This window comes from Dinghuibacter sp. (genome assembly GCF_035492835.1).
Lineage (GTDB): Bacteria > Bacteroidota > Bacteroidia > Chitinophagales > Chitinophagaceae > Dinghuibacter.
In genome coordinates this window covers 1-42475 of record NZ_DATJIY010000110.1, presented here as the reverse complement: position 1 = coordinate 42475, position 42475 = coordinate 1, and the positions used below count along the sequence as shown (strand labels likewise).

The following is a 42475-nucleotide window of genomic DNA, read 5'->3' as shown; positions in this document are numbered from 1 at the left end:
GCGTAGAAGCTTTGGAGCGTCGCGATGCCGCCGGCGAAGGCGCCTGCCATGTTGACGTATTGGTCGTATTCCAGGACGAAGGTTCCGCGAGGGAGGTGGTCCAGGTAGAAGCTGGTGCTGAGGTCGGCGGGGCTGAAGTAGTAGCCGAGGCCGCCTTGCCAATGGTAGCCGCTGAGGGTCTCGACGGGTTCTAGACAGGCGGGGCGAAGGTCCTTAAGGTGGACGAAGTCCAGGGAGCGGTCGCTTCTTAGGACGAGGCGGATACGGACGCGGTCGCCGGTGTGGAGGGTGTCGCCGTCGTGGAGGGGGCGAAGGAGGTTGCCGGTGGGGGGGACCACAAAGAGTTGTTTTTGGACGGCGAGGGTGGTTTGGGCGGCGGTGACGGTGTCGAGGGTTTCGAAGTGTTGATAGTAGACGGCGGCCCAGGAGCGGTGGGTGGTGTTGCCGGTGCGGTGGAGGGTGATCGCGCCGAGGGCAGGCCGGGGATTTTCCCATTGCATTTTGACGTAGGGGGCGGAGGCCTGCGGGGTGACGGTGACGTCGCCGAGCCGCGCGGTCAGGGTGGGCGGGGCGTTTAGCCAGTCGCGGCCGCCCAGGAGTAAGGCATAGCAGGCGTCGGCGGTGGCGGAGCTGGTGGACCAGCCGTGGGTTTGCTTTTGGCCAAGGAGCCAGGTGCGGAGCTGGTCGGTGAAGACCATGTCTTTCTTTATTTCAGCAAACGCGGACAGGAGCATGGCTTGGGTTTCGATGGGGGCCTGGTACCAATACCAGCCTTCGTCCATCTTCCAGTAGCGGCCGAGGTCGGGTGTATAGAGGGAACGTTGGGCGAGGGATTGGAGGATGAGGCCGGCGGTGGCGGTGTCGCCGTCGCGGTGACAGGCGATCGCGATCATGCCTTGTTCCAGGAGGCTGGCGGTTGTCCACCGGTTCCTGGCCTGGATGAAATAATAGTCGATGGCGGCCTTGGTGCGCGCGTCGGTAGCGGCGTCCGGAAAGAAGCTACGGGTATAGAGGTATTGTATGTCTTCGTCCGAGTAAATGGATTTGGCGTAATCCTCCCGGATTTGATCGTCCAACCAGGCGAGCGCGTCCCGGATGGTTTTGTCCAGCGTTTTGCGGTCGCCGGCGGGGAGCATGCCGAGGGAGGAAAGGCGCCCCAGGTGGGTAAGGATGTATTGGGTGACATAGCGGTTGTCGCCACCGCCCGTGAACCAGGGGAAGGCGCCGGACGGCTGCTGGAGATTGACCAGGGAATGGAGGTCGTCCCAACGGTCGTGGGCAAGGCGGTCGGGGTCCAGGAAATTGGACAGGCGCCGGAGGGCGGCGTTTTCGCCGGCGGCGTCGAGGACCCAGGGGGTCTCCTGGAGCAGGGCGGTTTTTAATTCAGGGTTCCTGTCGAGGGGGGAACGGCCGGTGTCGGACAAGGCTGCGCGGGCCGACGGCAGGGCGTCCAATATACCGGCGCCGAGGGCCTTGGTGTAATACCGGTCGAGGACGAACTGGGGACAGGCGTCCGAGGCGCCTTCGATATAAGGGAGGGCGCGCAGGACATACCACGCGGGGCTCGCGCTGTATTCCAGTGTCAGCCGGTAGGGCGTGCCGGGGGCTGCTTGTAGCAAGGGCTGGACGTCAACCTGGCGGGGCGCGTCTCCGTCGAGGTTCAGGGGATAGGTGTCGGTGACGAGGATGCGGCGGTTGAGGATGGGGATGGGCCCCTGCTCGCCGTCGCTGAAGGCGCCCGCCTTTGCGGTCAGCCGGTAGACGAGGGGATGGGTGAAGCCCATGGGGATAGTCACGCGGAACCGGACCGCGGTGGCGGCGCCCGGCGCCAGGCTCAACGGCTGTGACGGGGTCCGGGAGATGTTGCTCACGGTCTTCATGGTCAACGCGTCGAGGATTTCCAGGCGAACCGCGCCCCGGAGTGTCGAGCTATCCATGTTGACGACCTTGGCGCTCAGCCAGGCATCGTCTCCTTCGCGGAGGAAGCGGGTGATATTGGGTTGGAGCATCAGGGTCTTTTGCGTGACGAGGTCCTGGTGATTCACCCCGAAGGCCAGGCTGCGCGTGTGCGCCAGCGTCTGTAGCGTCCAACGTGTAAGGGCGTCGGGCATGGTGAAGGAATAGGATACATTGCCCGCGCTGTCGGTGCGGAGGTCGGGATAGAAGAAAGCGGTCTCGGCGAAGTTCTGGCGAATCGACACGAGCGGTGCGGGTTGGGGCGCCGGAGGGCGGCTGAAGTAGCCAATGGTTTCGACGGTGTCATCGGGGACCCGGACCGTCGGCAAATAGCGATCGTTGTCCGACGTGGCTGCGCCGCGTATCATTATCCTGGGCGAGCCATATGCGGTGATGTTTCCCGGGATGGAGGCCTTGTCCAGGATTTCGTCGTATTCGACGGGCTCGTGGTTGGGCGCGGCTTTAAAGCCGACCTGGAGGGGGCGGCCATAACTATCGTCGAAGCCATAGGTCGACCACCGGATCGGGCGGGTATACTGTTGGTTGATCGCCGGGATGCGCCAAGCGTCTTTGACGAACTGGTCGAGAGAGGCGTCATACATCGACGCCAGTACTTCGGCGTCGGCGGCTTCGTGACCCGGGCCGTGGATGGATAGCGTCATCCGTTCGGCGCTCCCGGGTTCCAAGTGGTCGCGAAAAGTGGCATAATGGAGGTTCAGGCGGCCGGCCCCTTCCCGGGCGGCAATGGTATACGACTTTGTAAAGACGCGGTTGTCCCGGACAAAAGCGATGCCTACGGTCGCGCCGTCCGCGCTGACCCCGGCGGGGGGCGTGGGCAACATGGTAACGGTATCGGTTAACCGTAAAAACCGGATGCGGGAGCGCCCGGCCTGGTTGATGTGCTCGATGACGTACCGGGGGCCCGCGGACGATCCGGCGTACAAGGTGCTGTCGGCGTCGAGTTGCCAATCGTATGCCGGATAGGGGAGCGACCCGCCGGAGGGATTGAATACCTCCAGGTAGGTTTTGGCGCTGACGGGAAAACCCTTGTCGTCGGTGGCCGTGGCTTCGACGCGGTAGACGCCGGAGGGCAGTCGGAGCCCATGGAGCGACACACCCGGGTGCGTCCAGGCGGTCACGGTGTCCCTGAGGACGCGCGCCTCAACGGGCCACTGGTCGCGGTCCGGTACCGGACCATAGGCATGGTGGGGGAAAAGAATATGAAAGGTGTCCTCCGGTATGGTGAACACGTCGGGCGTTTCCCAGCTGATGGGGCGGGGGAGCTGCGCCGGCGGCGCGGTAAGCCGCGAAAGGGTGATCGTAATCAGGCTTTTCACCGGCGCCCCGGCCGGGTTTACGGCTATGATGTTCAGCGAACGGAGGCTGTCGGAAACGACGCTGCCGGTCGCGGGTAGCTGCCAGGTCAGCAGCACGGCGGCATGGCCGGCGTTGACCGTGTACTCGGCGGCGTGCGTTTCGCCGTTGATGTCGGTGACGGTCGCGTACACCTGGAAGACGTAGACGTCCGTCTCCAGGTGGGCATCGACCGGCGGCCGCAGGGCAAAACGGATGCCGAACGAACCATCCGCTCCGGTCCGGGCGCTGTCCTGGAGGATGATTTCGGCAGGGCTCGCCAAGGGCACGAAGCGCAATGGGCGGGGTTGGGTGCGGGTCACGGTATAGACGACGCGGGCACCGCCCACGGGGTTGCCGGCATAGGCGGCCGCGCGGCCATGGAGGTTCAACGAGTCACCCAGCCGGTAGTCGCCCGACGGCCGGTCGATCACGACTTCATATCGGGCCCGCTTGTATTCTTCCACCGAGATGCTTTTCCTGTCATTCGTCCCTCCGCCGCTGATGGTCATGGTGGACAGCGGCGCCTGGGATGGTATGGTGAACCGGCCGTGTACCGACCCGAATTCGTTGGGTTGAAGCGACACCGAATCGATGACCTGGATACCGCTTTTGAGCGTAAAAGTCAATTTCCGGTGCGGCTGATAGGGGATGTCCGTCCCCTGCTCCGTATCGCGGATGACGCCAATGGCCTTGAAGTAAACGGTTTGCCCCGGACGATAGATGGCCCTGTCGGTGAAGTAGGAAAAACGGGGCACGATGGGGGTGCCACCGTTGCGAACAAAGGCCAAGGGCGGCATGTCGGACAGGGATAGGCTGTCGCCGTCGTGGTATACCGCTATGTCGCGGTTGCGCATATCGATGGCGCCCTTCCCGCGGTCGAAGGCAAAACGCCCGTCCTTGTCCGCGGTATAGTCCTCTTTTTGATCGGATACCTTACTGGTGACGTGTATGCGGGCATCCGCCAGGGGGGCGCCGGTCTGCCGGTCGAGGACGAAGATGACGTCCGCTCCGGTGGACACCCAGGCGATGGAGGAGACCTGGAAGGGGACGGCTACCATGGGGAGGGTATCCGCTCCGAAATGGCCGTTGATCGCCACCAGCAGAATATAGGGGCCGGCAGGCAACGCATCGATCTTTATTTCGGTCACGTGCCGCTGCAGATCGCCCGGATCGGGGATGGATTGGTTCCATGCGCGCAAAGCGCGGGCGACGGTAAGGGCGTTGGGCTGACCCTCCCTGAGGGCCTGGGCCAGGTCCGGCGTCGAACGCAGGATACGCAAGGACAGGTTGGAGGAATTCTTGAAAGAGACCGACGCCAGGAAAGGCTTGCCGGGCGGGATTACGTGCTCCGCGTTGACCTGGAGCTGGGGTTCATGGAGGGCAGCCAGGTTCACCCGGGCGTTCCCGGCGGCCTGGCTGTGGGGGTATCGCCGGACGACGTCTTCGAGCAGGTCGGAGGCCTGTTTAAGCCGCCACCGGACCGTGGTATCGTATGGATATCTCCAACCGGCTTCCTGCCAATAGACGGCCAGCTTCCAGGTGGCCATGGCGCCCGCTTCCTGGTCCTTGTACCGCTCCGAAAGCCCGGTCAGCGTCTGGCCATACGGTTCCTGAAAGAAGGGGCTGCGACTGCGGAGGTAGTCGAGCCGGCTGAGGTCCGCGTCGACAAAGGCGTCTGGCCGCGCGTCCCGGGCGTGCAGGCGGAGCAGGATCTGGTAGAGGCGGACGCCTTTCCAGAAGGGTCCCGCTTCGGGGAAGGTATGCGTCACGAAGACGCCGGCCGGAGACAGCAATAGCGTGTCGGTCGTTTCACCGGGTTGTATGGCATAGTACTGGAGGGCGCGGTGGGCCAGCAGGTCGAAAAGGGTGGGTCGCAGCGCCCGGCTGTTCCCGGGTTGGAGGATCGGCTCGAAGTCGGAAACGCTGGTGGAGGCCAGGAGCCCGGTATCCCGGAGCGAAGCCGTAAACAAGCTGTCTACCTTATGATTGAAGTCCTGGGCGGTCCAGGTCGCCAGGTCCGGACCGGGACCGCCGGCGACGGGGGTTCGCCGGTAAATCAGGTAGTAATGATGGGACAAATAATTGGCATATGCCTGGGCCTGGATATTCAGGAGCACCGACCGGGCCGGCTCCGGGAACGAATCGGTTGCGCCTTCCCATAGCCGGATCGCCGCGCTGTCCGCATTTTCCTCCAGGGGACGGTCGACGCTGACGGTATACAGCAAGGCCCGTATGGCCTGAGGCGTGTTGTTTTCGCGCCTGGCGCGGGCGTAGACCGACCGGACGATGTCCAGGGCGGTCCGGGGTTGGGATAGCCGGTCGAGCGAGTCTACGGTTTCCCAGGCCCGTTGGTAGGTTTGGGCGCATAGGGTGGTGGAGCAGAACAACAGCAATAGGCTAGCGAGTGTTTTCCGGCGGGGCATAGAACCAGATTTAGTGTCAAGATAGACACTAGGGTGCAAAAACCGGATGGATTACACAAATGGGTGGGCAAAAAAATGCCGCCGGCGAAGCCGGCGGCGAGTATCGGTGGGCACAGCGGCGCGGTTGGCGCGCCGGGGGGCGTTATTTTTTCTTGTTTTTGATGACGTCGGCCATGGTCTTGCCGATATCCGCGGGGCTGGCTACTACGTGGATGCCGCAGTCGGCCATGATTTTCATCTTGGCGGCGGCGGTGTCGTCGGCTCCGCCGACGATGGCGCCGGCGTGGCCCATACGGCGGCCGGGAGGGGCGGTTTGACCGGCGATGAACCCGACTACGGGTTTGGTGCCGTTTTCTTTGATCCAACGCGCGGCCTCGGCTTCCATGCCGCCGCCGATTTCGCCGATCATGACGATGCCTTCGGTTTCGGGGTCCTTCATCAGCAGCTCGACGGCCTCTTTGGTGGTGGTCCCGATGATGGGGTCACCCCCGATGCCGATCGCGGTGGTATGGCCCAGACCGGCTTTAACGAGCTGGTCGGCGGCCTCGTAGGTCAGGGTACCCGATTTTGAAACGATACCGATGGTGCCCTTTTTGAAGATAAAGCCGGGCATGATCCCCACTTTACATTCCCCCGCGGTGATGACGCCGGGACAGTTGGGACCGATCAGGCGGGCGGGCTTACCCTCGAGGTAGTGCCGGGCCTTGACCATGTCCTGGACGGGGATGCCTTCGGTGATACAGATGATCAACCCGATCCCCGCTTCCGCGGCTTCCATGATGGCGTCGGCGGCAAAGGCCGGGGGTACGAAAATGATGCTGACGTCCGCGCCGGTCGCTTTTACGGCGTCGTCCACGGTGTTGAATACCGGGCGATCCAGGTGCTGGGTTCCGCCCTTGCCGGGGGTAACGCCGCCGACTACCTGCGTGCCGTATTCGATCATCTGGCTGGCGTGGAAGGTGCCTTCCGTGCCGGTAAATCCTTGTACGATAATCTTGCTGTGCTTATTGACCAGGACGCTCATGAGAAGGGAATTAGGTGGTTAAAGCCCCGCAAAAATAGGGGAAAAATCATTTCTCGCCTTTTTCTATCTCGATCATACGCATCTGCTTGGCATCCTGTAGGAATTCAGAGGCGAAAATGAAGTCATTCAGTAATTTATTCTTGCTGTAGATGATCTCGCGGTTGGTTCCCTCCCATTGCTTCTCACCCTGATACATATAAAGGATATGGTCGCCGATTTCCATGACGGAGTTCATATCGTGGGTATTGACGACTGTCGTGATCTTGTATTCCTTGGTGATTTCGTGGATGAGGTGGTCGATCAGGAGGCTGGTCTGGGGATCGAGGCCCGAATTGGGTTCATCGCAGAACAGGAACTTGGGTTGCAGGACGATGGCCCGGGCGATACCCACGCGTTTTTTCATGCCACCGCTAATCTCCGCGGGGAATTTCTTGTTGGCGTCCTTGAGGTTCACCCGCTCGAGGGTTTCGTTGACCTTCTTCAGCTTTTGCTTGTAGCTCCAGTCGGTGAACATGTCCAAGGGGAACATGACGTTCTGCTGGACGGTCTGGCTGTCGAAAAGCGCGGACCCCTGGAACAGCATGCCGATCTGCTGGCGGAGTTGTTTGCGCTCGTGCTCGTCCATCTCGGTAAAATTCCGTCCATCATAGATGATGCTGCCGGAGTCGGGCTCGAAAAGACCGACCAGGCATTTCATGAGCACGGTCTTACCGCTCCCGCTGGTTCCGATGATCAGGTTGCACTGGCCGCTCTTGAATGTCGCGGAGACGCCCTTGATGACTGTTTTATCGCCGAAGCCTTTTGTGAGGTCCTTTATTTCGATCATGGTGGTGTTTTATTGGAGCAGCAGCGAAGATACGAGGTAGTCCATGCACAGCAGGGCGATACAGCTGACCACCACGGCGCGGGTACTCGCCTTGCCGATCTCCAGCGCGCCGCCCTCGACAAAATAACCGAAGTACGAGGGGATGGTGGAGATCACGAAGGCGAAGGCGTATGCCTTCATCACGGCCACGAATACGTTATATTGTTTGAAGTTCTGCAGCAACCCCTTGTCATAGTCCGTGTGGGAGATGATGCCCGCGAGCGTCCCCGCGATCCGGCCGCCGACGATACCGACGACGGCGGCGATGATCACCAGCATGGGGATGGTCACCATGGCGGCAGCTATCTTTGGGAAGATCAGGTAGGAACGGGTGTTGATGCCCATGATCTCGAGGGCGTCGATTTGCTCGGATACCCGCATATTCCCCAGCTCACTGGCGATCTTGGACCCCACGACGCCCGCCAGCACGATACAGATCAGCGTGGGGGCGAACTCGAGGATAACGGTGTCGCGTACGATCTGGGCGATGGTCGCCTGGGGGATGATGGGGCTGACCAGCTGGTAGGCGGTCTGGACCGTGGATACGGCGCCCATGAAAAACGAAATGATGGCCACGATACCCAGGGAGCCGATCCCTATGTCGTTGCACTGACGCATGAATTCCTTCCAGTACATGCGGGCGTTCTCGGGTTTGGAGAACATGCTTTTGAGCATCAAGAGGTAACGGCCGAAGTGCGCGAAAAATCCCATCTGGTGTCGTCGTTTAGGTTTATACGTCGTGTGCTACTTTCTGAAACTTTTTCCACCACTTGGAGCGGTTCACCTCCTCCTGTACGTTGCAATCCCTGCACTTCAATTGCGCGTCGATGACCGAGATGATCACCATGTTGACGATCGATTGAACGGAGCTGCCCAGCTGAAGGACGTGGACGGGTTTGTTCATCCCCAGGAGGATGGGCCCGATGGCCTCGGCGCCGCCGATCTCCTGCAGGAGGTTGTAGGCGATGTTGCCGGCGGAGAGGTTGGGGAAGATCAGGGTATTGATTTCCCCTACGTCGATCAGCTCGCAGAAGGGGTAGTTGTCCTTCAGGATTTCCTTGTTGAATGCCAGGATACCCTGCATCTCGCCGTCGCAGATCAGGTTCGGGTCCTTACGCTTGACGATGGCCCTGGCTTCGCGGACGAGGTTGGCCTCGGGGGAATTGCTCGAGCCGAAGTTGGAGTAGGACAGCATGGCGATCCGGGGGCGCATGTTGAAGGTGCGCACTTCCTTGGCAACCATGAGGGTTATGTCGGCCAGCTCTTCCGCCGTGGGGTTGAAGTTGACCGTGGCGTCCGCGAGAAAAAGCGGCCCGCGTTTGGTGAGCAGGATATACATGCCCGCGATCTTCTTGACACCGGCTTCTGTGCCGATCGTCTGGAGGGCGGGGCGGATGGTTTCGGGGTAGTTTTTGGTCAACCCGCTGATGACGGCGTCGGCCTCTCCGGATTCCAGCATCATACAGCCGAAGTGGATACGGTCTTTCATGCTTTTGAAGGCCTCGTACCGGTTGATCCCCTTGCGCTGGCGTTTGGCGAAAAAGAGCTCCCCGTATTGCTTGCGTTTTTCGGCCATTTCATCGCTGCGGGGGTCGATGACCGGCATGTTGTCTATATCTATGTTGCCGGCTTCGGCGATGCGGCGTATCTTTTTTTCCTCGCCGAGCAGGATCGGATAGGCGATGCCCTCATCCATGACCTGCTGGGCGGCTTTGAGGATGCGGATGTTGTCGGCTTCGGCGAAAACGACGCGCTTGGGTTCCTTGCGCGCCTTGTTGCCGAGGATGCGCAACAGGTGGTTGTCCAGCCCCAGCCGTTTATTCAGCGACAGGCGATAGGCGTCCCAGTTGGTGATGGGGGAGTGGGCGATCCCGCTCTCGATGGCGGCCTTGGCGACCGCCGGGGCCACCGTGGAGAGCAGGCGGGGGTCCAGGGGCTTGGGTATGATATAGGCAGGGCCAAAAACGAGGTTGCGCTCGTTATAGGCCAGGTTGACGATGTCGGGGACGGGGCTTTTGGCCAGCTCCGCCAGGGCGCGGACAGCGGCCAGCTTCATCGCCTCGTTGATCGTGGTGGCGCGAACGTCGAGGGCGCCCCGGAAGATATATGGGAACCCCAGGACGTTGTTGACCTGGTTGGGATAGTCGCTACGGCCGGTCGCCATGATGACGTCCTTGCGGGCCTCGACGGCGAGCTCGTAAGCGATCTCCGGGTCCGGGTTGGCCATGGCGAAGACGATCGGGTTTTTGGCCATGCTTTTCACCATGTCCTGGGTGACGGCGCCGCCTACGCTCAGCCCTATAAAGACGTCCGCATCCTTCATGGCGTCGGTGAGGGTGAGGGTCGCGTTTTTTACGGAAAATTTCCGGCGGATGTCGTCAATGTCGGGTCTGCCCTCGTGGAGGACGCCGTCCTTGTCGAACATCGTGAAGTTCTCGTATTTGGCGCCCAGGGAAACGTATAGCTGGACACAAGCCATGGCCGCGGCGCCCGCGCCGTTGACGACAAAATGGACCCGCTCGATCTTTTTCTTCTGTAGCTCCAGGGCGTTGAGCAGGGCGGCGCCGCTGATGATGGCGGTGCCGTGCTGGTCGTCGTGCATAACGGGGATCCGCATCTCTTCCCTCAGGCGGCGTTCGATCTCGAAACACTCCGGGGCCTTGATGTCCTCCAGGTTGATCCCCCCGAAGGTGGGCTCCAGCGCCTTGACGATCTGGACGAATTTCTCGGGGTCGCGTTCGTTTATTTCGATGTCGAAGACGTCGATGTCGGCAAAAATCTTGAACAGTACGCCCTTTCCTTCCATCACCGGTTTGGAGGCCTCGGGGCCGATATTTCCCAGGCCCAGGACGGCCGTACCGTTGCTGATCACCGCCACCAGGTTGCCCTTGGCGGTGTATTTGTAGACGTTTTCGACGTTATTGTGGATTTCCTTGCAGGGTTCCGCCACGCCGGGGGAGTAGGCTAAGGAGAGCTCCCGCTGGGTCTTGGTGCCCTTGGTGGGCACTACCTCTATCTTTCCAGGCCGTCCCTTGGCGTGGTATTCCAACGCCTGCTGACGCCTGAGCTCGTTGTTCTGCATATTGTTAGTGCAAAGTACAAAATTAGGGCCTAGGATTTGGAAATGTCGCGAAGTGCATTATCTTTGTAGTGTACTAGTACGATAGTACACTATGCAACCGCGACAGCGGGGTTCTTAAAACACTTGATATGATAGACATTCAAAACCTGCAATTCGGCTACCGGAAGGGAAAGATCTTCAACGGGCTGAGCCTGCACCTCCAGGCAGGACATATATATGGTCTGCTGGGGAAGAACGGCACCGGCAAATCGACGCTGCTCAGGAACATCGCTGGGTTACTGTTTCCGGATGAGGGTTCCATCCGGGTCATGGGCAAGGATCCGTCCAAAAGACAGCCGGAATTCCTCCACCGGATCTTCCTCGTGCCGGAAGAATTTTATGTGCCTCCCGTAACGCCCGCGAAGTATATGGAGGTGCACGCGCCGTTCTACCCGGCTTTCAACCGGGAATATTACACGCGTCTGCTGCTCGAGTTCGAGATACCCCTGGACCGCACGCTGCAGCAAATGAGCTATGGACAGAAGAAAAAGGTACTGATCAGTTTTGCACTGGCCTCCGGGACTTCCGTGGTATTGATGGACGAGCCGACCAATGGGCTGGACATCATTTCCAAAAGCCAGTTCCGCAAGGTCCTCGCGGGGACCGCGGATGAAAGCAAATGTATCGTCATCAGCACCCACCAGGTCAAGGACCTGGAGAACCTTATCGACCGGGTAACCATCATCGACGAAGGCAGGATACTCTTCGACCAGACCCTCGACGCGATCCAGACCCGGCTGTTGTTCAAGATTTCCTTTGACAGCGAGGAGACCCGCACTGCCCTGTACAGCGAAAGCTCGCTCCGGGGTAAAGCCCTGGTCATGGCCAATACCCACGGAGAAGAGGGGAAGGTGGATCTGGAGTTGTTGTATAAAGCAATCATCATGAACCGTCCGGCGGTGCTCAGCGCTTTCCCGGCATAAATTTTTTTGACTATGCAATTTAGCTTTTATAGACTGGGCCTTTTGATCCGCAGACAGTGGGCGGAGCGCTCGAGGTTGTATATACTTATGATGGCGGCCATAGCGGGTCTGCTTGCCGTGGCGTTCTTTCTCTGGGGACTGACCAACCAGGACAAGCTTTGGATGGAAACAGCCAATATTTTCCTGTTTGTGGGGCTCTTCCTGGGTGGGACCATCATGGCCGCAATGACGTTCTCCGACCTGTCCCAGCGGACCACCGGCATCTATTACCTGAGCGTGCCGGCGACACACGGGGAGAAACTGGTGTGCGGCGTCCTTTACTCCCAGGTATTTTTTACCGCGGCCTATCTGCTGATCTTTTATATACTCCGGACCGCGGCTTTTGCGATCATTCGCCTCTATCCCCATATGTCGCTGGAACATATGCCCGACGGCCAGGGGATGTATGAGGTATACCAGTACCTGGTTATCGTCTTTGTCGCGGTGCAGACGTTATACCTGCTGGGTTCGGTGTATTTCGAGCGCTTCGCCTTTGTCAAGACGACCGTGTCAGCGGTGTTGGTTATCGTCGGTTTTGTGCTGTTTGCGGTGTATGTCATCCACCCGATCACCGGTGATTTGCACCCGACCGGCCAGGTGGGGGTTTTCCGTATCGAGTCGGAAAACGGGTCTGAATACACCTATACGCTGCCGCAGTGGATATCCCGGTTTATCTGGTTCATGGTTAAATATATGTGGGCGCCGGTCTTTTGGACCGCGGCATATTTCAGGTTGAAGGAAAAGGAACTTTAAAGACAGTCGTATGGAATTCAATTCTTCACAATCGATATACCTGCAGATCGCGGACTATGTGTGCGAGCGCATCCTGCTCAAGGAGTGGAAGGCGGAGGACAAGGTGCCCTCCGTAAGGGAACTGGCCGTACAGCTGGAGGTCAATCCCAACACGGTGATGCGGACGTACGACTGGCTGCAGCAGTCGGGCATCATCTTTAACCAACGCGGCATCGGCTTCTTCGTTTCTTCGGATGGTCCCCAGCATGCGCTGGCGGCCAAAAAGAAGGAGTTTATGGAAAAGGACCTACCGGTGTTCTTCCGGAATCTTTACCTGCTGGGTATGAAGTGGGAGGACCTTAGGGAGCCGTACCAGCAATTCAAACAACAATTTTCATCTAAATAATTATGAAAAAAAGTAACCTCATTCTGTTGTGCCTGATCCTGGCCGTGCTCGGCACCGTCCTGGCTTCGGCCGTCACCCTGCGGGTAAAGATGGACCGCCATTCCTATGTGGAAATGGTGCCGCCGAACAATACTTTTACGGATGTGCCGCTGGGTGCGTTCTCGGTGGTCGCGATAGACGGGCTGGATGTCGCCACGATCTCGCCGTCGCCCTCGAATGTCATCCATTTGCCCGTTCGCAAGACGGAAAGACCCGTATACCGCCTGAGCCTGGATACGCTCTATATTTCCGCGCCGCCGGACGGCCGGGGTACCGTAACGCTCAACGCGCCCCGGATCAGGAGCGTGCTGTTTCGCGGGCTTACGAACGGCAGCGTCCTGGGATTTAACGGGGATTCGTTGTCGGTCTATGCGCTCAATACCACCAATGTGCTCGTGGCGGGCACTACGCTGGGTCGCCTGCGGGTGCAGGCGGATACGTGCGCCAACGTCAACCTCAGGGACGTGGACTGCAAGGAATTCTTTCCGGCACTGACGGCCGTCGAGCTATCGGTGGACAGCAGCACCGTGCGGAACATCCGTGGAAGGTGGGATGGCACGTCTTCGTTGAGATTGGATGGGTATAGCCTCAATCACGTCGAAAAAATCGATCATGAACAATAGTATCGCGCAGACGCCGCGTGTTGCCGCCGGCGCCAAAAATATAGCCATGGAAAAGTACATACTGGAAACAAAAGGGCTGAGCCACCACTTTGGCAAACAGTCCATCCTTACCCGGCTCGACCTGCGGGTGCCCCCGGGAAGCATCTTCGGCTTCCTGGGGCCCAACGGGGCGGGGAAAACGACGACCCTCCGGCTGATCCTGGGGCTGCTGCGCCGGCAAGAGGGATCGGTATTCTTTTCGGGGAAAGAATTGTCGGGGCACCGCGTCGAGGTGCTGGGCAAGGTCGGCACCCTGATCGAGCAGCCGTCGCTCTATGCCCACCTCAGCGGGCGGGAGAACCTGAACATCTACCGGCACATCTACCGAGCCACCGCTTCACGGGTCGAAGAGGTCCTGTCGCTCGTGGGACTATCGGGCGATGCCGCCCGGAAAAAGGCGGGGCGCTATTCACTGGGGATGAAACAGCGGCTGGCCATCGCCATCGCCCTGCTGCCCCGACCCGAGCTGCTCATACTGGACGAGCCCACCAACGGCCTGGACCCCGGTGGGATCGTGGAAATGCGGGAGCTCCTCCAAAAGCTCAACCGGGAGCACGGGGTCACCGTCCTGGTGTCGAGCCACCTGTTGAGCGAAGTCGAAAAACTGGTGACCCACGTGGGGATCATCAACCAGGGGCGCCTGGTCTTCCAGGGCACGCTCTCCGGTCTGCAAACCCTCAAGGCAACGGGCCAGGGCGGTTGGATGATCGAGACCGACGACGCCCGCCTGGGCCTGGGAATACTCGCCCCGCACTTCAACGCCCGGGTATCCGGTGAAAAGGCCCTCTTGCTGAACATCGGTTCCCGCGAAGAGGCGGCGGCGGCCAACCGGTTGCTGGTGCAAGCCGGGCTACCCGTATACCAGCTTTACCAACAGCAGGACAACCTCGAAACCCTATTTATGGACCTAACACACGCAGCGGTATGAGTACCTTTTTTATCAGTCTACGGACGGAGTTCATGAAGATCCGGCGTTCCGCCGCCCTTTGGCTGGTGGTCATAGGCAGCGCCTTCCTGCCGGCGATATTCTTCCTCATGTATACCACCAAACCCGACGTTTTTGTGAAGCGCCTGGGCAAGGACCCCTGGATGGGACACATCGCTCAGGGGTTCGAGGCGTCCTGTTTTTTCCTTTGGCCGATGCTCATCATCGTCGTAGCCAGCATGGTCACCCAGATCGAGTACCGCAACAATACCTGGAAACAGGTCCTCGCCGCTCCGCTCCGCATAGGCGACGTCTATTTCGCCAAATACCTGGTGATCCAGTGCCTGGTGCTCTGCGCATACGTATTGTTCGACGTCGAGCTGGTTTTGTTTGCCCTGCTGGCGGAGGTATTCCACCCGGACTATCAGTTTGCGCATTCTTCTCTGCCCATCCATTCGATTTTGCAGATGGACGCCAAGTCTTACATCTCTATCCTCGGTATGACGACCATCCAGTATTGCATATCGCTGCGCTTCAAGAATTTTATCGGATCGATCGGGGTTGGTCTCGCGCTGATTATTGCCGGGCTGATTATGATCCCGTGGGATAAGGTAGTATACTTCCCGTACGCTTATTCTGCTTTGTCGTTTATTCGGAATAGCGCAACCGCCACCGAGTTCAAAGTGTTGAAGCACGAGTACTGGTCCCTCGGGTACTTTGCGGCGTTCCTGACGCTGGGCTACCTGGACTTCTTCTACCGACGCGAACGGGGTTAGGGTGCGCTTCGCACGTCAGGCCGGGAAACTAGACCGTGGCAGTAGCGCCGAGGAACGCCATGGCGCCGATGCCGATCGGAATCGCGCGCTCGTCGATGTTAAAGGTCGGGGTATGGACGCCGGAAGTGAGCCCGAGGGCTTCGTTACGGGTGCCCAGGCGGAAGAAGCACCCCGGTATCTGGTGCGTGTAATACGCAAAGTCCTCGGACGCCATCCGGAGCTCGGTAACCTCGACGTTGGAGGAGCCGAGATAGTCTGCCGCGAGAGAGCGGTTCCGCTTGGTGAAGGCCTCCTGGTTGTAGAGCACGGGATACCCCACGTCGATGTGGAGGTCGAGCTCCGCGCCCATGCTTTGGACGAGGCCGGTGGCTTCGCGGCGGATCAGCTCGTGGGCATTGAAGCGCCATTCTTCGTCCATCGCCCGGAAGGTGCCCATGAGCTTCACCTCCGAAGGGATGACGTTGGTGGTATGGCCGCCGTTGATCGAACAGATGGACAACACGGAAGGGGAAAACGGGTTCCGGTTGCGGCTGATGATCTGTTGGAGGGCGACGACCAGGTGGGAGGCGACCAGGATGGTATCGGTTGTCAGATGCGGGGTGGCGGCGTGACCGCCCTTTCCGCGGATGGTGATGTAGATCTCGTCGGCGCTGGCCATGACCATGCCGGGGCGGAAACTGAGGTGACCGGTTTCCAGGGAAGGGTGGACGTGGAGCGCGATGATACCCTGGGGGCGGGGGTTGTCGAGCGCGCCGTCCTTGATCATAAGGCTGGCGCCCCCGGGGTTTTTTTCCTCGCCTGGCTGGAAGATGAGCTTGACGGTACCTTCCCATTTGTCGCGGGTCTCCTGCAATATCCTGGCGGCGCCCAGCAGACAGGTTGTGTGTACGTCGTGCCCACAGGCGTGCATGACGCCGGTATTGGTCGACACATAGGGAACTTCGTTGGCTTCCGTGATGGGGAGGGCGTCCATGTCGCCCCTCAGCGCCATGATACGGCTGGATGGGTTTTTGCCCTCGACCAGACCGACGACGCCGGTGCCCGCCATGACGGTATAGGGGATGTCCCAGGACTCCAGTTTTTCGCGCACGAAGGCGGAAGTCTGGTGCTCCTGGTAGCTGAGCTCCGGGTGGGCGTGCAAATGATGGCGGATGGCAATGAATTCATCCGTATATCTTTCGGCTAGTTGTTGGATCGTCTCGCGTAGCATAATTCAGATTACATGGGTCCGCTGTCGCCGGCTTCTTTCAGCCACTCGGGTTTGGGCTCGATGGGGGAAGGGATGACAAAGCTCCCGGGGAATTGCCTGGTTATTTGATCCAGCTGGGCGTCGGCGTCCGCCCTTTCGCGGAAGTTACCCCAGCGTACCTTGAAGTTGGGCTCCTGGTACAGGAGGTAGACTTTTTCTGAGGGGAAGAGCTGGAGCAGCTTGGTCTTGGCGCCGATGGCGGCGGCCCGGTCCTGGGTATTGAGCACCTGGATGCGGAAGCCGTGGGAGTATTTCCGGGTCAGGTTGATGCGTTCGTTGTACTCCGCCTGCTTCCTCACCAGCAGGTCGAAACGGCTGTCGCGGTATACGAGGATGTTGCCTCCGCTGGTGGTATCGATGGTTTGCGCGGCGGCGGGTAACGCCGACAGCGCCCATAACATCAGTGCAAGTCCTGGTTTTAGCATAGTTAGGAATTGACAATGGCAACACCGGAACTGGTTCCGATACGGTCGGCTCCGGCATCGATCATGGCCTCGGCCTGGGCGAAGTTACGGATTCCCCCCGAGGCCTTGATACGCACGGATGAAGGTAGGTGTTTTCGCATGATTTCCACCGCTTCCACGGTTGCGCCTTGCTCCGCGTAGCCCGTGGACGTCTTGAGGTAGTCGATACCCGCCGCCCCGTAGAGCTCGCAACAGCGGATCAACTCTTCTTTCGACAGGACGCCGCTCTCGACGATCACCTTTAGGACCTTTTGCTTTCCGTGGACGAGGGGCAGCACGGTCCCGATTTCGCTGGCCAGGTAGGCCCAGTCGTTGTTTTTCAACGCCGTCAGGTTGATGACCATGTCGAGCTCGTCCGCACCGTCCACTATGGCCAGCAGCGTTTCGGAGACCTTGGCTTCGATAGCGGAGTATCCGAAGGGGAAGCCAATGACGGTGGCGGTCTTGACGGACGAGCCTTCCAGCAGGCTCCGTGTCCGCCGGACGAAGGGGGGAGGGATGCAGACCGCGGCAAAGCCGAATTGTCTGGCCTCGGCACAAAGCCGATCCACGTCCGCGATGAGCGTGGTCGGCTTTAGTATGGTGTGATCGATGTAGGGCGCGAGGTTACGCATCCTTTCCGTGGCAGTTCTTGAACTTTTTACCGCTGCCGCAGGGACAAGGGTCGTTGCGGCCGACCTTCGGACCCACCTTGACCGGTTCCTGCTTGGGCGCGGGGCCGGAAGCCGACGGATCGTAATACTCCGGTTCGGGAGAGTCGCCCCCGGGGCCGGAAACGGTGGTCACGAGCTCGTCCTTACGCTGGCGCAATTTGCTCAGGTCCACCTTGGGCGGCTCCTTGATCTGGTTGATCCGGGGCTGATAGGGATGGTGCTCGGTGACGATGCTGGAGTGACAGAGGAAGGACACGATGTTCTTGTTGAGCTCGGTGTCCATCTGTTTGAAGAGGCTGAAGGCCTCGACCTTATAGATGACGAGCGGGTCCTTTTGCTCATAGACCGCGCTCTGCACGCTTTGCTTGAGGTCGTCCATGGAACGGAGGTGCTCCTTCCAGGAATCGTCGATCATGTTGAGGGTGATCGTACGCTCCAGGGCGTTGAGCAGCTCCTTGCCGCCGGTATCGAGGTTCTTTTGTAACGAGGTGTGCACCTGTATGCCCTTCTTGCCGTCGCTGAACGGGACGTATACATTCAGGATGTGCGCGCCCTGCTTGTTGCGGATGTTCTGGAAGACGGGCACGGCGTGCTTGGCCATGTCCGCGTTTTTGGAGAAGTACGCCAGGCGGGCTTCTTCGTACAGCGCCTCGGCGAGCTTGGCGTGGTCCAGGCGGTTGAAGGTCTCCTGGTCGATCTGCGTATCGATGGCGAAGTCCATGATCGCGCCCAATTTAAAGCCTTCGTAGTCCTGGTTTTCCTTAAAGGAGTTGACGAGACCTTCGGCGACGCTGTAGAAGGCGTTGTCCAGGTCGAGGGCGAGCCGCTCCCCGAACAGGGCGTGGTTACGCCGTGCGTAGATGACACCACGCTGCTTGTTCATCACGTCGTCGTACTCCAGCAGGCGCTTACGGATGCCGAAGTTGTTCTCTTCGACCTTCTTTTGCGCACGCTCGATGGACTTCGTAATCATGCTGTGCTGGATGACTTCGCCTTCCTTGTAACCCAGCTTGTCCATGATCCCCGCAATGCGGTCGGACCCGAACATACGCATCAGGTCGTCTTCCAGGGAGACGAAGAACTGGGAAGACCCGGGGTCCCCCTGACGGCCGGAACGGCCGCGGAGCTGACGGTCGACGCGCCGGCTTTCGTGGCGCTCGGTCCCGAGGATCGCCAGGCCCCCCGCGTCTTTTACGCCGGGTCCCAGCTTGATGTCCGTACCACGGCCGGCCATGTTGGTGGCGATGGTGACGTTCCCCGCCAGACCGGCCTCGGCAACGACCTGGGCTTCCCGGGAGTGCTGTTTTGCGTTGAGGACGTTGTGGGCGATATTTCCCTGGCGGAGCATACGGCTCAGCAATTCGGACACCTCGACGGAGGTGGTACCGACGAGTACCGGACGGCCGGCTTCGCGCATCTTAGTGATTTCTTCGATGACGGCCTTGTATTTCTCCCGCCTCGTCTTGTAAACGAGGTCCTCGGCGTCCCCGCGGATAACCTTGACGTTGGTGGGTATGGAGACCACGTCCAGCTTGTAGATGTCCCAAAGCTCGGAAGCTTCGGTCTCGGCCGTACCGGTCATCCCGGCCAGCTTGTGGTACATCCTGAAATAATTCTGGAGCGTGATGGTGGCGTAGGTTTGCGTTGCGGCCTCGATCTTGACGTTTTCCTTGGCTTCGATGGCCTGGTGGAGACCGTCGGAATACCGCCGGCCTTCCATGATACGGCCGGTCTGCTCGTCGACGATCTTGACCTGGCCGTCGATGACGACGTACTCGTCGTCCTTTTCAAAAAGGGTGTATGCCTTCAGGAGCTGCTGTACCGTATGGATGCGGTCCGCCTTGGCGGCGTAGTCGTTGAGCATCTGCTCCTTTTTGGCCAGTTGCTCCTCGGGGCTCAGACCGGATTTGGTGATTTCCGCCAGGGACGAACCGATATCGGGCAATATGAAGAATTCGGGGTCTTCCCCGCTTTGGGTGATCATGTGGATACCCTTGTCGGTGAGGTCTACGCTGTTGTTCTTTTCGTCGATGCTGAAGTAGAGCTCCTCGTCGACCTTGGGCATTTCCTTGGACTGGTCGGCCAGGTAGTAGTTCTCGGATTTTTGAAGCCTGACCTTGATCCCGGGCTCGCTGAGGTACTTGACCAGGGCGCCGTGTTTCGGCAACCCGCGGAAGGCGCGCATCAGGGCCAGACCGCCGGATTTAGGGTCGTCGTCTCCCTCGGCCAGCTTCTTCTTGGCTTCGTTCAGGAACTGGTTGACCACGCGGCGCTGGGCTTCCACCAGACGGTCCACGCGGGGTTTGAGGATGTGATATTCCTGCTCGTCCCCCTTGGGTACGGGGCCCGCGATGATCAACGGCGTACGGGCGTCATCGATCAGGACGGAGTCGACTTCGTCCACCATGGCGAAGTGGTGCTTGCGTTGCACCATTTCGTCGGGGGACTGGACCATGTTGTCCCGGAGATAGTCGAAACCGAACTCGTTGTTGGTGCCATAGACGATATCGGCCAGGTAGGCCTTGCGGCGCTCCGGCGTATGGGGCGTGTGCTTGTCGATGCAATCCACGGTGAGTCCCAGGAATTCGAACAGGGGGCCGTTCCATTCGCTGTCGCGGCGGGCCAGGTAGTCATTGACCGTGACGATGTGTACGCCTTCTCCCGCCAGCGCGTTGAGATAGGCGGGTAGGGTCGAGACCAGGGTTTTACCTTCCCCGGTGGCCATTTCGGCGATCTTACCGGAGTGCAGCACCATCCCGCCGATCAGCTGGACGTCGTAGTGGACCATGTTCCAAACGATGGGGCTGCCGGCGGCGTTCCAACCGTTGTTCCAGATAATCCGGTCGCCATCCAGCCGGATGTAGTCTTTTTTGACGCTGAGCTCCCGGTCCAATTCCGTCGCGGTGGCTTCCAGCGGGTTGCCGGAAGCGAGCCGGCGCGCCGTTTCCTTGACCACGGCAAAGGCCTCTGGGAGGATTTCCTTGAGCGCTTCCTCGATCAACTTGTCGCGCTCTTTGCGGAGCTCGTCTACTTCCCCGTACAGGGCGTCTTTTCCGTGTATATCTTCCGCAGGCAGCTCCTCGGCCTGTTGGTTGAGGGCCTGGATGCGGGAGTCGGTCCCGGCCAGGTGGGCCTTGATGCGGTCTTTGAACTCTACGGTCTTATGACGGAGGGCATCGTTAGAGAGGGATTGGTACTCGGAAAAAAATTGGTTGGTCTTATCCACCAGGGGTAGGAGCTCCTTCCGGTCCCGATCGCTTTTATTACCTCCAAATAAATTTGCTATGAAGCCTAACATATTCCGGTTTATGTGATTGAGTTAATCTTCAAATATGGTGCTCGAACTGGACCAGCAGCCATAATGACAGGAGGACAAAGGTAAACAATTTGCCCGGATGCTCACCGAAGGAGCGCCTTTACTCACCCCTGCAGGAAAACGGTTGGCCCGTTCATCAATCTGGCCAGTAGGGGCGCGGGGTTTGCGCTATTTTTGACGACACAATTCGTAATGGTAAAGAACTGATATGCACAAAATTTTACTTCTGATATTACTGGCTTTTTGCCTTTGCACGGCGGGCGTTGCGCAGACCAACCCGGTGAATCCGGCCAATGCGCCGATGGCGGGTGGGCCGATACACGGGATCGTCAAGGACTCTACCTCTAATAGACCCCTGGAGAAAGCCTCCGTATTTTATGTCGAGGCTGGAAAAACCGACACGACCCGGACGCTCACGGACGCCCAAGGCAATTTTTCCTTCGATAAAGCTCCTTCCGGAGAATTTATATTGATTATCAGCTTCATAGGTCATCAGTCCAAGGGGGTACAGTACCCCGCAAACATGGCCGGCGACGTCGGCGTCATCGAAATGTCGCCTAAAATCAAAGAACTCGAAGGGATCGTCATCCAGGCGCCCCCGATCAAGGTGATGCAGGACACGGTCGAATACCGGGCGAACGCCTATCCCGTTCGGAAAGACGCGGTAGCGGAGGACCTCCTCAAAAAGCTCCCGGGCGTGGAGGTGGACGCCCAGGGAAATGTCACGGCCCATGGACAAACGGTCACCAAGATCCGGGTGAACGGTAAAGACTTCTTTGGCGGCGACCCTAAGATGGCGACTAAGAACATCCCCGCCGACGCCATCGACAAGATCCAGGTCATCGACGACCAGAGCGACCAGGCCAAGTTCTCCGGCTTCGACGACGGCGACAGGACCAAGATCATCAACATCACGATCCGGAAGGACCGTAACCAGGGATACTTCGGGAGCGGGACCGCGGGCGTGGGCCTGGAAAGTAAGTCCAACTCGACCCTCGGCAACCAAAACGCCGGCAGCCAGCAGGTCGGTACGCCGTACGAGGCGTATCTGCGCGGATTCCGGTTCAACAATGCCGAGCAGATCGCAGTCCTGGCCAACGCCAATAACGTAAACGTCTCCAACTTCACCCAGGGCGGCGCCAGCTTCCAGGGGGGCGGTGGCCGCGGCGGCGGCGGTGGCGGCGGCGGAACCACCTCGCCCTCGGCGAACCTGACGCAGAGCAACTCGGGCGCGACAGGGTATAACGATGCCAAAACGGCCGGTTTCCACTACGCCAACGACATCACGCCGCACTTTACGATCTTCGGTAGCTACCAGTTCACGCAGACCAACTCGACGTCGGAGACGAATACGTTTACCCAGCAGCCCGGCTCCCAGACACAGCCCTACAGCTACGCGCAAACACACAGCGTAACGGACCAGATCAAGCACAGCGTTATGCTGAACATCGGCTGGGGTATTACCCCGCACGACTCCCTTTTGTTCCGGGGCCAGTTCAACTACACCTCTAACAAACAGGACAACAACAGCAATACCGCCTACGAGAACGCCGAAAAGGATACGACGTACCAGGTTGGCCAGCACTACCAGGGTAAAAACAGCTCACCCGCCACCAACGCCACCCTGTTGTGGATGCACCGGTTCAACAAGGTGGGCCGGACGCTCTCCGTTACCCTCACGGACAATCCCAGTCCTTCGACGGAAACGGACAGCAACTATTCCGTACAGTCGGAAAATGGAATTTCCCCTATACTGGATACGATCCACCAGGTCTCTTTTTTCAAGACGAACAACTACAGCTATAGCGGGAGGGCGTCCTATACGGAACCGCTCGGGCTCAAGTCCGGCCTGGAGTTGAGCTACGCCTACTCCAGCAGCGAGAACGTCAGCAGCAAGAACGTCTACGCCCTCGACCCCAAGCTGGCCGAGACCTTCGTGGACAGCCTCAGCAACAACATCGACAACACCCTGATCACGAACAAGGTCGGTCTGACATTCCGGCACAAGGAACGGAAGTTCAATTACCAGGTCGGGGCTTCGCTCCAGCCGACCTTGCTGGATACCAAGACGGTCTTCGACGATACCCTGCGTCACTACGTGCAGCGGGAAATGGTATTCGTTCCCATCGGCAGCCTGGCCTACCAGTTCAGCCAGACCAAGCGGCTCCGGATATTCTATACCGGTACCTCTCAACAACCCACCCCCACGCAGCTGGAACCGGTGCCCGACTACACCAACCCGCTCCGGGTCAACCTGGGTAATCCGGACCTGAAGCCCGAGTTCGACAACCACTTCATCGTTAACTACAACAACTTTTCCAACCTGACCGGGCGGTCGTTCTTCTTCAACCTCAACACCAACATCGTCTCCCATAACATAGCGACCAATACGATACAGGATACCGGGAAGGTCATTTATTACAAGCCCGTCAATGCGAACGGATACTACACCGCGTCGGGCAACGTCAATTTCTCCCAACCCTTCCACAACCGGATGTTCGTCCTGACGGTGGGCGCCAAGACGGGTTACACCCATGATCCGGAGTATTTCAATGATACCGTGAACCTGGGGCAGACCTGGACGCCGACGGGTACGATCCGTTTCGAATGGGACAAAGGGAGCTGGATGGAGGTGATCGCGGGCGTCGCCTATTCACTCAACTCCAGCACGTATTCGCTGGCGAATTCGGCCACCGCGGCCAGCGCCACGGGGCTGGGCAATTCCCAGACGTCCAACTGGCAGTTCGCGCAGAGCGCCCGGTTCGACTTCCTGAAGATCCTGTCCTTCAGGTACGACTTCATCTATACGCTCAACCAGGGTTACTCCAGCCAGATCGGGAACAAGCCGGTCACGCTGATCAATGCGGTCCTGGAAAGCCGTTTCTTCAGCGATAAGCTCATCGCCGGTCTGCAGGTCAACGACCTGCTCAACGACAACAAGAACTTTTCCCAGTCGTCTAACAACGGAACGATCGTACAGTCGCAAAGCAACATCCTCCAACGGTTCTTTATGTTCACCCTGACCTATAAGTTCGCAAAGTTCAAGGGCGCCCAGGCAACCGGCGGCCAGATGATGATGGGACGTGGGATGCGCGGTGACGGTGGCGGCGGAGGCGGCGGTGGTCGCCGTGGCGGAGGCGGTGGGAATTTCTAGTCCGCGTCCGCGGTACCCGTGAGTCGAATAATCGTTTTTTGTTTTCATAAAATAGATAGTAGTGAGATGGCCCGACCTTTCTAGGTTGGGCCAATTTATTTTTGGAACTTAATCGGAAGTCCTTATATTTAGAAGCGAACATGAGAAAGTCCTAACCTTACCTATGGCCCAAACGTTCAACTCCCGGCTACCCGACGTGGCGGCTCACTATGTCCGGCTACTCGGGATAAAAGTCACGCAAACCACACTGAAAAGGGACTTGGTGGAGAATCCATATTATCCCAGCCTCCTCAGTCTTTCCGATACTTTTGACCGGTATGGCCTATCCAATGCCGCTTATGCGCTGGAGGGAAACCTGCTGGACCAGGCGGAACCGCCTTTTGTAGCGTATGCTTCGGTAAAGGGCAATTTGCGGGACTTTGTACTGGTCACTGCCATAAGCGGCGATGCGGTTACTTACCGGTACGACGGCCGGAAGCCGGTGACGCTCGACCGGGAGGCATTCCTGAAGATATACAGGGGTTATATATGGGTCGCCGAATCCACGACGCGGGTAGTGGAAAAAGACTTCGAACAAAAGCGGGTAGAGGAACGTCGCGGTCGGTTGAAGCGCGGGGTCGCCCTGGTTGTCGCCGCGGCGGTGTTATTGGGGCTGGCTTATGACAGCCTTCCATCGGGCGCATACGAAGAGACCGTTTTTTGCCTATGGCTACTGACTAAGACGGCCGGAATGGCGGTCTCCGTTTTGCTGCTGTTGTACGAGTCCGGCAGTGGAGGCGCCTTTGTGCAGCAGATTTGCCAGGCGGGCGCGCAGACGGATTGCGGAGCAGTCCTGGGGAGTAAAGCCTCGGCTATCGGAGGCGTCACCTGGAGCGAAATCGGGTTCTTTTATTTCGCGGCGACATTATCCGGTTTGTTGTTTCCGGGCGTAGCGTTTGTCGCGAAGGAATGGCTGCTTTGCTGGAGCGCCTTCCTGGTCGTGCTCTATACCCCTTTCAGCCTCTATTATCAATGGAAGGTGGTGCGCCAGTGGTGCCCGTTGTGCCTGTGCGTGCAGGCAATCCTGGTCCTGGAATTGACGTTGTCTCTGATTGTATATGGGAAGGCCGCCTCTATCCCGCAGGCCAGCGTCCTGCCGGCGGTCATGGTCTGCGCGCTGTGGCCCGCACTTACCTGGATCTTTTTGAAGCCGCAATTAACCATGGCCAGGAACGGAAGGGAATACCAGGCCGCCTATAAACGTCTTCGGTCCAATCCGGACCTTTTTCAGGGACTGCTCCAGCAGCAGGCCCAGGCGCCCGATGGCTGGCAGGAGCTGGGTATCGCATTGGGTAATCCACAGGCGCCCATCCAGATCCTCAAGGTCTGTAGTCCTTATTGCGGCCCCTGCGCGGCGGCACACCCGGTATTGGAAGACGTGCTCGAACGGAACAAGAACACCCAGCTCAGGATATTGTTCACCGCGCCCAACAAAGAAGGCGACCGGCGGACGCCTGTAGTCAAACACCTGATGGCGCTGGCGGCGAGACGCCAGCCCGGCCTGATCGAGAGGGCGCTCGGGGACTGGTATGGGGCAAAAGAGAAGGACTATAAAGCCTTTGCGGACAAGTACCCGTTGGAACCGGCCGAGGGGAACGAGGGGGAGCAGTTGGAAGCGATGGCCGGTTGGTGCGAGCTCGCGGAAATCACGTTCACGCCCACGATTTTTGTCGGCGGCTACCGGCTCCCGGAGGACTTTAGCGTGCAGGATTTGAGCGAGATCCTGTAGAGGGTATCTCCCCGTCACGGGGACGGGGAGATCGGAGGTGTTTAGGCGCCGCCGCCTGGATCGTTACAAGTCGCCGAACTGCAAAGGCCATCGAGGCTGCAATTCGTGTAACCGCAAGACGCTAAGGGATCGGATATCCCGTCGTTGATGCAAATGAACACGGTAGAGTTTCCGACCGGGCAGCTGAAGCGGGTCAGGGTTCCTGATCCGCCTTTGATGGCTTTCATCGCATCCCGGGAAAGCGCGGTTCCCGGAATGGTGTTTTTTGAATTCATGGTGATTGGGGTTTAGACGGTAAAGCAATTGGAGTGGCTAAACGACACCGCCGCCGCCGCCACCGCAGCCGACCAGGGCGGAAGAACAAGTGGAAACAGCCTGGCAACCCTGGATGCCGCAGGTCGATGCAGGGTTTTGTGTGCTGGGGAGGCACACGGGGACGCCGCCGGGGCAAGCCCATTCTACGAAGCCGGCCATGCCGCCCTTGATGTTTTTCATTTCATTTTTGGAAAGTGGTCTGGCGTTCATCATGTCTTTTGGTGTTTTGTGAATAAAAAAATTAGAATTATAAAAGATAAGGAATAAGTACGAGATTTAAAAGGGTATGTTCAAAGTTTATCGCCAGCTCAATCAAATGGATTGCGGTCCGACCTGTCTTCGGATGGTGGCCAGATTTTACGGCCGGCACTACGGGGCGGAACACCTCCGGGCGCTCGTGGGCTCCAATAAGGAAGGGACTTCGCTATATGGGATCAGCCAGGCGGCGGAAAAGATCGGTTTCAGGACCAGGGGCGTCCGGATTGGGTACGAGTCGCTGACAAAGGAGGTCCAGCTGCCGTGTATCCTTTATTGGAGTCAGGAACACTTCGTGGTACTGGTGCGGGTGAGGCGTGGCTTGTTCCAGGTAGCGGATCCCGCCGCGGGGCTTTTGCAATACCGCAAGAATAAGTTCCTGGAGCGTTGGGCCACCGACGCCAGGGAAGCCGCCGAGCCTTCCGGGATAGCGTTGCTGCTGGAGCCTTCACCAGATTTTTATGCCGAAGAAGGGGAAAAAGAAGGCGGGTTGAGCTGGAATCTGGTATTAAGGTATCTCCGGCAGACGAAAGGGCGGATATTCCAGGTCTTCGCAGCCTTGTTCATCACGTCGCTGTTGCAGCTGGTAATGCCTTTCCTGACGCAGAGCGTGGTGGATACCGGGATCAATACCCGCAACCTGCAGTTCGTGTCGATCGTGCTCGTTGCGCAGCTTATGCTGATTTTCTCCAGGAGTATCGTTGATTTTATCCGCAGCCGGCTGCTGTTGAGCGTATCGATGATCGTCAACCTTTCCGTATTGTCCGACTTCTGGATCAAAGTAACAAAGCTCCCGATGTCCTATTTCGACAGCCGGCACAGCGGGGACACGCTCCAACGGCTGGGCGACAGCCGGCAGATCCAGAATTTCCTGACCGGAAGCGCGCTGAACACCCTGTTTTCGATGTTCAGCCTCGTCGTTTTCTCCATAGTCCTATTGACGTATAACCTGGAGATTTTCGGGGTGTTCCTGGGCGGTAGCGTCCTTTATTTCTTTTGGATAAAGACCTTCATGGGGGTGCGGCGGAGGCTGAATTACAAGACTTTTCATATTTCGGCGCGGGAGAACAATGCAACCCTTCAGCTCATCCAGGGCATGCAGGAGCTGAAGCTGCACCAGGCGGAACAGGCTAAGCGATGGGAATGGGAAAGTATCCAGACGTCGATTTTCCGGCTCAATGTAAAAACGCTGAACTTTAACCAGATCCAGCAGGCGGGGGCCATCCTTATCAGCCAGTCCAAGGACATATTCATCGTTTTCATCGTCGCGGAACAGGTCATCGACGGCAGACTTACCATGGGGGCCATGTTGGCGATCCAGTACATCATAGGCCAGCTGAGCAGCCCGGTGGAGCAGCTGGCGAACTTTCTCCAGTCAGCGCAAGACGCGAAGATCAGCATGGAACGGTTGGGTGAAGTACACGCCCTCGACGACGAGGAAAAGCCGGGTGTGCATTACAACCATATGCTTCCCAAAAGGAGGGGCATTCGGCTCCGGGGGGTCACTTTCGCGTATCCGGGAGCGGGTAACGAACCCGTGCTCAGGGACATCGACCTGGATATACCGGAAGGAAAGGTCACCGCCATCGTGGGGATGAGCGGCAGCGGGAAAACCACGCTGATGAAGCTGCTGCTGAAGTTTTACCAGGAATATGATGGAAATATACACATAGGGGAGACCAATTTCGGCCTCATTGCCCCTTCCGCCTGGAGGAGGGAGTGTGGGGCCGTAATGCAGGAGGGATATATATTCAGCGATACCGTCGCCCGGAACATCGCGCTGGGAGAAGATGCCGTCAATTATGAACGGCTGGAGGAGTGTTGCCGCGCGTCGAATATATTGTCTTTTGTCGAAGCGCTCCCTGGTGGCTTTCAGACTATGCTCGGCGCGGCGGGAACGGGTGTCAGCCAGGGTCAGAAGCAGCGGCTGCTGATTGCGCGGGCGATGTACAAGGATCCGTACTACCTTTTTTTCGACGAAGCGACCAACGCATTGGACGCCAACAATGAGACGGCCATCGTCGAGAATTTGGGCGCTTTTTTCAAGGGTCGGACGGTGGTAACGATCGCCCACCGGCTGAGCACCGTTCGTCACGCCGACAAGATCGTCGTCATGGCGGACGGTCGTATCGTCGAGGAGGGAACGCACGACGCGTTATCCAGGCGGAAGGGGAAATACTATGAATTGGTGCGCAACCAGCTTGAGCTAGGGGCGCCATAAATAAAAACGCTATGCCGGAACAACCCAGGCGCACGGGAGACTTGGATGAGATCATTTCCAGCAGGCCCGGTTTTTATGAAAGCTGGGCCCTGTGGATATTCTTGCTGATATTGGTCGTGCTGGCCGGCGCAGCCGGTATGATCCGGTACCCCGATATCGTGGAGGCAGGGGCCGTGCTGACCGCCACCAACGCGCCCAAGGAGCTGGTGCCCAGGTCGGGCGGCAGGCTGGTGCGGTTGCTGGCCGGCAACGACGATACGGTACGCGCGGGGGCGTCGATTGGCTGGTTGGAAAGTACGGCGGATCATTCGGAGGTGCTCCGCCTGGATAGGTTGCTCGACAGCTGTTCCCATTTATTGACGGAGGGCAGGACGGAGAAGGCCTCGCAGTTGTTCAGCGGCCAGTTCCTGAACCTGGGCGAAATCCAGAACGGGTACCAGCAATTCACCCAGGCTTACCAGCAATTCAACGACTACCTCGTCAACGGCTATTACATCCGTCGCAAAACGTCGATGCTCGCAGACCTGGACTACCTGCGTCACGAGCACGAGGCCCTCGAGGAACAACAGCAGCTGACCCGGAAGGACCTGGCGATTTCACAGGAGACGTACAACGCCAACAGCTCGTTGTACCAGGAGAAGGTCATTTCCCGGCAAGACATGCGGGATGAAGAAAGCAAACTGGTCGGCAAACAGCTGACGCTACCTCAGTTGACCTCGGCGCTGCTGACCAACGAAACGGGACAGGTAGACAAGCAACGGGACATAGAGGAGCTCGAACACAGCATACAGCAGCAGAAAGCGCTTTTCGTCCAGGCGGTGCAAACACTCAAAAGCCAGACCGAGGATTGGATCCGGCGGTATGTGCTATCGGCGCCTGTGAGCGGGAGGGTAGTATTTATCGTGCCGCTGCAGACCGATCAGTATTTACAGGAAGGGAAAACGGTCGGTTATATCGACCCGCCCAACAGCCACTACTACGCACAGGTGAACCTGGGGCAGGCAAACCTGGGTAAGGTTTCGGTCGGGGAACTGGTGCAGCTTCGGATCGACGCCTATCCCTATCAGGAGTTCGGGTACCTGGAAGGCCGGCTGGCGTATATCTCCAAGGTACCTTCGGACAGCGGATTCCTGGCCAATATCGAGTTGACGCGCGGACTCGCGACCCAGTATGGAAATCTTATCCAGTATAAAAGCGGTCTGAAGGGGACGGCGATGATCGTGACGAAGGATCAACGGCTGGGGGCCAGGATTCTCTATTCAATTATCAAGACGACCAGCCGCTGATCTTGCCGTTAGGGAACGATCGGGTCGCAGCCGTCGGATGCGAAGCATTCATTTAAGGGAATGCAATTCATAAATCCGCATGATTGGGACGGATTCGTACTGTTGGAGGCACAGATGTTAATGTCGCCGACCCCGGGGTCGTAACAACTCCACAATGTAAAGCCATTGTTGGTGCCTCCCTTGATCCGCTTCATCTCCGGTTGTGTTAGAAGCTTCCCGGAGAATTGGGTGGTTTGAATCATGAGTTAAACGATTTGGTTAAAAAAAATGAATACTAAAAGATAAATATCCCTTTCGAGAGATTTATCCGTATAAAGACGGATTGAATGGGTAGGTGGAGTTTGGTATCTTGAGACGTGAAGGCAATCGTATGGTTGGTATGGTTCGGGTTACTGGCGGGATCAGTGCGTGCGCAAGGCCCGGTGGTATGGGGGCGGGTGACGGATTCCGCCACCGGCAAGGGGCTCGACCGCGCGGTGGTGAGCATGGTGGCCAGCGGACGACGGGATTCGGTGCGGGTGTTGACTGATACATCAGGGATTTATAAGATATACCGGACGCCGGCTTCGGACTTTGTGACGGTTGTAAGCTTTATAGGCTACAAGACACGGGGTAAATATTACAAGGCCGGCGCCAGGGGGGACCTGGGTGAATTGGCCCTGGTCCCCCAGGTTAGTGAGATGCAGGAGGTGGTCATCGAGGCGCCCGCGATACACCTCAAGGTAGATACCGTGGAGTACAGGTCGGACGCCTTCCCCGTGCGGAAAGACGCGGTCCTCGAGGACCTGTTGAGGAAGCTGCCGGGTTTTCAGATAGACCAGAATGGGAACATTACCGCATACGGCCGGCCGGTCACCAAGATCCGGATTGGCGGAAAGGATTTTTTCCTGGGCGACCCCAAGCTCGCCACGCAGAATATACCGGCGGAAGTCATCGACAAGGTACAGGTGATCGACGATAAAAGCGACCAGGCAAAGCTGACGGGTTTTGACGACGGGGAACGCGAGCAGGTGATCAACCTGACCATCAAGAAATCGCGGACGGATTCGTATTTCGGGAACGTGACGGCGGGCGCGGGTACGGATGGCCGGTATATGGGAACGGGCAGGGTGTTCCGTTTCGACCAGGGACAACAGGTGGCGGTGATCGGGGGCGCGAACAACACCAACGGGACCAACATCACATCCGGTTCGACGACCTCGGGCCCCCCGGACAACCACGCCGCCACCGCGGGCGTGGACTTTTCGGGTAAGCTGGCCGAACACCTGACGATGACCGGTAATTATAACTACAGCCTGAGTCATTCGGTGACTACGCAATGGTCGCGTCGTACCTACTACCAGGATACCTCCTATAGTTATATCCAGAACGCGCAAAACGACAACCGCCAGCAGACGCACAACCTCCAGATGACGCTGGGGTACGGGGCGGGTAAGCACGATTCGCTGATTGTAAGGCCCAGCTTGAATTACAGCGTCAACCACCAGCAAACCGCCAACAGCTTCAACTTCCTGGATGCCGGCGGGGATACCACCAGCCGGGGGACGCAGGCGTATTCGGCCGACAACTCTTCCCCCAACCTGTCGGGTTCGCTGACGTGGCTGCACCGTTTCGCCCGGGTGGGGCGTACGCTGACGGCGTCGGTCAACGCGGGACCGGGACCGATACGCGAAACCGACAATAATTTTTCCACCAACCATATTTATACCCCGAGCTCGCTCGACACCATCTGGCAAACGAGCGACATCCATACCCATAAACGGCAGTACGCCGCTTCGGCCAACTACACAGAGCCGCTGGGCAAGGGTAAGAACCTGGAAATATCCTACAACTACTCGTTGAACGAAAACATCTCCGCCAAGAACGTGTACGACGTCAGCGCGATCAACAAAACCCTCAACGACAGCCTCACCAATTCGTTCGACAATATCCTGGAGACGCACAAGCTCGGGGTGAATTTCCAGCAGAGCGGCAAGAAGTACCACTACCAGCTGGGGCTGGGTTTGCAGCCGACCCTGCTCTACAGCCGGTCGGTGACGTTCGACACGCCAAGGGTTTTCCGGCAGCAGGCTCTGGAGATGGTCCCGATCGGTAACTTCTATTACCAGCTGAGCCCTTCCCGGCGCATCCATTTTTACTACAACGGCTACACCCAGCAACCCTCAATCAGCCAGCTCCAGCCGGTACCGGATTATACCAATCCATTATATGTGGCCGAAGGGAATCCGAACCTGAAGCCGTCGTTCAATCACGTGCTCCGGCTGAGCTATAACGACATCGACCGGACGACGGGGCGCTCGTTGTTTATCAGCGGGTATACCACCATCCGCCAGAACGCGATCGTGAGCAACGTCACCGTGCTGCCGGGCGGCAAACAGATCGTACAGCCGGTCAACATCAACGGGAACTATTCGACCAGCGGATCGTACGACTATTCGCTGCCCTTTTCCGGGCGGGTTTTTATTTTCTCCGCCTCGGGCAACCTGGGTTATACCAACAACGTCAGCCTGGAAGCCGGCGCGCGGAATACCGGGAAGAACTGGACCGGGCGGCAGGGTTTGAAGCTGGCCTTCAACAAGGGGAAATGGCTCGACCTTACGACCAGCGCCGCTTACAACTTCAATAACAGCGCTTTTTCGCTGGACCCGGCGGCAACCAACCGGGTGTCGTCCTGGGTTTTCACCCAGGACGGTCGGGTGGACTTCGCCGGCGACTTTTCGCTCCGGTACACCTTTGCGTACACCCTAAACGAGGGAGTGCCCCAGGGAGTCGACAAAAATGTCACACTGATGAGCATGGTCCTGGAAAAGCGGATCCTCCGGGACCGGGGCATCTTTGCCTTGTCCGTGAACGACTTGTTCGACAATAACGTGGGTTACAACCACGTGGCCGGTTTCGGGTACACCGAAGACGACCAGAATTCGGTCATGGGGCGGTTTTTATTGGCTAGCTTTACATGGAAGTTCCAGCAGTACCGCGCAGGGGCGAAGCCCACGGGGCATTAGCCGTGCGACGAAACCTGCCGGGCAACTGTAACAAAACAACTGTTTTTGCGTCTAATCAGGCTCCAAGCCTTCCATGCCATGAAACCGCTTCCTCGCCTTGTAACTGCACTCCTCCTACTGTCCACGACATCCGCCCGGGGTCAGGGCGTTTCCGGCTATGTCCGGGACTCCGCCTCGGGGACGGCGCTCGACGGGGCGGTGGTCTCTTTTGTAAATGTGGGCAAAACGGATACCACGCGCGTGCTGACCGACGCTCGGGGACGTTTCAGGGTCAACCGGGACGCCAGCGGGGATTTCCTGCTGCTATTCAGTTTTGTCGGATACCAGACCAGGGGGTATCGTTACCCTTCGTCGATGCAGACGGACGTGGGGGCGATCGACCTGGCGCCCTTTGTCGTGAGCATGAAGGAAATCACGATCGAATCCCCGCCCATTGTCCTGAAGACGGATACGATCGAATACCGGGCCAGCGCGTATACCGTAAAGGAGGACGCTACGGTGGAGGACCTCTTTAAAAAGATGCCGGGTATACAGGTGGGCGCCGACGGTTCGGTCACGGCGGGCGGGCAAACCGTGACGAAGATAAAGGTCAATGGGAAGGACTTTTTTGGCGGCGACCCCAGGATGGCCACCAAGAACCTGCCCGCGGACATCGTGGAAAAGGTACAGGTCATCGACGAGAAGAGCGACCAGGCGAAGTTCTCCGGTTTTGACGACGGACAAAGGACGAAGGTGATCAACATCAAGCTGAAAAAGGGCGTCAACGGGGGCTATTTTGCCCGTGCGACGGCCGGGGGCGGCACGGACGGGCGTTACCAGGCCAGTATTACGGCCAACCGGTTCAACGACGACCAGCAGGTTTCGATCATCGGGAACTCCAACAATACGAACAGCAACCTGTTCTCGTTCAACACGCCGGGGCTATCCCTGGGGATGGGTGGATTCATGAGCAACTACATGAACACCATGAACAACACCGGTGGCCAGAATGCCTTTGTCAACATGGCCAACAACGGGGATATGGGTTTTCAGTCGGCCGGGGGGAACAGCACCCAGACAGGGGTGACGACCGCGCATTCGGGGGGTGTGAATTTCGTGGACCAGTGGGGGCCGAAGCTGAGCGTCTACGGGAGCTATCTGTATGGCTATGGTTCCACCACCTTGACCCAGCAAACGGCCCAGCAATATTTCCTGCCGGACTCGACCTACTACCGGAACCAGCAGCAGCACACGCTGACCGTACAACAGAACCACCGGATATACCTGAACGTGGAGTACACGATCGACTCGGCCAATTCGATGAAGATCAGTCCGGTGATCACCTATGCGACCCTTAGCCAGGACAACCGGACGACCTTCAGCAGCCTGGACTACCAAAAGGTCCCGTCGGGGAACGGCTCACAGAACTACCAGGGCTCCAACAGCACCCCCAACCTGAGCGGGACGATCCTTTTCCGGCATAAATTCGGAAGGGAAGGACGTACCATCTCCGCCAACGTCAACCTCGGCACTACCACGACCACCGAAACGGACGACAACCAGACGTCGAACCCCGGCGCGATCGCGCTGCCGGTGGATTCGTTGAACCAGCAGTATAAGCTACATACGCGCAACAGCAACAACGGGGTGCGGTTATCCTATACCGAACCGGTGACGCACGATAAGTCGCTCGAGCTGTACTACCTCTATAACAATGCGTCGAGCGGCAACGACAAACGCACGTACATCGTCCAGGACACGTCGCACATCCTGAACCCGCAATTGAGCAACGCCTACACGTCGCACTTCATCACCCACCAGGCGGGTGTCAATTTCCGGGAGAACAAGAAAAAGTACAACTACACCCTGGGTTTTGGTTTGCAGCCGACGGCGCTTACGGGCGGCCCGGACGGCAAGGACACGCTGCCGCAGACGAGCCAGAGCCGGTTGAATTTTTTGCCACAGGCAAGCTTTACCTACAATTTCGCACGGACGAAGATCTTCATCTTCCGCTACCTTACGTCGATCAGCCAGCCCTCGATCACGCAGCTACAGCCCCTCGCGGACTACAGCAACCCGCTGTTCATCACCTACGGCAACCCGGACCTCAAGCCCCAGTACACGCACACCCTCAGCGCGAACTACAACCAGTTCAACCTGGGCACGGGGAAGATGTTGTTCACCTTCCTCAACGCCAGCATCATCCGGCACCGGATCATCAACAATACCATCATCCTGCCGGATACGGGCCAGGTGAACCGGCCACAGAACCTGAACGGCTACTACAACGTGAACGCGCTGTACGTATTCTCCAAGCCCTTCAAGCACAGGACGTGGGTGCTTACTTTTATCGGGAACGGCACCTATACCAACGACGTGAGCCTCGTACAAAGCCCCGACCACCCCAGCTTCACGAGCAGCCTGCCGAGTACGGGCCACAACTGGATCGTGTTCCAGAGCGCTACCGTGGAATATTACCGTAAACAGTGGCTGGAGCTCACGGCGGGGGTCAACTATACCGGCAACTGGACCCACTACGCGCTCGACACCGTGAGCACGGGGACCTTTAGCACCTGGGCCTTTACCCAGACCGGTAGGGTGGACTTCGCAAAAACCTTTAGCCTGAACTACGAATTCAGCTACCGGCTGAACACCGGTCTCCAGGAAGGGATCGGGAAAAACATCGCGCTGATGAACATCTGGCTGGAGGAACGCATCCTGAAACGGAAGGGCGTGCTCCGGTTGGGGGTGAACGACCTCTTCAACAGCAACGCCAGCATCAACCGGACGTCGACCGCGACGTATACGCAGGACGTACAAAGCAGCGTGCTGAACCGGTATGCGCTGTTGAGCTTTGCGTACAAGTTCCAGAAATTCAAGGGGGTGCAGAAGGCCGTTAAGGCAAAGGACGGGGTGCTGGGGGCGTTCCAATAGGGGCGTATTCAGGAGCGTTGTTTGATTTTCGTAAGTCCTCGTTTGATTTGGGCTTGGCCTTTCGGGGCCGGCGCGTGTACCTTTGCGTTATGTTGACGACAAAGCTGAGGTACCTGATGGCTATCGGGACCGCGATCCTCGTGGGAAATATCTATTACTGTCAGCCCTTGCTGGGCGAGCTTTCCCGGAGTTTCGGGGTGAGCGAGCGCTCGGCGGCCTTTGTAAATATATGCACCCAGGCAGGCTACCTGCTGGGTTTGTTCTTTATCGTCCCCCTGGGTGACATGATCAGCCGGAACAAGCTCATCGTCCGGATGCATTGGTTTGCCGCCCTGGCCATGCTGGGGGCGGCAGCGAGCCCGGGGATCGGCTGGCTGAAGGCGGCTTCGGTCCTAGTGGGCGTGTCCACGACGGCCTGCCAGATCTTTATCCCGTTCGCGGCGCACCTGGCGCGGGAGGAGGAGCGGGGACGTGTAGTCGGCTCGATGATGGGCGGCCTGCTCACGGGTATCCTCCTTTCCCGGACGCTGGCGGGATTTGTTGCCCAGGCGCTGGGCTGGCGCGGCGTTTATTATGTCGGCTCGGGGCTGATGGTCGTGATGGCGGTGGTGTTGGCGTCTGCGCTCCCTTCGGAGCAACCGTCTTTCCGGGGGTCCTATGGCTCGCTGATGCGGTCGCTTTGGGATTTGCTGAAGTCACAACCGGTCATCCGCCAGAGCTCCCTGATCGGCGCGTCCCTGTTCGCGGCGGTTTCGGCCTTCTGGGCGACGCTGGCCTTTTTCCTGGAAGCCCCGCCTTTTGGATACAGCCTCTCGACCATCGGTTTGTTCGGGGTGATCGGCGCCGGGGGCGCCCTGGCCAGCCCCCTGGTCGGCCGAATCGCCGACAAGAAAAGCCCGCTGGTCCCCATCCGGATCGGCATCGGGCTGATGATCCTGGCGTACCTGTTGCTTTTCAAGGCAGACTGGAGCGTCGCCATCGTCGTCGCGGGGGTGATCCTGCTGGACATCGGGGTGCAGTGCGCCCACGTGCCCAACCTGGCCCGGAACTACCGGCTGCTGCCGGAAGCCCGGACCCGGCTCAATACCATTTATATGACGTCTTACTTTATCGGGGGGACCATAGGGTCCACGCTGGGCAGCCTGGCCTGGGACGCCGGTGGCTGGACGGGGGTTTGCCTGGCCGGGCTGGGGCTGATCTCGATCGGGACGGTGGCCGTGCTCATGGAGTCGTTCGGGAACGGCCCGGTGGCCAGAATATCCAGGGAAAGGGCTGCGCTATAGGTATTTCCCCGCTTTTCGCTTACCTTTGCCCCCAATTTTTACCGTTATGAGTGGCCAGCTAAAAGAAGTCCGCCTCCGCATCAAATCGATACAAAGTACACAGCAGATCACCAAAGCCCTGAAGATGGTGAGCGCCGCCAAGCTGCGCCGCGCCCAGGATGCCATCCTCCAGATGCGTCCCTACGCCCAGAAGCTGCAGGAAATGCTGGCCAATATCGTGAGCAATACGGAAGGCGACCTCGGACTGAGCCTGGCCACCGAGCGCCCGGTAGAACGGGTCCTCTATATCGTCCTGACGTCCGACCGGGGCACCTGCGGCAGCTATAACTCCAACGTCATCAAGCTGGCCCGCCAGTCGATGCAGCAGAAATACCCCGCCGCCCTGAAGTCCGGGAACATCACCGTCTGGGGATTCGGGAAAAAGGGGTATGAGTACTTCGAGCGGAACCGCTTCAAGGTATCGGACCAGTTCCGGGATATCTTTCAACACCAGAGTTTCGAGCACGTCCAGCAGGCCGCCCAGGCCGCTATAAAGGCGTTCCTCGACAAGCAGTTCGACGCCGTCGAAGTCGTTTATAGCGAGTTCCGCAATGCCGCCACCCAGGTATTCAAGGTGGAGCCCTTCCTGCCCATCGCCAAGGTCCAGAGCAAGACCGGCGCCAAGAAGGCCGACTTCATCTTCGACCCCTCCAAGGAGGTGCTGATTGCCGAGCTGATGCCGAAGATCCTCAACACCCAGCTGTTCAAAGCGGTCCTGGACGCCAACGCTTCCGAGCACGGCGCCCGTATGACGGCCATGGACAAGGCCACGGAAAATGCCAACGAGCTGTTGCGCAACCTCAAGATTTCCTACAACCGGGCACGCCAGGCAGCCATCACCACGGAGCTGACCGAGATCGTGAGCGGGGCGGCCGCACTACAAGGCTGATCAGACGATGGAGCTTAGCCAGATCATCCCCCATATCGAAGTACTGATTTTCGCCAGCGACAAACCGCTGACCATTGCAGAGCTGTTGGAATTGGTGAATAACGCCCTGGGCTTTATCGAGGACAGGGCGGTCCCGGAACAGGTAGCGGCGGCCCTCGAGGCGATACGCGAAAAATACGCTACCGAGTTCTATCCCTTCGAAATCCGCGAAAGCGGCGGTGGATGGCAGTTCCTGACCAAGAAGGAATACCATAAGACGGTAGCCCTCCTGGTGGGCGACAAGTTCCTGAAGCGGTTGAGCGCGGCGGCCCTGGAGACCCTGGCCATCATCGCTTATAAACAGCCGATCACCAAGGGCGAGATCGAGTCGATCCGCGGTGTGAACAGCGACTACTCCGTCCAGAAGCTGCTGGAAAAAGAGCTGATCGTGATCGCGGGCCGCAACGAGGACCTCCCCGGCAAACCCCTGGTATACTCCACTTCCCGTTCCTTTATGGACTACTTCGGCCTGAACTCCGCCGCGGAGCTGCCGACGATCAAGGAAGTCCTGATGGAGCAGGCGGTGCAGCCATTCATAGTGACCGACGATCATCCGGTGGAGTCGGACAAACAGCCTGAAGAACCTGAATCATAACGTGCCTCTTGCACGTGCGCTTTGGCGCCAACACTTTTAAGATGCTTTTATGACCTCCGAACAGCTTATCCATATCGCCCGTGAATACGGGACGCCCGTATACGTCTACGAAGCCGAAAAGATCAAGGAGCAGTACGGTAAACTGACGCGCGCCTTTTCGGCTTGCCAGTCCCGTTTTTTCTACGCCTGTAAGGCGCTGACCAATATCAACGTGCTCCAGTACATGCGGGGGCTCGGCGCGGGGCTCGACTGCGTCAGCATCAATGAGGTAAAGCTGGGATTATTGGCGGGTTTTGAGCCGTCTAACATCCTCTTCACGCCAAACTGCGTGGACTTGGACGAGATCATCCAGGCCAAGGAGCTGGGCGTACACCTCAACATCGACAATATTTCCATCCTCGAGCAGTTCGGGAATAAATTCGGGGGTTCTTACCCGGTTTGTATCCGGCTCAACCCCCACATCATGGCCGGGGGTAATTACAAGATATCGACCGGGCACGTAGACAGCAAATTCGGTATTTCGATCCACCAGATACGACACATCGAACGGATTGTAAAGACATTCGGGTTACACGTTAACGGCCTCCACATGCATACGGGCAGCGAGATCAAGGACATCAACGTCTTTTTGCAGGGGCTGGAGGTGATGTTCGAGGAGGCCCGGCACTTCAGGCAGCTGGAGTTCATCGACCTGGGTAGCGGATTCAAGGTACCTTACCAGGCGGGCGAGCCCGAGACCGATGTCGCGACGTTGGGCAAGAAAGTTTGCGCCGCTTTTGCGACATTTTCCAAGGAATACGGCCGCCCGCTCGAGGTCTGGTTCGAACCCGGGAAATACCTGGTGAGCGAATCGGGTTACCTCGTGGTAAAGGCCAACGTCATCAAACAAACGACCGCCACCGTCTTCGTCGGCGTGAATTCCGGATTCAACCACCTGATCCGCCCGATGTTCTATGACGCCTTCCACCGTATCGAAAACCTGTCCAACCCCGGCGGGGCGGAACGTATCTATACGGTCGTCGGCAATATCTGCGAAACGGATACCTTTGCCTGGGACCGCAAGCTCAACGAGGTCCGCGAGGGCGACTTCCTGGTGTTCTACAACGCCGGCGCGTACGGCTTCGAGATGTCCTCCAACTTCAACTCCCGGCTCAAGCCCGCGGAGGTCATGGTGGAGGGCGGGGTTGCCCGGCTGATCCGGAAACGCGACGTGTTCGAGGATTTGCTGCGCGGACAGGTATATGAGGCGCCGTAAGCGCCTCTCCCGAAGGGGGCTCGCAACTCATTACAACCGAGTAAGATGAAAATATACGTATTGCTGGCCGTGCTGTTTTGGTCCGGTCGTTTGTGCGCCCAGGAGCTTTCTACGTTTCACGCCTATCATCCCGAAGAGGATGCCGCGGCGTCCGTCTCCCGCGCGATCAAGGCCGCCTCGGCGGCGCATAAGAATGTGTTTGTCGAGATCGGGGGAAATTGGTGCATCTGGTGCGCCCGGTTCGCTGAGATGAGCGGCGCCGATCACCAGATCGACTCGGCCCTGAGCGCCGATTTCGTCGTCGTGCACGTCAATTTTAGCAAAGAAAACATGAACCTGCCGTTGCTCGCGATGCTCGGTTATCCCCAAAGGTTCGGTTTCCCGGTGTTCGTCATCCTCAACGACAAGGGAACCCCGGTACACATCCAGAATACGGACTACCTCGAACAAGGCAAAGGGTATAACAAAGAAAAGATACTATCTTTCCTGAACGATTGGTCGCCGAAGGCATTGGACCCGGCGTCTTACTAACGATGAACCACCCGTCAAAAGATCAAATAGCGAAGAAAAAGGAACGCTTTACCCACATGGCCACCCGGCCGTGGTCATTTGCCTTATACCTTCTCCGGTATATACCGGTTGCCTTATTTTCCGGGATCCGCATCCGGGGGCTCACTGAAGAAGAATGTATGGTTTCTGTTCCCTATTCCTGGTTTTCGAGGAATCCCTTCCGCTCGACCTATTTTGCCTGTCTGGCGATGGCCGGCGAAATGAGTACCGGCGCCCTGGCGATGCTACACGTCTGCGGCGCGGAAAGGAACCTGTCGATGCTTGTGACGGGGATCGAAGCCCAATACCACAAAAAGGCAAGGGGCCTGACCCGGTTCATCTGCAAGGATGGCCGCCTGTTGCAGGCTGCCGTACAATATTCCCAGAACCGAAGCCAGCCGCAAACCTGCAAGGCCTATGCCGTCGGGATCAACCCCGAAGGGGAGTGCGTGGCGGAGTTCTGGATTACCTGGTCTTTCAAATTAAAAGAATAGCATGACGATTGCATTTCACGGAGCGGCCAGGACGGTTACCGGGTCGAAGCACCTGCTGACCCTCGATAACGGGCACAAGGTTTTATTGGATTGTGGGATGTTCCAGGGGATGGGTAAAGAGGGGGACGAGCTCAACCGTACGTTCGGCTTCGACGCCCGGGAGGTGACGTATCTTATCCTCTCGCACGCGCACATCGACCACTCGGGGTTGGTGCCGAAGCTCGTGGCCGATGGTTTTAACGGTAAGATCTATGCTACGTCGGGCACCCGCGATCTTTGCGCGGTCCTGCTACAGGACTCCGCCGAGATCCAACGGGACGACGCGCATTATGAGAATAAAAAACGGGCGCGGTCGGGTCTTCCGCCGATCGAACCGCTTTATTCCGTCGAGGACGCGCGACGCGCCATGGATCTGTTCGAGATCGTTGACTACGGGTCCTTCGTTACGATCGAGCCGGGATTGGAATTGATGTATACGGATGCGGGGCATATTATCGGGAGTGCGGCGGTGTCGCTTCGCATCACCTCCGGTTCTCCTTCGAAAGAAACGCACTTGTTGTTCAGCGGCGACGTGGGCCGCTACAAGGACCTGATCCTGAAAAACCCGCAACCCGTCCCGCAGGCGGACTACATCCTTATCGAGTCGACCTATGGCGACAGCCTTCACCAGCCGGTGGACAATGCGCCGGACGTCCTGCTCGACTGGGTCACCAAGACCTGTCTCCAGAAGAAAGGGAAGCTGATCATACCCGCCTTTAGCGTGGGCAGGACCCAGGAGTTGTTGTACATGCTCAACCAGCTGGAGCAGGAGCACCGGTTGCCCGCGCTGGACTATTATGTCGATAGCCCTTTGTCCTACGAGGCGACCGCCGTTGTGAAAAAGCACCCGGAAAATTTCAACGATACCATAAAGGATGTGTTGAAGGTCGACAATGATCCCTTCGACTTCAAGGGTCTGACTTACATCCAGGATGCCGAGGCGTCAAAGGCATTGAATGGCCGCACCGATCCCATGGTCATCATTTCCGCCAGCGGCATGGCCGACGCCGGCCGCGTCAAGCACCATATCGCCAATAATATCGGCGACGCCCGCAATACGATCCTGATCGTCGGTTATTGCGAACCGCGTTCCCTCGGGGGGCACCTCATCGGCGGCGCCAAGAAGGTGCACATCTACGGAGACGAGTATAAGGTCGTCGCCGAGGTCGGGCAAATGCGCAGCATGAGCGCTCACGGCGACTATGTCGACCTGTTGCACTTCGTTGGGGGACAGGACCCGTCCCTCGTTCGCCGGGTTTTCATCGTTCACGGGGAGTACCCGGTGCAGCAAGGCTTTCAGAAGCATCTTGCCGAGAAAGGGTTTGCCCACGTGGAGATACCGGAGCGGCATCAGTCTTTCGAGCTTTAGCCGCGGTCTGGCTTTAAGCCTGCGGCGCATGACGAGGGGTGGGATGCCTCTTTTACCCCGTTTTGCGAAACGTTTCGC

At 58.4% G+C, this 42475-nt stretch carries 29 protein-coding genes; 19 read left to right on the top strand and 10 right to left on the bottom strand.

All coding sequences use genetic code 11. The annotated features are described in order from the left end of the window. The 5 genes from VL547_RS10560 to VL547_RS10540 all read right to left on the bottom strand — a co-directional run. The coding region (locus VL547_RS10560; RefSeq protein ID WP_325577630.1) for an alpha-2-macroglobulin family protein at nucleotides 1–5735 on the bottom strand (5735 nt) is incomplete at its 3' end. Nucleotides 5736–5877: 142 nt separating this feature from the next. Beyond that, nucleotides 5878–6759 (bottom strand): succinate--CoA ligase subunit alpha, encoded by an 882-nt coding sequence (gene sucD, locus VL547_RS10555; RefSeq protein WP_325577629.1) that lies wholly within the window; start codon nucleotides 6757–6759, stop codon nucleotides 5878–5880. Between the two features lie 46 nt (nucleotides 6760–6805). Then, nucleotides 6806–7585 (bottom strand): ABC transporter ATP-binding protein, encoded by a 780-nt coding sequence (locus VL547_RS10550; protein ID WP_325577628.1) that lies wholly within the window; start codon nucleotides 7583–7585, stop codon nucleotides 6806–6808. Between the two features lie 9 nt (nucleotides 7586–7594). After that, nucleotides 7595–8335, bottom strand: coding sequence for an ABC transporter permease (locus VL547_RS10545; protein WP_325577627.1), 741 nt, complete (start codon nucleotides 8333–8335; stop codon nucleotides 7595–7597). Between the two features lie 19 nt (nucleotides 8336–8354). Next, nucleotides 8355–10706: an NADP-dependent malic enzyme gene (locus VL547_RS10540; RefSeq protein WP_325577626.1), complete on the bottom strand. Its 2352-nt coding sequence runs from the start codon at nucleotides 10704–10706 to the stop codon at nucleotides 8355–8357. 128 nt (nucleotides 10707–10834) lie between these two features. Here VL547_RS10540 and VL547_RS10535 point away from each other — a divergent pair, with 128 nt between their 5' ends. From VL547_RS10535 to VL547_RS10510, 6 genes are read left to right on the top strand one after another with little or no spacing between them, the layout of a single operon-like run. After that, nucleotides 10835–11668 carry an ABC transporter ATP-binding protein gene (locus VL547_RS10535; protein WP_325577625.1) on the top strand — a complete coding sequence of 278 codons (834 nt, stop codon included), beginning with the start codon at nucleotides 10835–10837 and terminating at the stop codon, nucleotides 11666–11668. Between the two features lie 12 nt (nucleotides 11669–11680). After that, entirely contained in the window at nucleotides 11681–12460 is a 780-nt protein-coding gene (locus VL547_RS10530; RefSeq protein ID WP_325577624.1) for a hypothetical protein, read from the top strand. A gap of 10 nt (nucleotides 12461–12470) precedes the next feature. After that, a complete protein-coding gene (locus VL547_RS10525; protein WP_325577623.1) occupies nucleotides 12471–12845 on the top strand; it encodes a GntR family transcriptional regulator in 375 nt (124 codons plus the stop codon). Nucleotides 12846–12847: 2 nt separating this feature from the next. Beyond that, nucleotides 12848–13507 carry a hypothetical protein gene (locus VL547_RS10520; protein WP_325577622.1) on the top strand — a complete coding sequence of 220 codons (660 nt, stop codon included), beginning with the start codon at nucleotides 12848–12850 and terminating at the stop codon, nucleotides 13505–13507. Further along, a complete protein-coding gene (locus tag VL547_RS10515) occupies nucleotides 13497–14474 on the top strand; it encodes an ABC transporter ATP-binding protein (RefSeq protein ID WP_325577621.1) in 978 nt (325 codons plus the stop codon). The genes VL547_RS10520 and VL547_RS10515 overlap by 11 nt, the downstream gene beginning before the upstream one ends. Next, a complete protein-coding gene (locus tag VL547_RS10510) occupies nucleotides 14471–15247 on the top strand; it encodes an ABC transporter permease (protein WP_325577620.1) in 777 nt (258 codons plus the stop codon). The genes VL547_RS10515 and VL547_RS10510 overlap by 4 nt, the downstream gene beginning before the upstream one ends. 28 nt (nucleotides 15248–15275) lie before the next feature. Here VL547_RS10510 and VL547_RS10505 read toward each other — a convergent pair whose 3' ends face one another. From VL547_RS10505 to secA, 4 genes are read right to left on the bottom strand one after another with little or no spacing between them, the layout of a single operon-like run. After that, nucleotides 15276–16457: a M20 family metallopeptidase gene (locus VL547_RS10505; RefSeq protein ID WP_325577619.1), complete on the bottom strand. Its 1182-nt coding sequence runs from the start codon at nucleotides 16455–16457 to the stop codon at nucleotides 15276–15278. Between the two features lie 8 nt (nucleotides 16458–16465). Then, nucleotides 16466–16921 carry an SPOR domain-containing protein gene (locus tag VL547_RS10500; protein ID WP_325577618.1) on the bottom strand — a complete coding sequence of 152 codons (456 nt, stop codon included), beginning with the start codon at nucleotides 16919–16921 and terminating at the stop codon, nucleotides 16466–16468. A 2-nt stretch (nucleotides 16922–16923) separates the two neighbouring features. Next, complete coding sequence (deoC, locus tag VL547_RS10495) at nucleotides 16924–17574, bottom strand: deoxyribose-phosphate aldolase (RefSeq protein WP_325577617.1); 651 nt, start codon at nucleotides 17572–17574, stop codon at nucleotides 16924–16926. Then, nucleotides 17567–20911, bottom strand: a complete 3345-nt coding sequence (secA, locus tag VL547_RS10490) for a preprotein translocase subunit SecA (protein ID WP_325577616.1) — start codon at nucleotides 20909–20911, stop codon at nucleotides 17567–17569. Before secA ends, deoC begins: the two co-directional genes overlap by 8 nt. Nucleotides 20912–21137: 226 nt before the next feature. Here secA and VL547_RS10485 point away from each other — a divergent pair, with 226 nt between their 5' ends. Together VL547_RS10485 and VL547_RS10480 are read left to right on the top strand one after the other, a co-directional pair. Beyond that, nucleotides 21138–24083, top strand: coding sequence for a TonB-dependent receptor (locus tag VL547_RS10485; RefSeq protein WP_325577615.1), 2946 nt, complete (start codon nucleotides 21138–21140; stop codon nucleotides 24081–24083). Between the two features lie 163 nt (nucleotides 24084–24246). Continuing rightward, a complete protein-coding gene (locus VL547_RS10480) occupies nucleotides 24247–25851 on the top strand; it encodes a vitamin K epoxide reductase family protein (protein ID WP_325577614.1) in 1605 nt (534 codons plus the stop codon). Between the two features lie 312 nt (nucleotides 25852–26163). Here the strand turns inward: VL547_RS10480 and VL547_RS10475 are convergent, their stop codons facing one another. Further along, nucleotides 26164–26346 carry a hypothetical protein gene (locus VL547_RS10475; RefSeq protein ID WP_325577613.1) on the bottom strand — a complete coding sequence of 61 codons (183 nt, stop codon included), beginning with the start codon at nucleotides 26344–26346 and terminating at the stop codon, nucleotides 26164–26166. Nucleotides 26347–26452: 106 nt separating this feature from the next. Here VL547_RS10475 and VL547_RS10470 point away from each other — a divergent pair, with 106 nt between their 5' ends. The 11 genes from VL547_RS10470 (at nucleotide 26453) to VL547_RS10420 (ending at nucleotide 42397) form a co-directional block, all read left to right on the top strand. Beyond that, entirely contained in the window at nucleotides 26453–28642 is a 2190-nt protein-coding gene (locus tag VL547_RS10470; protein ID WP_325577612.1) for a peptidase domain-containing ABC transporter, read from the top strand. An 11-nt stretch (nucleotides 28643–28653) separates the two neighbouring features. Then, on the top strand, nucleotides 28654–29928 hold the full coding sequence (locus VL547_RS10465; protein WP_325577611.1) for an HlyD family secretion protein: 1275 nt from the start codon (nucleotides 28654–28656) through the stop codon (nucleotides 29926–29928). Nucleotides 29929–30284: 356 nt separating this feature from the next. Further along, nucleotides 30285–32933, top strand: coding sequence for an outer membrane beta-barrel protein (locus VL547_RS10460; protein ID WP_325577610.1), 2649 nt, complete (start codon nucleotides 30285–30287; stop codon nucleotides 32931–32933). Between the two features lie 78 nt (nucleotides 32934–33011). Beyond that, nucleotides 33012–35846 carry a TonB-dependent receptor gene (locus VL547_RS10455; RefSeq protein WP_325577609.1) on the top strand — a complete coding sequence of 945 codons (2835 nt, stop codon included), beginning with the start codon at nucleotides 33012–33014 and terminating at the stop codon, nucleotides 35844–35846. Nucleotides 35847–35935: 89 nt separating this feature from the next. Then, nucleotides 35936–37129, top strand: a complete 1194-nt coding sequence (locus tag VL547_RS10450) for an MFS transporter (RefSeq protein ID WP_325577608.1) — start codon at nucleotides 35936–35938, stop codon at nucleotides 37127–37129. A 46-nt stretch (nucleotides 37130–37175) separates the two neighbouring features. Next, nucleotides 37176–38057: an ATP synthase F1 subunit gamma gene (gene atpG, locus VL547_RS10445; protein ID WP_325577607.1), complete on the top strand. Its 882-nt coding sequence runs from the start codon at nucleotides 37176–37178 to the stop codon at nucleotides 38055–38057. 7 nt (nucleotides 38058–38064) lie between these two features. Beyond that, on the top strand, nucleotides 38065–38691 hold the full coding sequence (gene scpB / locus VL547_RS10440; protein ID WP_325577606.1) for an SMC-Scp complex subunit ScpB: 627 nt from the start codon (nucleotides 38065–38067) through the stop codon (nucleotides 38689–38691). A gap of 49 nt (nucleotides 38692–38740) precedes the next feature. Then, nucleotides 38741–39946 carry a diaminopimelate decarboxylase gene (gene lysA / locus VL547_RS10435; RefSeq protein WP_325577605.1) on the top strand — a complete coding sequence of 402 codons (1206 nt, stop codon included), beginning with the start codon at nucleotides 38741–38743 and terminating at the stop codon, nucleotides 39944–39946. A 45-nt stretch (nucleotides 39947–39991) separates the two neighbouring features. After that, nucleotides 39992–40477, top strand: coding sequence for a thioredoxin family protein (locus tag VL547_RS10430; protein WP_325577604.1), 486 nt, complete (start codon nucleotides 39992–39994; stop codon nucleotides 40475–40477). Between the two features lie 2 nt (nucleotides 40478–40479). Further along, nucleotides 40480–40989, top strand: coding sequence for a DUF4442 domain-containing protein (locus tag VL547_RS10425; RefSeq protein WP_325577603.1), 510 nt, complete (start codon nucleotides 40480–40482; stop codon nucleotides 40987–40989). 1 nt (nucleotide 40990) lies between these two features. Beyond that, nucleotides 40991–42397, top strand: a complete 1407-nt coding sequence (locus VL547_RS10420; protein WP_325577602.1) for an MBL fold metallo-hydrolase — start codon at nucleotides 40991–40993, stop codon at nucleotides 42395–42397. Nucleotides 42398–42475: the final 78 nt, after the last annotated feature.

What these genes read in the sequence shown, in the direction of transcription:
- sucD (WP_325577629.1), bottom strand. Translation starts at nt 6,759, where the DNA reads ATGAGCGTCCTGGTCAATAAGCACAGCAAGATTATCGTACAAGGATTT.
- VL547_RS10550 (WP_325577628.1), bottom strand. Translation starts at nt 7,585, where the DNA reads ATGATCGAAATAAAGGACCTCACAAAAGGCTTCGGCGATAAAACAGTC.
- VL547_RS10545 (WP_325577627.1), bottom strand. Translation starts at nt 8,335, where the DNA reads ATGGGATTTTTCGCGCACTTCGGCCGTTACCTCTTGATGCTCAAAAGC.
- VL547_RS10540 (WP_325577626.1), bottom strand. Translation starts at nt 10,706, where the DNA reads ATGCAGAACAACGAGCTCAGGCGTCAGCAGGCGTTGGAATACCACGCC.
- VL547_RS10535 (WP_325577625.1), top strand. Translation starts at nt 10,835, where the DNA reads ATGATAGACATTCAAAACCTGCAATTCGGCTACCGGAAGGGAAAGATC.
- VL547_RS10530 (WP_325577624.1), top strand. Translation starts at nt 11,681, where the DNA reads ATGCAATTTAGCTTTTATAGACTGGGCCTTTTGATCCGCAGACAGTGG.
- VL547_RS10525 (WP_325577623.1), top strand. Translation starts at nt 12,471, where the DNA reads ATGGAATTCAATTCTTCACAATCGATATACCTGCAGATCGCGGACTAT.
- VL547_RS10520 (WP_325577622.1), top strand. Translation starts at nt 12,848, where the DNA reads ATGAAAAAAAGTAACCTCATTCTGTTGTGCCTGATCCTGGCCGTGCTC.
- VL547_RS10515 (WP_325577621.1), top strand. Translation starts at nt 13,497, where the DNA reads ATGAACAATAGTATCGCGCAGACGCCGCGTGTTGCCGCCGGCGCCAAA.
- VL547_RS10510 (WP_325577620.1), top strand. Translation starts at nt 14,471, where the DNA reads ATGAGTACCTTTTTTATCAGTCTACGGACGGAGTTCATGAAGATCCGG.
- VL547_RS10505 (WP_325577619.1), bottom strand. Translation starts at nt 16,457, where the DNA reads ATGCTACGCGAGACGATCCAACAACTAGCCGAAAGATATACGGATGAA.
- VL547_RS10500 (WP_325577618.1), bottom strand. Translation starts at nt 16,921, where the DNA reads ATGCTAAAACCAGGACTTGCACTGATGTTATGGGCGCTGTCGGCGTTA.
- deoC (WP_325577617.1), bottom strand. Translation starts at nt 17,574, where the DNA reads ATGCGTAACCTCGCGCCCTACATCGATCACACCATACTAAAGCCGACC.
- secA (WP_325577616.1), bottom strand. Translation starts at nt 20,911, where the DNA reads ATGTTAGGCTTCATAGCAAATTTATTTGGAGGTAATAAAAGCGATCGG.
- VL547_RS10485 (WP_325577615.1), top strand. Translation starts at nt 21,138, where the DNA reads ATGCACAAAATTTTACTTCTGATATTACTGGCTTTTTGCCTTTGCACG.
- VL547_RS10480 (WP_325577614.1), top strand. Translation starts at nt 24,247, where the DNA reads ATGGCCCAAACGTTCAACTCCCGGCTACCCGACGTGGCGGCTCACTAT.
- VL547_RS10475 (WP_325577613.1), bottom strand. Translation starts at nt 26,346, where the DNA reads ATGAAAAACATCAAGGGCGGCATGGCCGGCTTCGTAGAATGGGCTTGC.
- VL547_RS10470 (WP_325577612.1), top strand. Translation starts at nt 26,453, where the DNA reads ATGTTCAAAGTTTATCGCCAGCTCAATCAAATGGATTGCGGTCCGACC.
- VL547_RS10465 (WP_325577611.1), top strand. Translation starts at nt 28,654, where the DNA reads ATGCCGGAACAACCCAGGCGCACGGGAGACTTGGATGAGATCATTTCC.
- VL547_RS10455 (WP_325577609.1), top strand. Translation starts at nt 33,012, where the DNA reads ATGAAACCGCTTCCTCGCCTTGTAACTGCACTCCTCCTACTGTCCACG.
- VL547_RS10450 (WP_325577608.1), top strand. Translation starts at nt 35,936, where the DNA reads ATGTTGACGACAAAGCTGAGGTACCTGATGGCTATCGGGACCGCGATC.
- atpG (WP_325577607.1), top strand. Translation starts at nt 37,176, where the DNA reads ATGAGTGGCCAGCTAAAAGAAGTCCGCCTCCGCATCAAATCGATACAA.
- scpB (WP_325577606.1), top strand. Translation starts at nt 38,065, where the DNA reads ATGGAGCTTAGCCAGATCATCCCCCATATCGAAGTACTGATTTTCGCC.
- lysA (WP_325577605.1), top strand. Translation starts at nt 38,741, where the DNA reads ATGACCTCCGAACAGCTTATCCATATCGCCCGTGAATACGGGACGCCC.
- VL547_RS10430 (WP_325577604.1), top strand. Translation starts at nt 39,992, where the DNA reads ATGAAAATATACGTATTGCTGGCCGTGCTGTTTTGGTCCGGTCGTTTG.
- VL547_RS10425 (WP_325577603.1), top strand. Translation starts at nt 40,480, where the DNA reads ATGAACCACCCGTCAAAAGATCAAATAGCGAAGAAAAAGGAACGCTTT.
- VL547_RS10420 (WP_325577602.1), top strand. Translation starts at nt 40,991, where the DNA reads ATGACGATTGCATTTCACGGAGCGGCCAGGACGGTTACCGGGTCGAAG.